The organism is Kitasatospora sp. NPDC054939, assembly GCF_053610105.1.
Map to the genome: position 1 here is coordinate 1 of NZ_JBSGXP010000026.1, position 57470 is coordinate 57470.

49 protein-coding genes (1 of these 49 running past the window's edge) are annotated in these 57470 nt (G+C 75.1%); 23 read left to right on the plus strand and 26 right to left on the minus strand.

Annotated elements, in window-relative coordinates; genetic code table 11:
- Nucleotides 1–161: 161 nt before the first annotated feature.
- Entirely contained in the window at nt 162–1673 is a 1512-nt protein-coding gene (locus ACWGB8_RS10415; protein WP_452212186.1) for a HEAT repeat domain-containing protein, read from the minus strand.
- Between the two features lie 271 nt (nt 1674–1944).
- Between ACWGB8_RS10415 and ACWGB8_RS10420 the strand changes: the two genes are divergently transcribed.
- Nucleotides 1945–2508, plus strand: coding sequence for a hypothetical protein (locus ACWGB8_RS10420; protein ID WP_452212188.1), 564 nt, complete (start codon nt 1945–1947; stop codon nt 2506–2508).
- Nucleotides 2509–2704: 196 nt separating this feature from the next.
- Here the strand turns inward: ACWGB8_RS10420 and ACWGB8_RS10425 are convergent, their stop codons facing one another.
- Nucleotides 2705–4189: a DNA-binding protein NsdB gene (locus ACWGB8_RS10425; RefSeq protein WP_452212189.1), complete on the minus strand. Its 1485-nt coding sequence runs from the start codon at nt 4187–4189 to the stop codon at nt 2705–2707.
- A gap of 652 nt (nt 4190–4841) precedes the next feature.
- On the opposite strand from ACWGB8_RS10425, the gene ACWGB8_RS10430 reads away from it, so the two are divergent.
- Nucleotides 4842–5945 (plus strand): aminoglycoside phosphotransferase family protein, encoded by a 1104-nt coding sequence (locus tag ACWGB8_RS10430; protein ID WP_452212277.1) that lies wholly within the window; start codon nt 4842–4844, stop codon nt 5943–5945.
- 127 nt (nt 5946–6072) lie between these two features.
- On the opposite strand, the gene ACWGB8_RS10435 is transcribed toward ACWGB8_RS10430, so the two are convergent.
- The 3 genes from ACWGB8_RS10435 to ACWGB8_RS10445 form a co-directional block, all read right to left on the minus strand.
- Nucleotides 6073–7299, minus strand: a complete 1227-nt coding sequence (locus ACWGB8_RS10435; protein ID WP_452212191.1) for an acyl-CoA dehydrogenase family protein — start codon at nt 7297–7299, stop codon at nt 6073–6075.
- A 437-nt stretch (nt 7300–7736) separates the two neighbouring features.
- Nucleotides 7737–8231, minus strand: a complete 495-nt coding sequence (locus tag ACWGB8_RS10440; RefSeq protein WP_452212193.1) for a hypothetical protein — start codon at nt 8229–8231, stop codon at nt 7737–7739.
- 743 nt (nt 8232–8974) lie between these two features.
- The gene (locus tag ACWGB8_RS10445) at nt 8975–9214 is read right to left on the minus strand and encodes a DUF397 domain-containing protein (protein ID WP_452212278.1); all 240 of its coding nucleotides are present in this window, start codon (nt 9212–9214) and stop codon (nt 8975–8977) included.
- Nucleotides 9215–9701: 487 nt separating this feature from the next.
- Here ACWGB8_RS10445 and ACWGB8_RS10450 point away from each other — a divergent pair, with 487 nt between their 5' ends.
- Together ACWGB8_RS10450 and ACWGB8_RS10455 are read left to right on the plus strand one after the other, a co-directional pair.
- Entirely contained in the window at nt 9702–10142 is a 441-nt protein-coding gene (locus tag ACWGB8_RS10450; protein WP_452212279.1) for a PTS-dependent dihydroxyacetone kinase phosphotransferase subunit DhaM, read from the plus strand.
- 199 nt (nt 10143–10341) lie between these two features.
- A complete protein-coding gene (locus tag ACWGB8_RS10455) occupies nt 10342–11271 on the plus strand; it encodes an NAD-dependent epimerase/dehydratase family protein (RefSeq protein WP_452212195.1) in 930 nt (309 codons plus the stop codon).
- 67 nt (nt 11272–11338) lie between these two features.
- Here the strand turns inward: ACWGB8_RS10455 and ACWGB8_RS10460 are convergent, their stop codons facing one another.
- From ACWGB8_RS10460 to ACWGB8_RS10485, 6 genes are all read right to left on the minus strand, one after another.
- Entirely contained in the window at nt 11339–11824 is a 486-nt protein-coding gene (locus ACWGB8_RS10460; RefSeq protein ID WP_452212197.1) for an NUDIX hydrolase, read from the minus strand.
- Between the two features lie 10 nt (nt 11825–11834).
- Complete coding sequence (locus ACWGB8_RS10465; protein WP_452212199.1) at nt 11835–12581, minus strand: NeuD/PglB/VioB family sugar acetyltransferase; 747 nt, start codon at nt 12579–12581, stop codon at nt 11835–11837.
- A gap of 62 nt (nt 12582–12643) precedes the next feature.
- A complete protein-coding gene (locus ACWGB8_RS10470; protein ID WP_452212201.1) occupies nt 12644–13480 on the minus strand; it encodes a sugar transferase in 837 nt (278 codons plus the stop codon).
- 48 nt (nt 13481–13528) lie between these two features.
- Entirely contained in the window at nt 13529–14806 is a 1278-nt protein-coding gene (locus ACWGB8_RS10475; RefSeq protein WP_452212203.1) for a glycosyltransferase family 4 protein, read from the minus strand.
- Nucleotides 14799–15632 (minus strand): polysaccharide deacetylase family protein, encoded by an 834-nt coding sequence (locus ACWGB8_RS10480; RefSeq protein ID WP_452212204.1) that lies wholly within the window; start codon nt 15630–15632, stop codon nt 14799–14801. The genes ACWGB8_RS10475 and ACWGB8_RS10480 overlap by 8 nt, the downstream gene beginning before the upstream one ends.
- Nucleotides 15633–16157: 525 nt before the next feature.
- Entirely contained in the window at nt 16158–16433 is a 276-nt protein-coding gene (locus tag ACWGB8_RS10485) for a hypothetical protein (protein WP_452212206.1), read from the minus strand.
- A 708-nt stretch (nt 16434–17141) separates the two neighbouring features.
- Between ACWGB8_RS10485 and ACWGB8_RS10490 the strand changes: the two genes are divergently transcribed.
- Nucleotides 17142–18032, plus strand: a complete 891-nt coding sequence (locus ACWGB8_RS10490) for a polysaccharide deacetylase family protein (protein ID WP_452212208.1) — start codon at nt 17142–17144, stop codon at nt 18030–18032.
- 1854 nt (nt 18033–19886) lie between these two features.
- Here the strand turns inward: ACWGB8_RS10490 and ACWGB8_RS10495 are convergent.
- The 3 genes from ACWGB8_RS10495 to ACWGB8_RS10505 all read right to left on the minus strand — a co-directional run bounded on the left by ACWGB8_RS10495 (nt 19887) and on the right by ACWGB8_RS10505 (nt 22236).
- Entirely contained in the window at nt 19887–20276 is a 390-nt protein-coding gene (locus tag ACWGB8_RS10495) for a hypothetical protein (protein ID WP_452212209.1), read from the minus strand.
- 239 nt (nt 20277–20515) lie between these two features.
- On the minus strand, nt 20516–20974 hold the full coding sequence (locus tag ACWGB8_RS10500) for a transposase (RefSeq protein WP_452212211.1): 459 nt from the start codon (nt 20972–20974) through the stop codon (nt 20516–20518).
- Between the two features lie 434 nt (nt 20975–21408).
- Nucleotides 21409–22236 carry a glutamate racemase gene (locus ACWGB8_RS10505; protein ID WP_452212213.1) on the minus strand — a complete coding sequence of 276 codons (828 nt, stop codon included), beginning with the start codon at nt 22234–22236 and terminating at the stop codon, nt 21409–21411.
- A gap of 101 nt (nt 22237–22337) precedes the next feature.
- Here ACWGB8_RS10505 and ACWGB8_RS10510 point away from each other — a divergent pair, with 101 nt between their 5' ends.
- Complete coding sequence (locus tag ACWGB8_RS10510; RefSeq protein WP_452212215.1) at nt 22338–23600, plus strand: glycosyltransferase; 1263 nt, start codon at nt 22338–22340, stop codon at nt 23598–23600.
- Between the two features lie 210 nt (nt 23601–23810).
- Nucleotides 23811–24557, plus strand: coding sequence for an SAM-dependent methyltransferase (locus ACWGB8_RS10515; protein ID WP_452212217.1), 747 nt, complete (start codon nt 23811–23813; stop codon nt 24555–24557).
- A 145-nt stretch (nt 24558–24702) separates the two neighbouring features.
- Here ACWGB8_RS10515 and ACWGB8_RS10520 read toward each other — a convergent pair whose 3' ends face one another.
- The 6 genes from ACWGB8_RS10520 to ACWGB8_RS10545 all read right to left on the minus strand — a co-directional run bounded on the left by ACWGB8_RS10520 (nt 24703) and on the right by ACWGB8_RS10545 (nt 31145).
- The gene (locus tag ACWGB8_RS10520; protein ID WP_452212219.1) at nt 24703–25590 is read right to left on the minus strand and encodes an alpha/beta fold hydrolase; all 888 of its coding nucleotides are present in this window, start codon (nt 25588–25590) and stop codon (nt 24703–24705) included.
- A 93-nt stretch (nt 25591–25683) separates the two neighbouring features.
- A complete protein-coding gene (locus ACWGB8_RS10525) occupies nt 25684–26883 on the minus strand; it encodes a glycosyltransferase family 4 protein (RefSeq protein WP_452212220.1) in 1200 nt (399 codons plus the stop codon).
- A gap of 3 nt (nt 26884–26886) precedes the next feature.
- On the minus strand, nt 26887–28089 hold the full coding sequence (locus ACWGB8_RS10530) for an ABC transporter ATP-binding protein (RefSeq protein ID WP_452212222.1): 1203 nt from the start codon (nt 28087–28089) through the stop codon (nt 26887–26889).
- A complete protein-coding gene (locus tag ACWGB8_RS10535; RefSeq protein WP_452212223.1) occupies nt 28079–28981 on the minus strand; it encodes an ABC transporter permease in 903 nt (300 codons plus the stop codon). Before ACWGB8_RS10535 ends, ACWGB8_RS10530 begins: the two co-directional genes overlap by 11 nt.
- 237 nt (nt 28982–29218) lie before the next feature.
- Nucleotides 29219–29905, minus strand: a complete 687-nt coding sequence (locus ACWGB8_RS10540) for a thiol:disulfide interchange protein DsbA/DsbL (RefSeq protein WP_452212225.1) — start codon at nt 29903–29905, stop codon at nt 29219–29221.
- Between the two features lie 124 nt (nt 29906–30029).
- Nucleotides 30030–31145, minus strand: a complete 1116-nt coding sequence (locus tag ACWGB8_RS10545; RefSeq protein WP_452212227.1) for a glycosyltransferase family 4 protein — start codon at nt 31143–31145, stop codon at nt 30030–30032.
- Nucleotides 31146–31456: 311 nt separating this feature from the next.
- Between ACWGB8_RS10545 and ACWGB8_RS10550 the strand changes: the two genes are divergently transcribed.
- From ACWGB8_RS10550 to ACWGB8_RS10595, 10 genes are all read left to right on the plus strand, one after another.
- On the plus strand, nt 31457–32587 hold the full coding sequence (locus ACWGB8_RS10550) for a glycosyltransferase family 4 protein (RefSeq protein ID WP_452212229.1): 1131 nt from the start codon (nt 31457–31459) through the stop codon (nt 32585–32587).
- Nucleotides 32588–33053: 466 nt separating this feature from the next.
- The gene (locus ACWGB8_RS10555; protein WP_452212230.1) at nt 33054–34820 is read left to right on the plus strand and encodes an AAA family ATPase; all 1767 of its coding nucleotides are present in this window, start codon (nt 33054–33056) and stop codon (nt 34818–34820) included.
- Nucleotides 34817–35947, plus strand: coding sequence for a glycosyltransferase (locus ACWGB8_RS10560; protein ID WP_452212231.1), 1131 nt, complete (start codon nt 34817–34819; stop codon nt 35945–35947). Before ACWGB8_RS10555 ends, ACWGB8_RS10560 begins: the two co-directional genes overlap by 4 nt.
- A gap of 90 nt (nt 35948–36037) precedes the next feature.
- Nucleotides 36038–37129 (plus strand): N-acetyltransferase family protein, encoded by a 1092-nt coding sequence (locus tag ACWGB8_RS10565; RefSeq protein ID WP_452212233.1) that lies wholly within the window; start codon nt 36038–36040, stop codon nt 37127–37129.
- On the plus strand, nt 37129–38637 hold the full coding sequence (locus tag ACWGB8_RS10570) for a hypothetical protein (RefSeq protein WP_452212235.1): 1509 nt from the start codon (nt 37129–37131) through the stop codon (nt 38635–38637). The genes ACWGB8_RS10565 and ACWGB8_RS10570 overlap by 1 nt, the downstream gene beginning before the upstream one ends.
- Nucleotides 38634–39854 carry a DegT/DnrJ/EryC1/StrS family aminotransferase gene (locus ACWGB8_RS10575; RefSeq protein WP_452212237.1) on the plus strand — a complete coding sequence of 407 codons (1221 nt, stop codon included), beginning with the start codon at nt 38634–38636 and terminating at the stop codon, nt 39852–39854. Before ACWGB8_RS10570 ends, ACWGB8_RS10575 begins: the two co-directional genes overlap by 4 nt.
- A gap of 141 nt (nt 39855–39995) precedes the next feature.
- Nucleotides 39996–40439 carry a large conductance mechanosensitive channel protein MscL gene (gene mscL, locus ACWGB8_RS10580; protein WP_452212239.1) on the plus strand — a complete coding sequence of 148 codons (444 nt, stop codon included), beginning with the start codon at nt 39996–39998 and terminating at the stop codon, nt 40437–40439.
- Nucleotides 40440–40808: 369 nt separating this feature from the next.
- Nucleotides 40809–41642: a DUF6643 family protein gene (locus ACWGB8_RS10585; RefSeq protein WP_452212241.1), complete on the plus strand. Its 834-nt coding sequence runs from the start codon at nt 40809–40811 to the stop codon at nt 41640–41642.
- Between the two features lie 314 nt (nt 41643–41956).
- Nucleotides 41957–42838, plus strand: a complete 882-nt coding sequence (locus tag ACWGB8_RS10590) for an MOSC domain-containing protein (protein ID WP_452212243.1) — start codon at nt 41957–41959, stop codon at nt 42836–42838.
- Between the two features lie 327 nt (nt 42839–43165).
- Nucleotides 43166–45655 (plus strand): right-handed parallel beta-helix repeat-containing protein, encoded by a 2490-nt coding sequence (locus ACWGB8_RS10595; protein ID WP_452212245.1) that lies wholly within the window; start codon nt 43166–43168, stop codon nt 45653–45655.
- 38 nt (nt 45656–45693) lie between these two features.
- Here ACWGB8_RS10595 and ACWGB8_RS10600 read toward each other — a convergent pair whose 3' ends face one another.
- The 3 genes from ACWGB8_RS10600 to ACWGB8_RS10610 form a co-directional block, all read right to left on the minus strand.
- Nucleotides 45694–46284, minus strand: coding sequence for a TetR/AcrR family transcriptional regulator (locus ACWGB8_RS10600; RefSeq protein ID WP_452212246.1), 591 nt, complete (start codon nt 46282–46284; stop codon nt 45694–45696).
- Between the two features lie 103 nt (nt 46285–46387).
- On the minus strand, nt 46388–47533 hold the full coding sequence (locus ACWGB8_RS10605; RefSeq protein WP_452212248.1) for a PLP-dependent cysteine synthase family protein: 1146 nt from the start codon (nt 47531–47533) through the stop codon (nt 46388–46390).
- A gap of 175 nt (nt 47534–47708) precedes the next feature.
- On the minus strand, nt 47709–48887 hold the full coding sequence (locus ACWGB8_RS10610) for an ROK family protein (protein ID WP_452212281.1): 1179 nt from the start codon (nt 48885–48887) through the stop codon (nt 47709–47711).
- A gap of 246 nt (nt 48888–49133) precedes the next feature.
- Between ACWGB8_RS10610 and ACWGB8_RS10615 the strand changes: the two genes are divergently transcribed.
- A complete protein-coding gene (locus ACWGB8_RS10615; protein WP_452212249.1) occupies nt 49134–49730 on the plus strand; it encodes a HutD/Ves family protein in 597 nt (198 codons plus the stop codon).
- A gap of 78 nt (nt 49731–49808) precedes the next feature.
- Here ACWGB8_RS10615 and ACWGB8_RS10620 read toward each other — a convergent pair whose 3' ends face one another.
- The gene (locus ACWGB8_RS10620) at nt 49809–50594 is read right to left on the minus strand and encodes an acyltransferase (RefSeq protein ID WP_452212251.1); all 786 of its coding nucleotides are present in this window, start codon (nt 50592–50594) and stop codon (nt 49809–49811) included.
- Nucleotides 50595–50683: 89 nt separating this feature from the next.
- Between ACWGB8_RS10620 and ACWGB8_RS10625 the strand changes: the two genes are divergently transcribed.
- Nucleotides 50684–51475, plus strand: a complete 792-nt coding sequence (locus tag ACWGB8_RS10625; RefSeq protein WP_452212253.1) for a maleylpyruvate isomerase family mycothiol-dependent enzyme — start codon at nt 50684–50686, stop codon at nt 51473–51475.
- Between the two features lie 191 nt (nt 51476–51666).
- Here ACWGB8_RS10625 and ACWGB8_RS10630 read toward each other — a convergent pair whose 3' ends face one another.
- The gene (locus ACWGB8_RS10630; RefSeq protein ID WP_452212254.1) at nt 51667–52440 is read right to left on the minus strand and encodes an enoyl-CoA hydratase family protein; all 774 of its coding nucleotides are present in this window, start codon (nt 52438–52440) and stop codon (nt 51667–51669) included.
- Nucleotides 52441–52629: 189 nt separating this feature from the next.
- On the opposite strand from ACWGB8_RS10630, the gene ACWGB8_RS10635 reads away from it, so the two are divergent.
- Both ACWGB8_RS10635 and ACWGB8_RS10640 read left to right on the plus strand, forming a co-directional pair.
- Nucleotides 52630–53427, plus strand: a complete 798-nt coding sequence (locus ACWGB8_RS10635) for an ATP-grasp domain-containing protein (protein WP_452212256.1) — start codon at nt 52630–52632, stop codon at nt 53425–53427.
- A 177-nt stretch (nt 53428–53604) separates the two neighbouring features.
- Complete coding sequence (locus tag ACWGB8_RS10640) at nt 53605–54036, plus strand: RidA family protein (RefSeq protein WP_452212258.1); 432 nt, start codon at nt 53605–53607, stop codon at nt 54034–54036.
- A 56-nt stretch (nt 54037–54092) separates the two neighbouring features.
- Here ACWGB8_RS10640 and ACWGB8_RS10645 read toward each other — a convergent pair whose 3' ends face one another.
- Nucleotides 54093–55373, minus strand: coding sequence for an MFS transporter (locus ACWGB8_RS10645; RefSeq protein ID WP_452212260.1), 1281 nt, complete (start codon nt 55371–55373; stop codon nt 54093–54095).
- A gap of 89 nt (nt 55374–55462) precedes the next feature.
- On the opposite strand from ACWGB8_RS10645, the gene ACWGB8_RS10650 reads away from it, so the two are divergent.
- Together ACWGB8_RS10650 and ACWGB8_RS10655 are read left to right on the plus strand one after the other, a co-directional pair.
- A complete protein-coding gene (locus ACWGB8_RS10650) occupies nt 55463–56458 on the plus strand; it encodes an ArsR/SmtB family transcription factor (protein WP_452212261.1) in 996 nt (331 codons plus the stop codon).
- Nucleotides 56459–56746: 288 nt separating this feature from the next.
- A protein-coding gene (locus ACWGB8_RS10655) for a glycosyl hydrolase family 18 protein (RefSeq protein WP_452212263.1) crosses the window boundary here: on the plus strand, nt 56747–57470 show its beginning. Its footprint extends 1580 nt past the window's final position; only the first 724 of its 2304 coding nucleotides appear in the window; the start codon lies at nt 56747–56749; its stop codon lies beyond the right edge, outside the window.

The following is a 57470-nucleotide window of genomic DNA, read 5'->3' on the forward strand; positions in this document are numbered from 1 at the left end:
CCGGGCACCCGATCGGGTGCCCGGCCTCCGCCGTACTCATGTCCCCCCTGTGCGCCGGAGGCGGCCGAGCCGCTGCCCGCGCACGGGTGTCAGCACACTGCCGCCTGCGCCCGGGTCCGCGCTCCACCGCCCGCACGGGGGTGTCAGCACCGGAGCCGGTGTCAGCGCCGGCGCTCGCGGGCGGCCGTCAGTCGGCCGCGGACGGCCGCGTGGACCTCGGCCTCCTCCGCCGGGTCGGCGGCGAGACGCCGCAGGCGCTCCAGCACGCGGGCGTCGCCGGTGGTGGCGACATGCCGGGCGGCGAGCTCCCTGGTCGACTCCTCGCAGTCCCAGAGGCACTCGACGGCCGGGCCCTCGGGGAAGTGCACATCGGTGGCGGCGAGCGCCCTGGCGGCGCGCCCGCGCAGTTCGGACGAGGCGGCCTCGCCGTAGATGTGGCGCAGGACGGGGACGGCTCCGGCGGCGGCCAGCCGCCCCGCACCGTCGACCAGCGTCCCGAGTCCGGCGCCGCTGGCCCCGCGCACCGAGACCCAGCGGCGCAGCCCGTCGACGACCAGCGGCGCGTCGCCGGGTTCGCCGGCGTCGGCGAGCAGCTGGACGGCGGCCTCGCCGAGGGCGCTGTCGGCGCCGCCGGTGTCGGGGTCCGCCCAGCGGCGGGCGTGGGCGAGGGCCTCCGGGCCGCGCATCCGGCCGAGCAGTTCCAGGGCGGAACGCACGATCCGGTCGTCGACGTCGGCGGCGGCGGCCTCGATCAGCTCGGCGGCCGCGGGGTCGCGGCGGTCGACCAGGTGGCGCAAGGCGGCCCGGCGGGCACCGGGCAGGCCGGTGCGGGCTGCGTCCAGCAGGACCGGGCGGTCCTCCGGGCGGACGACGGCGGCGAGGCAGCGGGCTGCGGCGGCGGCCCGGCGGTCGCCCGCGTCGGGGCCGTCGCCGTCGGACTGGCCGTGGCCGGAGCCGCGGTCTGGACGGTCGGTCTGCGAGAAAGCGCCGGCGCCGAGGTTGCCGAGGTCGCCCTGGTCGGCCCAGGCGAGCACGTCGGCGGTGCTCCAGCCCGGGGTGACGCCGCTGCGGTTCAGCTGGCGCTGCCAGAGGTCGAAGGGTGACTGCTCGCTCGCCGCGGCGACCCGCGGGTGGTACGCGGCCCACAGCCGCCAGGGCCGGGGCTCGTACGCACCGCGGATGGTGGTGCGCAGCTCGGCGTCGCCCTCGGGGCCGGGTGGGAAGCGGTCGAGTACGGCAGTACCGAGGAGCAGCAGGCCGCGGTCGTCGTCGCGCAGCGCCAGCTCGTCCAGGGCCCAGGACCAGTTGGTGCCGGTGGCGGCGTACTCGCGCAGCATCAGCAGCGCGTCGCGCCGGCCGTAGGCGGCGAGGTGGCCGAGGACGGAGAGGGCGAGCCCGGTGCGGCTCTCGTCGTGCTCGACGAGGTCGGCCGGGGAGTGGAGGTGGTCCTCGATCCCGTCGAGGGGGGCCTCCAGTTCCATGTACAGGCGCGCGTAGTAGAGGGAGCGGTTCTCGACCTGCCAATCGGCTCTCGGGTCGCTGGTGACGCACTCCTCCAGGGCGGCGATGGCCTCGGTGCGGTCGGCGGCCAGCGCATGGAGCTGCCCGTCACCGCGGCCTCGCTGCAGGAGGCCGAGGAGGCTGGCACTGGGTGCTATCACTGGCTCGAACATGAGGTCAGCATCCGTTGCGGCGGTCGTAGTGGCAACGGGATTTCCGTCGCCGGGGTCTCTGGTCAGGTACTGCGGGTGGGCGCCCGGGCGCCGGAATCACCGAAGGTTACCGCCTGAATGGCCCCGCCGCACACAGGGCGATCGGCCCTCCCGCCCCATTGGCATATGCCACGGGAATTCTGCAAGGATCTGTTCAAATCCCCCACGGGGAGGATGCGGCTGTGCGACAGTCGTCTCACAGCCCCCCGCCCCCGGCCCCGTTGGACCCGATATGAGCCTGCCCTCCCCCGCCGCCCGGCCCCCGGGCACCGCCGCGGAGGCGGGCGCGGCCGGACGGGCCGACGCCTCCGGGACGACCGACACCCGTCCGGCCCCCGCGGCCGCCGCCGGGTCGGTGCCCGGCCCGGACAGCGCCGCGGACGGCGACACGAACGGCGCCCCGGACGACGAGGGCGACCCCGAGAACCCCGCCACCCCTCACGACCCTGCGACCGACCGCTGCCCCGCTCCCGTTCCGGTCCCCGCCCCCGGCACGACCGGGACCGCCGAATGGGACCTGCTGACCGACCACGTCCACTGGTCGCCCGAGATCTTCCGCCTGCTCGGCTGTGATCCCGGCCTGGGCCCGCTCAGCCTCGACCGCCTGCCCGACCGGCTCGCCGAGGCGGACCGCCCGCAGCTGCGCCGGATGATGACCGACGCGCTGGTGCACGGCCGCAGCCCGGCGGGGCTGGTCGAGGTGCACGGACTCGGCGCGGTGGAGTGCGAGGGCGAGCCCGTACTCGGTACGGACGGCACGGTGACCGCCCTGCGGATGCGGCTGCGCGCGGCCTGACGCCGTCCGGAACCACAACCGGGCACGAGCGAGCCCGTACCCGAACGACGCGCGAACGAATGACGCCGAACGAACGACGCGCGAACGAACCAGTCCGTACAACCGTGCCCGTAGGGCCCGGGGCCCCAAGGACCGGACTGCAAGGACCGGACCACGAAGGCCGGACCACGAAGGCCGGGCCGCGGAGGCCCGGGGCTCAGGCGAGCTTCGGGCGGTTCTTCGAATCCGCCACCCGCAGCTCGCGCCCCAGCTCGGCGCGCAGCTCGTCGACCTGCGGCAGGCCCCGGTAGCGGGCGGTCAGCCGGTACATCTCGCGCAGGCGGTCCCAGGTGCGGTGCGAGGAGTTCTGGCCGATCAGGTTCATCACCATCTTGGTCTGGAACGCCGCCGCGTCCGGCTCGCCGGTCTGCCAGTGCACCGAGGCGAGGGTGATCCGGTCGAACAGCGCGGAGCGCAGCTGCCCGGTGCCCTCCCGCAGCCTGATGACCTGCTCCGCGCACCGGCCCGCCTGCCGGGCCGCGCCCGGGTCGTGCTCGGCGAGGGTGCGCAGCACCAGGGCCTGCATGCCGCGGAGCTCGGCCTCGTCGAAGACCTGCATCCAGGACGGGGTGGGCTCGGTGTTCTCCTCGGCGAAGAGGTCCTCGGCCTCGCCGAGCAGCCGCCGGGTCTCCTGGGCGTGGCCGATCGAGGCGTGCGCCCAGGCCTCCACGGTGTTCAGCATGGCCCGGGTTCTGGGCAGCGCCCGGGCGGTGCCGCCGGCCCTGGCGGCCGACATCAGGTCGAGCGCCTCGTCGGCCCGGCCGAGGTGCACCATCTGGCGCGCCGCCCGGGAGATGGCCTCGCCGGCCCGGGGGCGGTCCCCGGCCTCCTTGGCGGCCTCGGCGGCGATCACGAAGTACTTCTGGGCGGTCGGTTCCAGGCCGACGTCGTGCGACATCCAGCCGGCGAGCACGGCGAGGTTGGCGGCGACCATCCACAACCGCTGTTCGACCGCCGGGCTGTGGCGGTGCGTCAGCAGGCCGCCGACCTCGTTGAGCTGGCCGACCACGGCCTTGCGCTGGAGGCCGCCGCCGCGGGCGGCGTCCCAGGCCCGGAACACCTCCACCGAGCGCTCCAGCGCCTCGACCTCGTCGAGGCCGACCGGGCCGGCGTCGTACACGTCCACCACCGGGCGGGCACCGCCCTGGGTGAGCACCTGCCTGGGGCCGGGCACGGAGGCCGCGTGGGCGACCGCGTCCCCGCCGAGCCAGCCCTTCAGGGAGTCGGCGATCGCCGCCCCGGCCGTGAGCGCGGCGCCCGCGCCCACCAATCCACGTCGGTTGAGCATGAGGTCCATTCCCGTGAACTCGGTGAGGACCGCGGCCGTCCGATCCGGCTCCCAGAGCACTGAGGGGGGCTGCGCCGCCCCGGACCTGGTGGGCCGGTGTCGTTCCAGACCGAGGTCCTCAGTGGTGACGACACGGCCGAGCCGCTCCGTGAACACGGCCGCCAGCACCCTCGGCACCGGATCGCGGGGGATCTCCCCCTGCTCGATCCAGCGCCGGACCCGCGAGGTGTCGGTGGAGAGCTGCTGCTGCCCCATCGCGGCACCGCGCCGGTTGACCAGCCGTGCGAGCTCGCCCTTGGACCATCCGGTCAGGACGAACAGATCGGCGAGTCGGGTGTTGGGTCCCTTGCTCAAGTGAAGCCCCCAGGTTCCTCGGCTGCTTCGAAACTAGCGCTCCGTCATGTGCCAGGCGAGCATTCGCCAGGCTTCGCCAGGGCTCGCCACATTACGTACCAGTGCCGTCCGGGTGTGATGTAGAGGTGCGCCACCTCGCCCCTCGGGTCGGGAGGCGCCCCACGGCGGCACCGGGGTACTCCCCCGGACGTGTCGGGGGGCGTTCCCGGTCCTCACCCGAGGGGGTGGCGCGGCCGGGTGGCGCGGGGGCGCCGGGCACGGCCACGGCAGTCCGGCCGCCGCATTCCCCAGGGTGCGGCGGCTCCGGACGGCCGCAGCAGGGGTGAAGGCCCCGCGTCCGTGCCCGGCGCTCGCGCTCCACCCGTTCGCACCGATCAGGGCCGCCACCGCGCCAGGAGCACCGCGGACCGGCCCCGCCCCCCGCCCCAGGGGGCAGCCCGTCGACGGACCAGGAAGGGACCACCCTCACCCCATGTACCCCTCAGCGACCTCCCCCGCGGCAGCTTCGCCCCGCACCGCGCTGCGCCCCCCCACCGCAGCCGCCGGCCGTCCGGGCCCCAAGCAGCCGCCGCAGAGCCGCCCCGCGGCGCCGCACGGCACCGACGGCCGGAGCACGGACGCGCGGGGCCAGGCCGGTCGTACGGCGCTGGGGCTGCGCACCGCCGAGCCGACCGCGTTCGGCGTACCCCGCTTCGCCACCCCGCGCCAGGGGGCCGTCCGCCCGGGCATCGTCCGACCGGGGGCCGTCCCCCCCGGCGCGGCGCACCCCGGCGTCGGCCGGACCGGACCGGAGCGGCTGCGCGGACCGCAGCGGCCCGGCCAGACCGGCGGCCCCGAGCGGATCGACCCGGCCGCCCTGCAGACGCCGGCCGTGCGGGCCGCGCTCGCCGGGGTCGCGCGGATATGCCCCGCGTTCACGCCGCGCCAGGTGCTGCGGGAGGGCAGCCGCCACATCCTGGTCGCGGGCACCATCGGGCGTGCCCCGGTGGTCGCCAAGTGCCTCGCCCCGCAGGCGTCCCGGGCCGAGTACTTCGAGCAGCTGGTCGCCGACTTCCACCACGAGGTGGCGGTCTACCGCGCGTTCGTCCGGCACCGTCCGCCAGTGCGGCTGCCCCGGCTGGTCGCCGCCGACCACGACCGCTGCGTGCTGGTGATGGAGCGGGTGCCCGGCCGGCCGGCCGCCCGGGAGCGCCACCCGGTCAACGCCCCCACCCCGGGCGAGATCCGCGCGGTGCTCGGCTCATTGCGCACGCTCAACCTGTGGCGCCCCCCGACCGAGGTGTTCCAGCCGCGCCTGGACTACGGCCTGGAGATCGCCCGCTACCACTCGGTCGGCCAGCTGACCGACCGGGACGCCGGCGACCTGCGCGGGCTGCTGCACGGCCTGTCGCAGACCCCGCTGCAGCTCAACCACGGGGACGCGCTGCTCAGCAACGTGCTGCTGGCGCCGTCCGGGCCGGTGCTGGTCGACTGGGAGCAGGCCGGCTGGTACCTGCCGGGCTACGACCTCGCGGTGCTGTGGAGCGTGCTGTCCGGCGACACCGCGGCCCGCCGCCAGATCAGCCAGCTCGCCCAGAGCGGCGGCACCCTCGCCCGGGACGCCTTCCTGGTCAACCTGGTGCTGGTGCTGATGCGGGAGATCCGGCTGTACGACGTGCCGGGCGCCGGCGAGGAGCAGCGGATCATGATCCGCCGGCTGTACGACGACGCCGCGCTGGCCCGCCGGGCGGTCCGCGCTGCCGTCGGCACCCGCTGATCCGGGGCCCGCTGATCCGGGGCCCGGGGCTGATCGGGGGCCCGGCGGTCCCCGGAGATCCGGCGGTCCCGCGGTCCCCAGGGGCAGAGCGGTCGGTGGGCCGGTGGGCCGGTCGTTCGCCGCGGGGTCAGCGCTGGGTGCCGCGCTCCAGGGCGGCCCGGCCGGCGGCGTCGAGGACGGCCTCGTCCGGCGCGGAGTGCACCCGGCTGCTGAGCACGTCGCGCAGGTAGCGCTCCAGCGGGTGGCGCCGGCTCAGGCCGGGGTTGCCGGTGAGCGCGACGGCCTGCTGCACGGCGGCCGTCGCGGCGCGCGCGGCGAGCAGGTGGGCGGGGCCGGTCCGGGCGACGGCGTCCGGTTCGACCGCGTCCACCCGGGGGGCCAGGCCGTGGACGAGCTCCTCGGCGCCGATCAGCTGGGCCTCGATCTCGCCGAGCGCACAGCGGTAGCGGGGCAGGGTGCCGAGCGGCTCGGTGAGGTTGGCCGGGGTCCGCTGGTTGAGGAAGCGGACCAGCCAGTCCTGGGCCGAGCGGGCCACCCCGACGGAGACCGCGGCGAGTGCGAGGTCCCGCCAGGCGCGGGTGAGTTCGGCGGCGGGCACGGCCGGGGCGCCGTCGGCCGGGGCCGGGCCGCCCCGCCGGGAGCCGGCGGGTCCGCTGCGGGCGGTGGCCGGGCCGCCGAGCCCGAGCGCCAGTTCGGCTGGGACCCGGACGTCCGCCAGCACCACGTCGTGGCTGGCGCTGGCACGCAGGCCGAGCTGGTCCCAGGTCGGGTCCACCTCGACGCCCTCGCTCTCGCCGCGCACCAGGAACGTGCCGACCCGGGGCACCGGTTCGTCGGTCCGCGCGGTCACCGCCATCCAGGCGAGCGCCTCGGCGCCGGCGCAGTACGTCTTTCGGCCAGTCAGCAGCCAGCCGTCGCCGTCCCGTCGGGCGATCGTGGCGGGGAGTCCGCCGTGCCCGCCCGGCTCGGCGGCGAGCGTGTTCACCAGGGCCGGACCGCGCCGGGACTCGGCGAGCAGCCGCCGGTAGCCGGCGGTCGGCCAGAACGCCACCCGGGCCTGCTCGGCGTGCTGGAGCAGGGTGAACGCGGTGAGCACGGCCACCGAGGCGTCGCCGCGGCCGAGTTGGCCGAGCACCCGGACGGTGTCGGCCAGCGTGCCGCCGGGGCCCCCGTACCGCCGGTCGACGGTAAGCGTGAGCAGTCCGGCCTCGTGCACCGCCTCGATGCCCTGGTACGGGAAGGTCGCGTCCCGGTCGTGCTCCTCGGCGCGGGCCGCGAGCAGGTCGACCACCCGGGGCAGGCCGGCCAGGGCGGCGGCGACGGGCGAGGGTTCGACGGCGGTCGTGCTGGTCATGGGGAGGTGCCTCCGGGCGGCAGCGTGGCTCGGCAACTGCGGGCGGCACGCCGGTACGGGCGTGCGGGACCGGTCGGCGGCCCGGAGGTGCTCGGTGCACGGCCCGGAGCGGCCCGGCCCTGGGGCCGACCGCGTACCGCCTCGGGGACGGATCCCCTCAGCGACCCGGACACACCGCGCTGGCGGTTCGCCGCAGGTCGAGGTAACTGCGGCGGGTCAGCAGCGGGAGACGGCACGACATGTTCGCGACTGTACGAAGCAGTGATCGAAACCGTCAAGCAGCGCCCGGGGAGCGGTACCGGCCGGACCGGTCGTACCGGAACCGGCGCCGCCGGTACGGTACGGCTGCGACCTGCACGGGCCCGGTTCCGGACCCGCCCGACCGGGCTGCGCACCGTCCGCGGAACTGGCCGGAAGCGGCCGGTCCGGAACCGGAATCAGCCCTGCTGGAACATGTCCGCCGGAAGCGGCTTGAGCAGCTGGTAGAGGTCGTCCGAAATCGGCCGGTCCCAGGAGGCGATGGTGACCTGGACGCCGTCGCTGCGCCCGAACTGGGAGCAGAACACCCGCTCCTCGCTCACCTTGACCTTCTTCACGATCAGCAGGTCGTCCCCGAGCATGACCGGGAAGTCCTCGGCCGAGACGAACTCGACCGGTTCCTCGTTCTCCAGCGCGGCCAGCAGCTGCCGGATCTCGAACGGGACGCTGTCACCGCTGTCGCGGGCCGGCGAGCCCTCCGGCAGGTTGCCGATGAACATCGCCGGGCCTCTGCCGCCGAACAGGTCGTAGCGCAGGAAAATGCCCTGGCAGGAGCCGTCCGGGCCGGTCATCATGGCTGCACCGAAGTCGCCGGGCCAGTCGCCCGGATCCATCGCGAGCACGTCGAAGTCCGGGCCGGTGGGCTGTCCGGAGCGACGGCGGAGAAAAGACATGGGAACATCGTACGTGCCCGGCACACCGCCTTCGCGGGGTGGGTCGGGCGGTGGTCGGTGATCCACGCTCAGAGACCAATGTTGACTCTGAGCAACCGTCCGGGCTACGTTCGGTTCAGCACGACAGCCGTTCTGGGTCTCACCCTCCGGGGGGACGGCATGTCGCAACGCGGCCCTACACGCGTTTCCCTCACTGTGCACATTGTCGTGCCGAACCGCCGAGCACCCAGCTTCGTCGTCCGCACACCGCACAGCACACACACAAGCCAACAGTTCACATGTCACAGAGCAAGGTCCGCGGGGCCCCGGCCCGTCGCACTCGCGGACCTGCTCGGGACGCCGCCGCGTGGGGGCGTGCGGGTCCCGAGCAACGGCACCGGCTCCGAGTCGCTCTCGGTTTCGGCGCCACCCTCCCGGCGACTGCCGGCCCCATTCGTGGGGTCGGGACCGGCCGACGCACCCCGGTGCGCAGGGGATTACTGGGAGGAGGTCCGGCAGCACTGCCGGGCCGCACAGCAGGCGCCGTGTCTGGCCGCGTGGGGGCGGTGGGCACGGCGTCTGCCTGTGCTCATACTGTGAGCTGCGTTTGTCCAGCAGTCAACAGAAATCCTGACGGGTCACGCTCAATCGTGATCTGACCGCAAGCGTCCCGAAACGGACAGGCCCGAAAGCGGGTCCCGGACGGGACCCGCTCGGCCGAACGGGTGGCGACACCGGGCCGGCACACGGCCCGGCCGACACCCTCAGGTCAGGTCGAACTCGCCGTCCCGCGCCCCGAGGACGAACGCCCGCCACTCCCCCGGGGTGAAGACCAGAACCGGCCCGTCCTCCTGGCGCCCGTCCCGCATCCCGATGTAGCCGTCCACGAAGGCGATCTGCACGTCGCCGACGCCCTGGCTGCTGCACAGCCACTCGGCACCGGTGAAGTCGACCCTCGGCTTCCCGTTCGCCGCCGGCTGCTGGATCCCCCCGGCCGTGCCCACGGACTGCGCTCCCCCGGCCGTCCCCGTGGACTGCGGCCCCACGGACTGCGCTCCTAGGGTCTGCGCTCCCACGGTCTGCGCGACGGACTCCCCGGCCGTCTCCACGTTCGTCACTGCGGCTCTCCTCCCGACGTCCTGTCGACAGCCAGCCTAGTCACACCGCCGCCCCTGGTCGGCGGAGTTGACGAGGACTCCGCCCGCCCGTACCGAACCGCGCCCGACCCGCCCCGCCGGGCGCCCCGCTGTGCTAGGGCGTGTCCGGGGCGCGCGCCAGGGCCTGTCCGGGGGCCGGACGGGGCCCACGGCGCGTCGCGCGTCCTGCGGCTCGGGGCGGCGGACAACTGCCAGAGTGTGGGAAGCCCCGACCGAACGCCCCCAGGAGCAGCCGATGAGCCGCCGGGACGGCACCCGCGCCGATGTCATCCCCATCTCCGACGCGCCCTCCGCCCACCCCCCGGCGCCCCGCACCCCGCCCGGCCGCACCCCGCTGCCCCGCCCCACCCCCGGCCGGCCGCCCGCGCACGGCCGGGTCGGCGTCGTGCTGGTCTCGCACAGCCAGGAGCTGGCCGCCGCCGTCGGCGCGCTGGCGATCACCCTGGCCTCCTCCGACTCCCCCGCCCCCGTGGTCGGCACCGGCGGCACCCTGGGGGACGGCCCCGGCATCAGCGCCGTCCTGGTGGCCGCCGCCACCCGCCGGGTCGACCAGGGCCACGGCGTGGTGATCCTCGCCGACCTGGGCAGCGCCGTCGGCACCGTACGGGCCCTGCTGGCAGACGCGGACGAGCACGGACTGCCGTTCCCCGTGCGCTTCGCCGACGCGCCGTTCGTCGAGGGCGCGGTGGCCGCCGTCGCCACCGCCACCGCCGGCGGCGACCTCGCGGCCGTCCTGGACGCCGCCGAGGAGGCCTACCGGCACCGCAAGGACTGAACCGCGCACCGGACGCCCGACGGGCGGGACCCGGGCCCTCGGACGGCAGCCGAGGTGCCCGGCAGTCGACATGCCCGGCGGCCGGGTGGCCGGCCTCCGCGACTTCTTCACCGTTCCGGCCCACGGCCGGTGACCGCCCGGCTACGATCGGCGCTGGACGGGCCGCGGGGCCCGCCGCTCGGAGGGGGGATCCTCAGGCATGCGCGTGGTCGTCACCGGCGGAGCCGGGTTCATCGGGGCCAACCTCGTCCGGGCGCTGCTCGCCAGCCCCGAGGTCGACCAGGTCCGCGTCGTCGACAACCTCTCCACCGGCCGCAAGGCCAACCTGGCGGGCACCGACGCCGTGCTGTTCGAGGGCAGCATCCTCGAACCCGGCCTGCTCGACGAGGCGTTCACCGGTGCCGACGCGGTCGTCCACCTCGCCGCACTGCCCTCCGTCCCGCGCTCGGTCGCCGACCCGCTGGCCAGCCACCACGCCAACGCCACCGGCACCCTGGAGGTCCTGGAGGCGGCCCGGCGCGCCGGCGGCCTGTACGTCGCGGCGGCCTCGTCGTCCTCGGTGTACGGCGCCAACCGCGAACTACCCAAGCGCGAGACCATGCGGACGGCCCCGATGAGCCCGTACGCCGTCAGCAAGCTGGCCACCGAGGCGTACCTGGCCGCCTACCACCACTGCTACGGCCTCGGCGTGCTGCCGCTGCGGTTCTTCAACGTCTTCGGCCCGCTGCAGCCCGCCGGGCACGCCTACGCCGCCGTGGTGCCCGCGTTCCTGGACGCGGCCCTGGACGGACGCCCGCTCACGGTGCACGGGGACGGCGGCCAGAGCCGCGACTTCACCTACGTCGGGACGGTCACCCAGGTGATCACCCAGGCCGTGCTGCGCCGGGTGGTCCACCCCGATCCGGTCAACCTGGCCTTCGGCACCCGCACCACCCTGCTGGAGCTCGTCGGCGAGCTGGAGTCGGTGCTGGACCGCCCGCTGGAGGTCGCCCACACCGAACCGCGGTCCGGCGACGTCCGGGACTCCCAGGCGGACAACTCCCGGCTGCGCGAACTGTTCCCGGACGTCGTTCCGGTGCCGCTGCGGCTGGGGCTGGAGCAGACCGCGGAGTGGTTCGGCACGCTCTGAGGCGGGTGGCGGGGGCGGCGGCGTCCGGGCGGCGGCGTCCGGGCGTCGGCGGGGCCGGCCGGGGCCGTCAGGCGCTGACTGCGCCTGCCCAGTCGAACACCGCCGGGCCCTCCGCCTCCAGCGCCTGCCGGAGCCAGCGGTGCTCGGTCCCGTCCATCGGCGGCAGCTCGTCCAGCGCGAACCAGCCCACGTCCAGCGTCTCGTCGTCGTTCACCCGGGCCGCGCCGCCGACCGCCCGGCAGCGGAAGATCAGCACCAGGTACTGGGTCACGTCCCCGTTCGGATAGGTGACCTCGGGCGAGACGGCGACCGAGGCGAGCAGCTCCGGCTCCACCAGCACCCCGGTCTCCTCCAGGCACTCGCGGACGGCCCCGTCGGCCGGCTGCTCACCGGGTTCGATGATGCCGCCCGGCAGCGCCCAGCGGCCGTCGTCGGCGCGCTGGACGAGCAGCACCCGGCCGTCCTCGAAGACGGCCGGGACTGCGGCACTGAGCCAGAGCGGACGGGTGCCCACGACGGAGCGGAGTTCGGCGAGGAACGCGGGAATGGCCATGCCCGCGACCCTAGTCGACGCGGGATGCGCCGTCCGGCGGATGGTCCGTGGGGTGGTGGGGGCCCGCCGGGTGGTCCGTCGCGCGGCGGGAGTCCGGCGAGCGGCGGGCCAGGGGGCGGGCCGGGGAGCCGACCACCACCTCGCCCGGTGGGACGTCCCTGGTCACCACGGCCGCCGCGCCCACGAACCCGCCCGCGCCGACCTTCCGGCCCTGCAGCACCACCGCGTTGCTGCCGACGGTCGCCCCGTCCGCGAGCAGCACGGCACCCGACACGTTGCCGCCCGGATAGACCGTCACCCGCTCGCCCAGGACGCTGTCGTGCCCGACCGTCGCGTTGTAGTGCACCTGGCTGTGCGCCCCCAGGCGTACGCTGCTCGACACATACGCGCCCCCCATCACCAGGCAGCCCGGCCCGAGGACGGTGTCCGGCGCGACGATCGCCCGGGGGTGCACCAGGGTCGCCGGCTCCGCCCCGAGGCCGTCCAGCAGCGCGGCCAGCCGCAGCCGGACGGCCGGATCGGCGATGCCCACCAGGTAGCGGGCCCCCGGCGGGATCGCGCCCGGCCGCCGGACCGGCAGCCCGCGCACCGTGGCGCCGTGCTGCCGGTCGTCGAGGAACCCCGCGACCGGGACCCCGGCCGCGAGCGCGGTGTCCAGCGCCTCGCGGCCGACGCCCCCCGCACCGGCGATCCAGAGTCCGGCCGGGCGGTCGGTGTGCCGATCGGCCTGCCGGTCGGTCTGCTCGCTGTGCTGCATGTTGGTGTGCTGAGTGTCGCTGTGCGGCGTGTCGGTCTGCTGCGCGGTCGGTCGTCGGGTGTTCAGGAGGCCTCCTCCACGGCGGCGGCCCGGACGGGCTTGGCCAGGCGCGGTGCAACGGCCTGGCGGGGCAGGGTGATCGTCGCACGGACGGCGGCCGCGGGTGCGGGTGCGGGTACGGCCACAGGAGGTACGGCCACCGGCGGTGCGGTGAGCGGTGCGGAGGCCGTGAGCGGCGCGGTGGCGACGGGTGCGGTGGCGACGGTCGCCATGGTGACGGGTGTGGTGCTCGCGGTGGCGGCGGCAGGGGCGTCCACGGGCTCGGTCGGCGCCGGGAAGCCCGGGTTGACGCCGCCGGCCGCGGTGATCCCGGTGGGGCGCAGCAGCACCTTCACCGTCAGGGCGAGGATGTGCAGGTCCACCAGGAGCGACCGGTGCTCGACGTACCAGAGGTCGAGCTCGATGCGCTCCGGCCAGGTGATCGAGTTGCGGCCCTGGACCTGGGCCCAGCCGGTGAGACCGGGGCGGACGTCGAGTCGGCCGCGCTGGCGGCGGGAGTAGTGGACGACCTGTTCGGGCAGGGTGGGCCGGGGTCCGATGACACCCATCTCGCCGCGCGCCACGTTCCACAGCTGCGGCAGCTCGTCCAGGCTGGTGCGGCGGAGCAGTTCACCGAGCCGGGTGATGCGGGGCGCGTCCGGCTCGTCGGGGAACCGTTTGTCCCGCATGGTACGGAACTTCAGGATCTGGAACTCGTTCCCGAACCGTCCGGTCCGGGTCTGACGGAAGAGCACCGGTCCGCCCATCGTGCAGCGGATCAGCAGGGCGATCACCAGGCCGAGCGGTACAGCGACGATCCCGGCCAGAACGGTGACCGCGAGGTCCCCCCCTCGCTTCATGACGGTCCTTCCCCCTGATGCGGGTGATGCGGTGTGGTGTGGGTGGGCTCAGCCGACCGTCCAGGGCAGACCCTTGGCGCGGGCGACGGCCGCGTAGGTCTCCAGCGAGACCCGGGCGACGGTGCGCTGGTCGAAGTGCGCCGTGGCGCGGAGCCGGGCTGCGGCACCGAGCCGTTCGCGCAGGCCGGGCTCGGTGAGGAGCCGGTCCAGCGCGCCGGTGAGGGCCCGGGCGTCCCCGGGCGGGGCGAGCAACAGGTGTTCGTGGTGGCTGCCGATCTCCCGGCAGCCGCGGATGTCGCTCAGCACCATCGGCAGGCCTGCGGCGGCGGCCTCCATGGCGGAGCGCGAGAACCCCTCCCGGTAGGAGGGAAGAACGAAGACGTCGAGGGCCGCGTAGACGGCGGGCATGTCGCTGCGGGCGCCGGGGAACTCCACGCCGGACTCGGCGCCGTGCGCGTCCGGCTTGTCGGGGTCGTCCGGGCCGATCCACACGAAACGGGCCTTGCCGGCCAGCGCCCGGGCCGCCTCGGCGTACTCCCGGATGCCCTTCTCGGCGACCCTGCGGCCGACCCCGCCGACCAGCAGCTCGTCCTCCCCCACCCCGAACTCGGCGCGCAGCCGGGCCCGGTCGCGCGCCCGGGCACCCGGGTCGACGGCGAACCGGGTCAGGTCGACGCCGTTGCCGACCACCCGCGAACGGCGGGCCGGTACGGCGCGGGCCAGGGTGCGGCGGTCCTCCCCGTTCTGGTACAGCTCGGCGTGCGAGAAGCGGCCCGCCAGCGCCTCGGCCCCGAGCACGAACGCCCGCTTGGCGAACGGGTCGTGGGCCTGCGCCCAGAGGCCGTGACAGGTGTTGACCACCACCGGTACCCCGGCGAGGCGCCCGATGATCCGGCCGAGGACCCCGGTCTTGGGATTGTGGGTGTGCAGGACGTCGGGCCGCAGGCGGTCGACCACGGCGAGCAGTTCACGGGCGGCGGCGGCATCGGCGCGCGGGTGCCAGGCCCTGGTGAGCGCGTGCAGCGGTTCGTGCCGGACGCCGATCGCCTCCAGCTGCTCCACGTACGGGCCGGGCGCGCTGATGCCGTACGTCTCGAAGCCGGCCTCCAGATCGACCTTCAACTCGGTGGCGAGGAGGAGGTGGAGGCTCATGTCGACGGTGGTGAGGTGGGCGACCCGCAGCCGGCGCCCACCGGGGCCGCGGAGGCGGGGCAGGACGGGGGGCTGGTGGTCGGGCTCGGGTTGGTGGTCGGGCGGCGCGGGTTGGTGGTCGGGCCTGGGTTCTTGGTCGGGCTGCTGGTGTCGGGCGGGCTGCTGGTCAGGCACGGGCACCCACCGCCTTCGCGGTCGCCACGATCCGGGCGTAGGCCCGTTCGGGTATCAGCCGGCCGTACAGCTTGGCGCGGTAGAAGTCGATCGGATCGGTGCGGCGGACCGGCACCCGGCGCAGCCGTACCGGGTCGCCGCCCGGGGTGTTGCGCCCGACCTCGCCGGTCACGGCGGTCCGGAAGCGGGAGCGCAGGGCCGGCTCCATGTGCGGTACCGGCACGCCCCAGGTGTAGGCGTAGTGGCGCGGGCGGACCCCGAGGTGCTCCTCGACGTCGTCGTTGCACGCGTCCAGTTCCGCGGTGGAGAGCAGTTCGGGACGGGCGTGGCTACGGGTGTGGTTGGCGACCGTGCAGAGGCCCGAGGCCGCCATCTCGCGCAACTGTTCCCAGCTGAGCCCCGGCGCCCCCGTGGTCTTCGCCGTCGACCCCTCCCAGCGCATCTCGCCGCCCACGTGCCCGCTCGCGAGGTACACGGTGAACGGCAGCCCGCGCTCGCGCAGCAACGGCCACGCGTTGTCGTAGACGTCGGCGAACCCGTCGTCGAAGGTCAGTACCACCCCGGGCGTGCGCCGCCCGGCGTCCAGCCGGTCGACGGCCTCGTCCAGCGAGACCACCCGGCCGGCCGGCAGTTCGGCCAACAGGTCCGCCTGGGCGGCGAAGTCGGCGGTCGCGACGTCCAGCTCGTCCGAGCTGCCGCCGCCGACCCGGTGGTAGATCAGGACCGTGGCGCCCTCTCCCGGTCGGTCCCCCACCCGGCTCGCCAGTCGGCGCTTCACCTGGGCACGGATCCCACCGGCAGCCCCGGGCGCGGCGGTGCCACTCATTGCTCCCCCTCTTCAGCGCCCTCCCCGGCGCCTTCAAGTGACCGCCTGTCCGGCGCAGTTGGCCCGTCGACCCGATGGGCCGGTGAGCCGTACCGGTACACCGGACGGGTATCGGACGCCAATCACAGTAGGGGGAACTGTGGGGCTGCTGCCCCGGAATTGTGAAAGATGCGCGGAGGAGTTCGGTGATGGGCCGAAAATCGGCCGATCTGACCGGGAGGGGCCGCCCGGGCGGTTCGCGGGCGGGGCGGGAGGGAGTGCGGACGGCGCCCGGGGCGGGAGGGAGAGGCGCCCGGGCGCGAGTGGTTCCGCGGGGGCGGGGCGGGCGGCGTGGTCAGGGCGGGGCAGCTGGGGGCGCCAGGCGGTGACCCGGGGTTCCGGGGCGTTCGGGTGCCCTGTGGTGCTCCGGGCTCCGGTGCTCCGGGCTCCGGTGCTCCGGGCTCCGGTGCTCCGGGCTCCGGGCTCCGGTGCTCCGGGCTCCGGTGCTCCGGGCTCCGGTGCTCCGGGCCGTATGGGGACTGCGTCTCAGAGCGCGGCGCCGCCGCGGTGGCGGAAGCGGGCGAACACGATCCGGCCGAGCAGCAGGACGCCCGTCGCCAGCGAACCGGCCACCGCCATCGCCCATGCGGGGCCGTCACTCTCCGGAACCGCGAAGGCCACCACGATGCCCAGCACGAGGCACGCCACGCCGATCACCGCGAGCGGGAGCTGGTGCGTGACCAGCCCGGCTCCGCTGCAGTAGTGGTGCCGGCGGGAGCGGTGGAGGTGGTGGTGGGAGTGATCACGTTCCGCATCTGCCATGAGACCCAAGGTACCCCGGGGCGGGCCCGCTGTCCTGTGTCCCCGGGCAGGTGGGACGGGTGGCCCGGGCAGGTGGGACGGGTGGCCCGGCGGGGCGGGGCGGGGTGGCCGGGAGGGGCGGGATGGGGCGGCCCGGGGGCGCAGGGGGAGCGCTGCGGGAGCGCGGGAGGCGGTGATTCCCTTCCCGCCAAAAATCCTCGTCGTCCCGTACAACCATCTACGGGGTGTATCGGTCTCCACTACATTGAGCGATCCAGGAGCCATCCGCGGTGCGGGTTGGGAGTCCCCGCCGCGGACCGGAGAACCCAGGGGGCGGAGCCGCCGCGCCCTGGTGTCGGAGGCGGGCCCCGTCCTCCGGCGGTACCGCCACGCCGCATCGGCGACCGAGGGGGAACCGTGCCGCAGTCCCATGCCATGAAGTCCCGTACCGTGCCGCAGTCCCATACGGCGCCGCAGCTCTCGTCCGTGCCGACGTCCACTCCGTCCGCGCCGGCGCGCGAGCCGGCGCACGGCCTGTACCGGGGCCCTGGGCGCAACCCGGGGCGCCCGGAGCCGGTCCGTACCGAGCCGACCCGTACTGAGCCGGTTCACCCCGAGCCGACCCGCGCCGAGCCGACCCGCGCCGACCCGGTTCACGCCGCCCCCGAGCAGGCGGCTGCCCCGGCGCGCGAGGGGACGCGCCGCGGGTCCGTCCGGCGCCAGGACTGGTTGCGGTTCGCGCCCGTCCAGCCGATCTTCCGGGCCCGGGCGGCGCAGCGGCTCGCCGTCCTCGCGTACCACGGGGTGACGGACCCGAACTCGTTCGGCGCCCAGCTGGACCGGCTGCGAAGACTCGCGACACCCGTCTCGCTGACCGCCGTCCAGCAGGCCGTCGCCGAACGCCGACCGCTGCCCGAACGCAGCGTCCTGGTGACCTTCGACGACGCCGACCGCAGTGTCCTCACCCATGCGCTCCCCGCCCTCAACGCCCGGGGCATCCCGGCCGCAGCCTTCGTGATCTCGGAACTGATCGGCACGGAGAAGCCGTTCTGGTGGCACGAGGCCGACTTCCTCGCCCGCCACGGCGGACGCGCCCGCTCGCTCGACTGCGGGCACCCCGGCCAGTTGCTGCGCCACCTGAAGGCACTGCCCGACCCGGACCGCCGCCGCAGCCTGCACGAGCTCAGGGTGAGCGCCGACCGCCGGCCGCCCCGGCAGGAACAGCTCACGCCCGCCGACCTGATCGCCCTGCGCGAGGGCGGCGTCGCCATCGGCAACCACACCCAGGGGCACCCCTGCCTGGGCCGGTGCGACGACGCCACGGTGCGCAGCGAGATCACCGGCGCCCACGAGGCGCTCACCCGCTGGCTGGGTGAACCGCCGAGCGCCTTCGCCTACCCCGACGGCGGACACGACCCGCGCGCCGAGGCCGTCCTGCAGGAGCTCGGGTACCGGCTCGGTTTCCTCTCCGACCACCGGCTCGGCCCGCGCCTCCCCGAGCACCCCCTCCAGATCAGCCGCCTCCAGGTCGACTCCACCACCAGCACCCACCGCTTCGACACCATCCTCTCCGGCCTCGAACCCGCCTACCGCCGTTGGCGCGGCCAGGCCGTGGCCTGAGGGAGCTGCCGGGCTTCGCCTCCTGACCCTGTTGTGCTGCACACGTTGATCGTTGATCGGTGATCGTTCTCGACCTTTTGTCTGCGCCACTGCTTGCCGATTGCTGACCGCTGTTGTCGCCCCGCTCGCCAGATCGCCCCTTAGACCGACCGGCAATTGGGGGGCGGCGTCGCGTCCCCGGGGCACGCACCTCGCCGGCTTGTCGTCAGTCGCCGATGGCCCCCAGCCTTCGGCCGGGAGGTGCCCCCACCGCATGGACTCCCTCCTCCGCACCGCCGATGCACGCACCCCGACGCCGCTCCTTCACCCACCCGCCAATTGCCGGTCGGTCTTAGATCGCCCCTTGTTCACGCGACCGCTCGACTTGTTCAGCACCGTTGCCGCCTTTGCGGCGTCCGCGGCCACCCTCCCGCCGGGCGCGCTCCCGGCGGTTCGTCGCTCCCCTGTGCGCCGGAAGTCGGACCAGCCGCCGGCTTCCGGCGCACAGGGTTGACGGTGCCGCTGTTATGTAGACCGGTCGACATAATCGGTCCCGAGGGGGGCGGGTGCTGAGTCTCTGGACCGGTCTACATATTCAGTTGGGCATGAGTCTCCTCTGTAGACCGGTCTGCATATCCGTGCTCAGGTCGGGCCGGCCACCGGTGCACGACAGTGAGCTCCCGTCGACGTACGAGCGCGCCCCGGGCGGCACCCCGACTCCGAACCTGCAGGCCGGCCCGAGCCAGTCACGCAAGACGTCCCACCGCCGACCGAACTGCCGGCCAGGCGCGCAGTGCAGCCGGGGCCGTCCGCGACGACGTCCCGTCGAGCCGGCACATCCCGCCCAAGGCGGTCGGCCGTCCACTCACACCCGTCCACCCGTCGGCCATGACATCCAACCGGGCCCGGCGCCCCGGGCTCGGACGGGCGTTCAACGGCGGACGGTCGATGCTGCCACCGACGAGGGCGGTGTCAGCCAGGGTTCCGCCGAGCACGGACGGCCGCACGGTGGCAACCGCCGCACCCACCGCGTGGCGGGTCGGCGCCCAGGGTTCGAACCACCCGCGCTCGGCGCAATGCGGTCGGGGCAACACGTCGACCAGCGGCTCCTCGGGTGCACAGCCCGATCAGCACCAGCGGAACCGGCGGACGCGGCCTGCGGTCGGCGAACAGGCCGTCCACCCGCCGGCAGCGCATCCCCCGCGTGTGGGCACCCCGACTTCCGAGAACAGTGCGAAGCCGGCAGGCGCCCGCGAGGGCTCGGTACAGACTCCATTCTCCCGATTCGCGTCCGGGTCGGGCAGGTGGGCCGACCGCGTCGACCAGGCCCCACCACCGCTGCGGCACCCCTTCGCCGCTCCGGACCGCCACCCCGAGGTCGCCCAGTAGCCGAGGGCCCTGGTCGGCGGTCGCGAGGGCGCCGCGGAACCACCCTCGACGGCGACACCCGGCCCACGCACGGGGCCTCGGCCGTCGCCCTCTCATCCACCAACTGCACTTGACCGGGTTCTCCGACCTGCCGCCCCAGATCAGGCCGCACCCGCCTCGAAGCACCCTCCCCCGTCGCCCAGACCCCGCTGCCAACGAGGTGCGCGCCCGGCCATTCAGGTCCCATGTAGACCGGTCTGCATATTTGGCTTCCCGGGTCTGGGCGGGCTACCGGACCTGCGGCCCGGCTCGACGCGTACACGGCGGCGGGGGTCGCCAACCGGAGACACACGGAGGGAGGAGGGCAGGCCGACACGGACGACGACTCAGCCCCGCCCGCGCCAGAAGTCGAACCCGCCGACTTCTCGCGGGCCACCCTGCCGCGGCACACCGCGCTGACGACCCGCTGCGCAGTGGGCAGTCGGGTGTCAAGCAGCCAGGGTCAGATCAGCGGCCTTGAGCGGTGGGCTGCCAGGTGAGAACGAGTGCGTCGTTGACGGTGGCCGCGCTGGGTTGCTGAGAGCCACCGAGGGCTGCATGGCTCAGTAGTGCTGGTGTACAGGCCTCCAAGGCGTGGGCGATGTCCTGGAGCATCGCGGTGACCGAGGGCCACTGGGGGAGGTCCAGGATCCCGGTCTCGCTGTCCCAGAGGTGTACCGCGCCGCGGGTGTCACCGGGGCGCAGGTCGACGATCGGTCCGTCGCCGCCGGGGCTGAGCGCGATCGGCATGAACTCCCGCTGGTAGCGGGTCTCGGGCCGGCCGTTCGCGTTGGACGAGTCGCCTTCCTGTTCGGCGACCAGGAGCCAGATCCCGTGGGTCTCCAGGGCCTCGTCCAACGTGACGGGGCGAACGCCTCCGGAATCCAATGGCTAGCGCTGACGTTGGGCAGCAGCCACCAGGCCCGCAGGTCTGCGGGCAGGGGCAGACCGAGGCCCGCGTCGAACGCGTCCAGGCGGGCGGCATCCGGTGCGGGCCTCACCGGGGCTTGTCGAGTGTTCGCGGTGAGCCAGGTGCCGATGCGGTTCCAGGAGGTCAGGACGTCGTGATCAGCCGTTGTCATGGCGGGCAGTCTGTCTCACCGGGGTGTCAACAGCCGTAGCGGTGCAGGACTCCCCGTAAGCGGAGCCACCGGTCGGCCCGCCACTGCGGTGCGCGCAGGTGCGGGGAAGGCGGTGTGCTCGTCGAACCGTTCGTGGTGCTGGAGGCCGGGGTGGAGCCGGCCGAGCAGACGGTTGAGCAGGCGGCGCTGGGCGGTGGCGTGCCCGGCTCCGTGTTCGCGGCGAGCGCGGTAGTGGGCTCCCTCGCCCGGCGCGGCGCGCAGGAGGCGGTCGTTCCCGACCGTGCGCCGACCGATGCGGCTCTTCTTGCCGGAAGCACGGGTGACCGGCGCCTCCCCGGCGGAGGCCTTGAGGCCGCGGGCGCCGTCGAAGCGAATCCCTGCGGTCGCGTCGCCGACCTCGACCAGCACGCGGGCGGGTAGCCGTGCCGAGGCCGGAAGCCGAGCAGGATCTCCGCATCGGGGTGCTGGGGGCACAGTTGCTCGACGGCCTGTGCGCGTTCGCCGGCGGCCCGGCAGGTGGCGTCGAGAGGCTGCAGGAGAGCGAGCATCGAGGCATCTGATCGCCGAGCGCGTCCTCGACAAGCAGAGCTACAGGTCGGATGCGCGGCGCGGGCCGGGGTGGTACTCGCGGAGCGGGGGGCACCAAGCGCCGCAGCTCCGGCAGCGATCCGTCGAGTCGTCGAGTCGTCGCCGGGCCGCTCCACAAGGCGCTTCCCGGGCTGTTGGCGCCTGACGGCGGCCAGCCGCTTGAGGTCGCTCGTCGGCGGCTTCGGCCGGAGCGCCGGACGGGCGTTCGGCAGTACGTCCGGGTGGGCGCGGGCCAGGCCGTGCGGTCGGGCCGGGTGGGGCCGGCCTGGCGAGTCCCGTTGGGGAGGCGGGACGCCCCAGGGCGGTTCGGACAGGTGGGGTCAGACGGCGCGGGCGGCCACCGGTGCCGCGGGGACCGCCGGGGCGGTGGTGGTGAAGGGGTCGAGGAGGGCGGCGGCCTCGGGGTAGCGGGTGGCGGCGTCGGGGAGGGTGGCGGGGCGGCCGGCGTGGAGGACGGTGAGGGTGCCATTGCCCGGGGCGGTGGCGCGGCCGGAGTCGGCGATGCGGCGCAGGGCCTGGGCGGCGACGGCGTCCGCGGAGCCGTGCAGGGTGAGCCCGGGGGCGGCGGTCGGGGCGACGGCGGCGCGGATGAGTTCGGAGACGAGTTCGTAGTGGGTGCAACCGAGCACGATGGCCGCGGTGCCGGCCGGCGTGCGGTCGGCGGCGTCGGCGATGGCGGCGGTGATGGCCACGTCGTCGCCGCGTTCGACGGCGTCGGCGAGGCCCGGGCAGGCGACCTCGGTGACCTCGGCCGGTCCGGCGAAGTCGCGGATCAGCCCGCGCTGGTAGTCGCTGCCGGTGGTCGCGGGGGTGGCCCAGATCGCGACGCGGCCGCCGAGTGCCGCGGCGGGCTTGATCGCCGGGACGGTACCGATGACGGGCAGGCCGGGTTCGAGTTCGGCGCGGAGGGCGGCCAGGGCGTGGACGGACGCGGTGTTGCAGGCGACGACGAGGGCGTCCGGGCGGTGGGCCGCGGCGGCACGGGCGCAGCCGCGGGCGAGTTCGGTGACCTCGTCGGTGGCGCGGGGGCCCCACGGCATGCTGGCGGGGTCGGAGGAGAGCACCAGATCGGCGTCCGGGCGCAGCTTGCGCAGGGCGGCGGCGGCGGCCAGCAGGCCGATTCCGGAGTCCATCAGTGCGATCTTCACAGGTGAAGACTCTAGTCGATGCGCCGGGTCGGGCCCCGGAGAAGTCGGCGGGCCGGGCGTCGCTCCGCCGCTGCGGCGGCGGGTTCCGGGAGACTGGCGGGGTGACCGTGCTGCTGTGGATCGCTGTCGTTTCCCTGGCCGTCTGGGTGTGGTTGGCCTGCTGCCACGGGATGTTCTGGCGGACGGACGTCCGGCTGCCGCCGCGGCCGAGGCCGGTGCGCTGGCCGTCGGTGGCGGTGGTGGTGCCGGCGCGGGACGAGGCCGGGGTGCTGCCGGTGAGCCTGCCGAGCCTGTTGGGGCAGAAGTACCCGGGGCGGGCGCGGGTGATCCTGGTGGACGACCACAGCTCGGACGGCACCGGGGCGCTGGCGCTCGCCCTGGCGTCCCGGCCCGGTCCCGCACCCGGGGACCGTCGGAAGGCGGCGCCCGCGAACCCGGGGCACGCGGACTCGGCACACGTCGGCCCGGCGCAGGACGGACCCCGGCAGGACGGCCCCGGGCAGGACGGCGGGTTGCCGCTGACGGTGACCACGCCTCCCCCGCTGCCCGCGGGCTGGACGGGGAAGCTGTGGGCGCTGCGGCACGGCGTGGAGCTGGCCGGTCCGGACGCGGAGTACCTGCTCCTCACCGACGCCGACATCGCGCACGGCCCGGATTCGCTGGCGGACCTGGTGGCCGCGGCCGAGGCGAACCGGCTGGACCTGGTCTCCCAGATGGCCCGGCTGCGGACGGAGACCGGCTGGGAGCGGCTGATCGTGCCGGCCTTCGTGTACTTCTTCGCTCAGTTGTACCCGTTCCGCCGCAGCAACCGGCCGGGGGCGCGGACGGCCGCGGCGGCGGGCGGCTGTTCGCTGGTGCGGCGGGAGGCGCTGGAGCGGGCGGGCGGGGTGGCGGCGATCCGGGGGGCGGTGATCGACGACGTGTCGCTGGCGCGGGCCGTGAGGCGCAGTGGCGGCCGGATCTGGCTGGGGCTGGCCGAGCAGGTGGACTCGGTGCGCCCGTACCCGCGGCTGGCGCAGCTGTGGCGGATGGTGTCGCGCAGCGCGTACGCCCAGTTGGGGCATTCGCCGCTGCTGCTGCTCGGTACCGTGGCCGGGCTGGCGCTGGTGTACCTGGTTCCGCCGGTGGCGGCGGTCGCGGGGGCGGTGGCGGCGGAGCTGCCGGTGGCCGTGGCGGGCGGTGCGGCGTGGGCGGTGATGGCGGGTACGTACCTGCCGATGCTCCGGTACTACGGGCGGCCGGCGCCGGCTGCGCTGCTGCTCCCGTTCACGGCGGCGCTGTACCTGCTGATGACGGTGGACTCGGCCGTGCAGCACTGGCGCGGCCGGGGTGCCGCGTGGAAGGGCCGGACGTACCCGGGCTGAGCGGCGCCCGGTCCAGGAGCGACCCCGCCGGACCCACGGACCCGCCGACCCGCCCCGCCCCGGCGGCCCGCCGGACCCCACGCCCGCGGCAACGGCGACAACCGCTACGACCGCTACGACCGCGACACCTGCGCCGACCCGAACCGACCCCGCCGCGGCGCGTACGCCGACTGCCGGACAGGACGGGCTCCGCGGGCGCACACTGTTCGAATGAACCGCCAGATGATCTCCCGCATCGCACACGCCCACCACCCCATCGCGGCCCCCCTCTCGGACGAGGCGGTGGACCGGCTGCTCACGCGGGCGACCGCGCGGACGGAGGAGGGCCGGGCCGTGGACCTCGGCTGCGGCGAAGCGGGGTGGCTGATCCGGGCGCTGGCGGCGCGGCCCCGTTGGCGGGCGGTCGGGGTGGACCTGGACGCCGCCGCGCTGACCCGGGCCCGGGAGGTGGCGCAGGCCGTCGGCGTGGTGCGTCGGCTGGGGCTGCACCACGTGGACGCGCGGGAGTTCGGGAGTACCGAGCCGTTCGACCTGGTGCTGAACGTGGGGTCGACGCACGCCTTCGGCGGTCTGGCGGCGACGCTGGAGGCGGCCGGGGAGCTGCTGGCACCGGGCGGGCAGGTGCTGGTGGGCGAGGCGTTCTGGGAGCGTGAGCCGTCCCGGGCGGCGTTGGAGGGCCTGGGCGCGTCGGCGGAGGACTACGCGGATCTGGCGACGACCACCGGGCAGGTGGCCGGCCTGGGGTGGACGCCGGTGTACGGGCACGTCAGCAGCGCGCAGGAGTGGGACGACTACGAGCTGTCCTGGACGGGTTCGCTGGCGGAGTGGGCGCTGGACCACCCGGAGCACCCGGACGCGCCGGCCGCCCGGGAGGCCGCGGAGCTCCACCGCACGGGCTGGCTGCGCGGCTACCGCGGGACGCTGGGCTTCGTCACCCTCCTGCTGCGACGCAGCTGACCGGCCCTGCAGCGACCGCCGGCCCGCAGCCGAACGCGTCCGCCACCGACCGACCGAGCCCTCCACCGACCGGACCCACCGCCGCGCCCGCAGCCGATCGACCGCACCGCGCCGCACCGCGCCGCACCGCGCCGCACCCCGTCGGCTACTTCTGCGTGCGCTCCAGGAAGTCGGCGATCAGCGGCGCGATCTCCGGCAGCTTCTCCTCCAGCGCGAAGTGCCCGGTGTCCAGGACGTGCAGTTCGGCGCCGGGGACGTCGCGCAGGAAGGCGCGGGCGCCGGGCTCGGTGAAGAAGATGTCGTTGCGGCCCCAGACGATCAGGGTGGGCGGCTGGGCCTCGCGCAGCCACTGCTGGAACTCGGGGTAGCGGTCGAGGTTGCTGTGGTAGTCGAGGGCGAGTTCGACCTGGATGTCCTTGCGGCCGGGCAGGTCGAGGAAGTGCTGGTCGAGGGTCCAGCCGTCGGGGGCGACGAACTCGGGTTCGCCGGTGCCGCCTTCGTACTGGCCGCGGGTCATCTCCTCGGTGAGGATGCCGCGGACGCGGTCCTCGGCGCCGTCGACGCCGGGTCGGTTGGCGATGAACTCGCGGGCGAGGTCGGAGAGTCCGTCCTCGTAGGCGTTGCCGTTCTGGACGATCAGGCCGGTGATCCACTCGGGGTGGCGGGTGGCCAGGCGCAGGCCGACGGGGGCGCCGAAGTCGAAGACGTAGAGGGCGAACCGGTCGAGGCCGAGGGTGCGGCAGAAGCCCTCGACGACGTCCGCGAGGGTGTCGAAGCGGTACGTGAAGTCGGTCGGCGCGGGGGCGGCGCTGTGCCCGAAGCCGGGGTAGTCGGGGGCGATCAGGCGGTAGCGGGTGCCGAGGGCGTCGAAGAGCCGGCGGAACTGGTGCGAGGCGGAGGGGAATCCGTGCAGCAGCAGGAGCACCGGGGCGTCCTGGGGGCCGGTCTCGCGGTAGAAGATCCGCAGCCCGTCGACGTCGACGTGGCGGTGGCGGATGTCGGGGAACGCCGGGAGGAAGGCCGAGTTCGTCATGCTAACCATTAAACACGCACGTACCAGTTAGGTAAAGGCGCACCCGAACCCCGGCCCCTCACCTCACTCCCTCACCCCACACACCCACCCGCCTCACCGCCCCAGCAGCCGCAGCGCCGCCGGCTTGGTGAACTCGTACCGCACCATCTGTTCGAGGTCCCGCAGCCAGGGCCCGGCCCCGGCCGGCCGCGCCAGCGCCCGCGCGTACAGCTCCTCGAAGGCGCGGGTGACGGTCTCCAGCGAGAACCGTCCGACCACCCAGTCGCGCCCCCAACCGCCCAGCTCGGCGCGGCGTTCCGGGTCGTCCGCCAGGGCGCGGATCTGCTCGGCGAGGGCGGCGGGCGAGCGGCTGCCGTCGCCGAAGCCGTACATGCAGCGGGAGGCGTGCGGTTCGACCAGCGGGCCCGGTTCGTGCAGGGCGGTGTAGCCCGCCGCGCCGTGCACGATCACCGGCTTCCCGAAGGCCAGGCCGCGCAGCGCGGAGCCGCCCATGCCGAGGACGATGTCGGCGGCCTGGTACGCGGGCCGGGGGTCGGCCAACTGGCCGGGCACCAGGACGGCTTCGCGTCCCAGCTCGGCGTTGACGGCGGCCGCGCGGGCCCGGAGCCCGTCCAGGCTGGGGCCGGCGCCGACCACGGCGAGCCGCAGCCGCGGGTCGTCGAGGTGGCGCACCGCGTCGACGGTGAGTTCGGCGCCGGCGTCCTTCTCCAGGTCGGGCACCAGGCGGGTGACGATGGAGAGCAGCAACTCGTCGTCGCGGATGCCGTGTTCGCGCCGGAAGGCGGCGCCGTCGACCTGCCCGGGGGCGTCGGTCGCGGTGTTGACGGGCGGTTCGATCAGGCTGACGTCCCGGTGGCCGAAGGCCCGGCCGTCGCCCAGCAGCGCGCCGAGGCCGAGCACCAGCGGCTGGTGACGGGGCATTCCGCGCAGCATCCGGATGCCGTAGAAGGTGGTGACGACCGGGAGGCGACCGTAACGGCCGGGCCCGAAGAAGGAGTTGCGCGCCGCCCGGACCTCCCAGGCGTGCAGCAGCTGGCTGCCGTGCTCGGCGGCGACCGCGCGCAGCCGGCGGCGGACCTCCCGGTGCGGGGTCTGCGGATCGCCGGCGACGACGAGTTCCAGGCCGTGGCTGGCGGCGAGTTCGACCAGCGGGGCCGGTCCGGCGATGCCCTGGGCGAACAGCACCGGGTGGTGGCCGCGGTCGCGCATGGTGCGGGCGATGTCGACGGCGTTGAGCTGGGCGCCGCCCAGCGCGAGGTTGTTGAGGTGGACGAGCACCCGGACGGGCTGCACGGCTCACTCCTCCCAGTGGTGCGGGACGAAGACGGGGGCGGCCAGGACGACGGCGCGGGGCGGGGTGTCGAGCATCGGGCCGAAGACGTCGAACTGCCCGGCGGAGTGCCAGCTCATCAGCGTCCCGCCGTCGGTCCTGCCGATGCTGTAGACGCCCAGCCAGAGCGTGTAGCGGCCGCGGGGCAGCGGCAGCCGCGGGATGACGCAGGCCACCTGGTGGTCGTCGCCGGTGAGCCGGATCTCGTGGCTGATCTGGAAGATCGGGCTGGAGGTGCCCTCGCTGACGCCCAGGTGCAGGGTGGCGTCGCCGCGGTAGTCGCCGCCGAGGGTGAGTTCGACGGTGACCGGTTCGTCGGTGGTGAGGTTCTCCCGGCCGTCCTCGCCGAGCACGGTGTGCTTGAGGAGTTGGAGCGGTTCGCCGACCCGGGCGCTCGCCTCGGACTGCGCCTCGATGGAGTCGCGGTAGCCGGCCAGGGCCTCCTTGATGCCGGCGTCGACCCGGACGGAGCCCTGCTCCAGCCAGATCCCGCGGCGGCAGATGGACTCGACGGCGGGCAGGTCGTGGGAGACGAAGACGATGGTGGTGCCCTGTTCGGCGACCTCGCGCATGCGGTCCAGGCAGCGCTGCTGGAAGACCGCGTCGCCGACCGCGAGCACCTCGTCGACCAGCAGGACGTGCGGCTCCAGGTAGGCGGCGACGGCGAAGCCTAGGCGCATCTGCATGCCGGAGGAGTAGAACTTCACCTGCCGGTCGATGGCGCCGCCGAGCCGGGCGAACTCCACGATGGCGTCGAACCGGCCGGCCACCTCGCGGCGGCGCAGGCCGAGCAGCGCCCCGAACAGGTAGATGTTCTCCCGGCCCGTCAGGTCGGGGTGAATGCCGGCCCGGATCTCGATCAGCGCGCCGATCCGGCCGCGGACGTCGATGATCCCGCCGTACGGGTACATCACCCGGGTCAGCATCTTGAGCAGCGTGGACTTGCCGGAACCGTTGGAGCCGATCAGGCCGACCGCCTCGCCGGGCTCGATGTGCATGGTGATGTCGCGCAGTGCCCAGCGCCAGTCCTCGCCCTTGCCGCCGCGCAGCCGGCGGGCCACCGCGTCGACCTTGTCGCGCAGCAGCATCCGCTGCTGGTCGGCCTTGAAGCGCTTCCACACCTGCTCGGTCCGGATGGTGCCGAGCGGGAGGTCCTGGCTAGGCGACATCGGCGATCCCCGTTTCGAGCTTCTTGAACAGCAGGTAGCCGCCGACCAGGAAGACCAGCGAGGAGCCGGCGGCGATGGCGGTGAGCGCCAACTCGGGTGCCGCGCCGTACAGCAGGGCGTTGCGGTAGCCCTCGATGACGGCGCCGAGCGGGTTGATGCCGACGTAGACCTTCTGCAGGTAGTCCGGGATCTGGCCCAGCGGATAGGCGACCGGGGTGGCGAACACGCCCATCTGCGTGATGATCGGCAGCAGGTGGCGGACGTCGCGCAGGTAGACGACGGCGACCGAGAGGATCAGCGCGATGCCGTAGGTGAAGGCGAACTGGATGCCCAGCAGCGGGATCACCCAGAGCAGGGTGGCGGCCGGCGCGGTCCAGAAGACCAGGAAGAGCAGGCCGAGGACGGCCGTGCCGATCAGCATGTCCACGGTGGCGACCAGCATGGTGGCCAGCGGGAAGACCTCGCGGGGGCAGTACACCTTGTTGAGCAGGCTGAGGTTGTTGGCGAGGCTCAGCGCGCCCTGGTTCATGGTGTTGGAGAAGAACTGCCAGACGATCAGGCCGACGTAGGCGAACAGCGGGTACGCGGCGCCCGCGGTGTCGACGTGCACGGCCCGGCGGAAGACCAGGGTGAAGATGGCGCAGAGCGCGAGCGGGGTGAGCACCGCCCAGGCGAAGCCGAGGACCGCCTGCTTGTACCGGGCCCGCAGGTCGCGTTCGGCCAGGGCGCGGACCAGCTCCCGTGCACCCCAGAGCTCGCGGGCGACCTGCGCGGGTCGCAGCCGGCGTTTGAAGACCAGTTCGGGCGGGGGGCCGTCGGCGGCCGGCCGCCGCTGCGCCCCGATGTGCTGGCTGGCGTGCTCGTCGACGAGCTGCGCGCGTTGTCCCCCCACGGACCCCTGCCCTCTCCGGTACCGCCGGTATCGAGAAGTGGGCCCGTCGCCACGGCAGTTCGTCGCCCGGCGGTGCGGCCCGGTGTCCACTCTGGCACAGAGTGTGGCGGGCGGGGGTCGGTTCAGTGAAGGTGATCGCACGCCGTCCGACGGCGTGCGGGGGGTGGTGCCGAAGGACCCTCCGGCACAGCGCCGCAGGGCCCTTCGGTACGGCCGCCGGGGTCCGCGGACCCGGCGTCAGCGCTTGTCCTGCTCCTTCTTCCTGGCCTCCTGGTCCTGCTGGACGAGGTGGTCGAGGACGGCGGGCATCTCCTTCGCGCCGCCGGCGCTGGTCGGCGAGGTGCGGTACTGGCCCTGGACGACCACGGTGGGCAGCTCGTTGATGCCGTACCGGGTGAACTGCTCGATGGCGTCGGCGATCGAGCGGTCCACCTCGGACGAGCGGTAGGCGTCGCGGAACCGCTGGGCGTCGACGCCCTGGCGGACGGCCCAGGCGACCGCACCGGTCTCGTCGGTCAGGTCGGCCTTCTCCGCCCGGACGGCGTGGAAGGCGCCCGTCTGCAGCTGCTCGACCAGGCCGAGGCGCTCCAGCGTGTAGTAGAGGCGGGCGTGGCCGCGCTGCACCCGCTCCTCCGGGCTGCCCTGCCAGATGGCGGGCACCCGGCGCAGCTCGACGTCGGCGGTGTGGCGGGCGGCCCACTGCTGGAGCGGCTGCTCCAGCTCCTGGGAGTGCCCGCAGCTGTACCAGAAGAACTCGACGGCCTCGGTGCGGGTGCTCTCGCGCACCGACTGCGGCTGGTCGGTGCGGCTGTACTGGGTGCCCTCGCGGGGAGGTTCGCGGGTGACGGCGCCGGCCTGGACGGGGGTCGCGGCGATCCCGGTGGCGACGGCCAGCAGGACGGTGGACTTCAGCAGGGATTTCACACCGGGGAGTGTGGCGGTGACGGTGCGGGGTCGGCCAGTCACGCGGGGGCGGCGTGGCCGGGATTCGCCCGTTCGGCGCAGCCCGGCCATACCCCCTCGGCCAGGCCGGACAGGGCTCAGCGGCTCAGCGGCCGGTGAGGTCGGCGAAGAGCTGCTGCCAGGCGTCCACCACGACGCCGAGTTCGAAGCGGGCCAGTGCATGCTCACGGGCGGCTGCGCCGAGGGTGGCGCGGTCGCCGGCGAGCACCTTGGCCAGGGCCTCGGCGAGGGCGGCCGGGTCGCCGGGGGCGACCAGGGCTCCGGTGGCGCCGTGCCGGACGACCGAGGAGACCCAGCCGACGTCGGTGGCGACGGCGGGCAGTCCGGCGAGGGCGGCCTCGATCAGGACGCCGGGGACGCCCTCGCTGTCGCTGGTGAGCAGCAGGGCGTCGGCCGCCCGGTAGAGCGGGGAGGGGTCGGCGAGGGTGCCGAGGAAGTGGGCGCGGGCGGCGGCGGGGTGGCGTTCGAGGGCGGTGCGCAGCGGTCCGGCGCCGGCGACGGCGAGCCGGACGTCGGGCAGCCGGTCGAGGGTGTCGAGGGCGAGGTCGAGGCGCTTCTCGGGGGCTATCGCGCCGACCCAGGCGACCAGCAGGCCGTCGCCGGGCAGGCCGAGTGCCTGGCGGGCGGCGCGGCGTTCGGCGTCGTCGCGGGCGGGCAGGTAGCGCTCGGCGGCGCGGGCGTTGGGGATGGTGCGCACCCGGGTGCCGGGCAGCCGGTAGTGGTCGAGGAGGACGGCCCGGGCCTCGTCGGAGAGGGCGGTGACGGCGGCGGCGCGGTGCAGCAGGGCGCCGGTGCGCAGGCGGCGGGCGGGGCTGCCGGTCCAGTGCCGGGGGTCGCCGATGCTGACGTAGACGAAGGGGGTGCGGGAGGCGGCGAGCGCGAGGGCGCAGGCGGGCAGGGTGCTGGAGCCGTGGGCGACCACCAGGTCGGCGGTGCGGGCGGCGGAGCGCAGTCCGAGGAGGGTGGCGGGGTGCAGGCGCCGGGGTCCGAGGACGGTGGTGAGGGTGGGGGCACCGGGGGTGCCGGGGCGGGTGTCGGGGTGCGGGGCGAGGGCGCGCAGGGCGGATCCCTGGCCCCGGCGGCGCAGTTCGCGGTGGAGGTCGCGGGCGAGGTTCTGGGCTCCTCGCCGGCGCGGGTCGGTGATCACGTGCAGGATGCGGGGGCGGGTTCCGGCCGTCGTGGCCGACGTGGCGTCGGGCATGGGAATGACCTTGGCACAGGGCCCGGCGCGGTACAGCCCCTTCGCGCAACCTGGTGGTGGTGCGTGCGCCCGCGCCCTGACGTGTCGGTGCGCCGGTCGTTCACGCTGGACGGCTTCCGGTGCGGTCTGTGCGCCCCGGCGAGCGCCGTTCGCCGCCCCCTTCGCTCCCCCGGGCGCGCGGCCCGGAGTGGCCGATTCCCTGGCGGGCGGGCGGGCCACCTGCGATGCTGATCGCCAGTCAGGGTGCGGCCCGGCATGGGAGGCCGGACGCGCCCAGGAGCCCGGGGGGTTGGCCTGTGCATGTGCTCTATGTGATCGACAGCGTGAGCCGGGTGGGCGGGGCCGAGCAGGGGCTGATGGCGATGGCGCCGCCGCTGGTGCGGGCCGGGGTACGGCTCGACGTCGCGTACCTCAAGGACTCGCCCGGCGGGTTCCAGCCGGAGCTGGTGGCGGCGGGGGCGCAGGTGTTCGGCCTGCCGCAGTCGGGGCGCGGGGGCGCGGTCGCGGCGCTGCGCAGGCTGGTCCGCGAGCGCCGGCCGGACCTGGTCCACACCACGCTGTACGAGTCGGACGTGCTGGGCCGCACGGCGGCGCTCTCGGCGGGGGTGCCGGTGGTGTCCAGCCTGGTCAACTCCGCGTACGGGCCCGAGCACCGGTACGCGCGCGGGCTGAACCCGTGGAAGGTGCGTGCGGCACAGGCGGTGGACGCGGTGACCGCGCAGGGCACCCGCCGCTTCCACGCGCTGACCCGGCACGTGGCAGGGGCGATGGCGCAGCGGCTGCGGGTGCCGCGCTCGCGGATCGACGTGGTGCCGCGCGGGCGGGATCCGGAGCTGCTGGGCACCGTCACGCCGGAGCGGCGGGAGGCGGTGCGGGCCGGGCTCGGGCTGCCGCCGGAGGTGCCGGTGGTGCTGGCGGCGGCCCGGCAGCAGTACCAGAAGGGCCTGGACGTGCTGCTGGAGGCGTGGCCGGCGGTGCTGGCCGCGGAGCCGGACGCGGTGCTGCTGCTGGCCGGCTGCGGGGGCGGCGAGACGGCCCGGCTGGAGGCGCTGGCCCGGGAGGCCGGGCAGGTGCGGTTCCTGGGCGAGCGGCGGGACGTCTTCGACCTGATGGCCGCCTCGGACGCGCTGGCGGTGCCGTCCCGCTGGGAGGGGCTGGGCAGCGCGGCGATGGAGGCGATGGGGGTCGGAGTGCCGCTGGTCTGTTCGGACGTGCCGGCGCTGCGGGAGACGGTGGGCTCGGAGGACTACGCGCGGCTGGTGCCGCCGGAGCGGCCGGCCGAGCTGGCGGAGGCGCTGGCCGACACGCTAGGCGACCGGGCGTCCGCACAGGTGCGGGCGAAGTCGGCGCGGGCGCGCTTCCTCACCTCCTTCACGCTGCACCAGGTGTCCGCCCAGATGGTCGAGTTCTACGAGCACTCGTTGCGCGTGCGGCCGGTCTAGGGCGGGCACCCGGGACGGGCTCCGGGGACAGGGCTCCGCCGATGCTCCGGGACCGTCACCGGGGCCAGGTCCGACCGCACACGGAGGGTGGATGGCCCGATCTGACCGGGCGTCGGCAAATCCCGGCTCCGAGTATTGCCAAAGCGGTTGCGCCGCACGTCGCGGACGGCAAGCATCGCTTGGGGGAGCGGTGCGGCCGACTGCGGGGGGCCGTGCCGGCAGGGCGGGGCAGCGGGCCGCGGCGTGGGGCCCGTACGGCACCGCTCGGGGGGAGCGAGCCGTCAGGGGGGCCGTGTTGGGACACCAGCCGAGGGATTCCACCGCACCGCGCGCGACCGCGGGTCACCCGTGCCACAGGTGATCCCCGGGTAGCAGCCGCACCCCGACATCGCGCTCACCGGCCGGGCAGCTCCGGGCCGGGGGCTCCGCAGCACCACCGCACCACGAACGCGAGGGGATCCGACCGGTGGAACCGGCAAACCACTTCACCGTCCTGCGCCGGTACTGGCGGCTGCTCGTCGGCTGCACCGTGGCCGCGCTCGCCGTCGGCTGGGCCCTCACCCCGGCCGGCGACACGGTGGACAACTCCAAATGGACGTGCAAGGTCGCGATCACCCCGGTCGCGGGCGCCGGCGACACCGTCCGGGCCGACCAGGTGCTCTCGTACGCCCAGGGCGCGGACGTCGCGGTGGCGGCGGCCAAGCAGCTCGGCATCGCCGATCCGGCCGAGGTGATCGCCCGCCGCACGGTGACCGCCGACAGCGCCCAGATGCTCTCGATCGCGACGCTCGGGCCGACCCGGCAGTCCTGCACCGACCTCGCCTCCGCGTACTCGGCCGCCATCATCCAGGGCTTCAGCGACGAGTCCGCCAGGAGCGCCGCCGAGACGATCAAGAAGCTGCAGGCCCAGGCCGACGAGCAGCAGCGCCAACTCAACGAGGTGCAGCAGCAGTTCAGCCGCTCCTCGGCCGCCGACCAGCCCAAGCTGCAGCCGAAGCTGAACGCCGCGTCCACCTCGCTGACCGCCACCCTCACCGCGATCAGCAAGCTGCAGAACTCCACCCAGACCGACGCCATCCAGCAGTGGGGCAGCACCGACGCCCGGGAGAACGCCGGCAGCCTGTTCTCCTCCCCCAGCCGCACCGTCCGGCTCGGCCTGGCCACCGGCCTGGGCCTGGGCCTGGGCGTGGTGGCCGCCCTGATGCTGAGCCGGATGGACACCCGGCTGCGCAGCCGCAACGCGGTCGAGGAGGCGTTCCACCTGCCGGTCATCGGGGAGATCCCGCAGCTGTCGCGCCGGCTGCGCAGGCTGCGCGAACCGCTGGTGCGCGCCCGGCCCTCCGACCCGGCCGCCGAGGCGTACCGCTCGCTGCGCTCCACCCTGCTGCTCACCGGTCCGGACACGCTCGCGCTGCCGACCGGCGGCCCCGAGGAGCAGCACCGGGCCGCCGCCCGGCGGCAGGCCCACCCGGCCCCGGTCGTCCTGGTCGCCTCGGCCCGCAGCGGCGACGGCCGGACCACCACGGTCGCCAACCTGGCCGCCGCGCTCGCCGAGACCGGGCGCGAAGTCCTCGTCCTGGACTGCGACTTCCGCCACCCGCAGGTCCACGCCCACCTCGGCGTCGGCAGCGGCCCCGGCATGGCCGAACTCCTCAGCGGCGAGCAGCTCGGCGAACTGGACGAGCTGATCCGCCCGACCAACGTCGAGGGCGTCACCCTGATCACCGGCGGCAACCCCACCGCCTACCCGGCCGCCCTGGTACTGCGGGCCGGGGAGGTGCTGCGCCGGGCCCGGCGGCACGCGGACGTCATCCTGGTCGACACCTCGCCGCTGCTGCACGCCAACGACGCCTACGACCTGGTGCAGCACGCGGACGCCGTGCTGGTCGCCGTCCGCAGCGGCAACTCCGCACCCGAGCAGGGCGAACGGGTCGCCGAGCTGCTCTCCCGCACCGGCGTGCCGGTGGCCGGGGTCGCCCTGCTCGGCACGTACGGGAGCACCGGGCGCCGGCGGCGCGCCACCGCGGGCGCCGCCTCGGCCGGACCGGGCCCGCGGACCGGCCAGCCCGCCCTGCCCCGCGGACCGCAGCCGCCCGCGCCGGAGCGCCCCACGCCCAGTTGGGCCCGACGCGCGGTGACCGGCGGCCCGGAGCTCAAGGACGGCGGCGTCAACGGCGCCCCGCCCGGCGAGCACGGCAAGCAGGCCCTGCTGCGCGAGGCGGAGGACCGGTGAGCGGGCGGATCCGGGTGCTCTGGCTCGCCAAGGGCCTGGGCCGGGGCGGCGCCGAGCAGCTGCTGGTGAACTGCGCGCGCCACGCTGACACCGACCGGTACGAGATCGAGGTCGCGTACGTGCTGCCGTGGAAGGACGCGCTGGCCACCGACCTGGAGGCGGCAGGGGTGCGGGTGCACTGCCTCGGCGGCGTCCCCGGCACCCCGGGGCGGGCCGATCCGCGCTGGCCGCTGCGGCTGCGCCGGCTGCTCGCCGAGCGCCGCTACGCCGTGGTGCACACCCACATGCCGATTCCGGCGACCGCCGCCCGGCTGCTCGCGCCCACCGCCGGTTCGCCCCGGCTGGTGCACACCGAGCACAACGTCTGGGAGCGCTACCGCACGCCCACCCGCTGGGCCAACGCCCTCACCTACCGGCGCAACGACGCGGTGATCGCCGTGTCGCGGGCGGTCGAGCGGTCCGTCCCGGCCAAGCGGCGCCGTCCCGGCGCGGAGATCCGGGTGGTCCACCACGGCCCGGACCTCGCCGGCGCCCCCGGGGGGCCAGCCGCCCGGGCCGACGCCCGCACCGAACTCGGGCTGCCGGCGGACGCGTTCGTGGTCGGCACGGTCGGCAACCTGACCCCGAAGAAGGACCAGGCGGGCCTGCTCGCCGCCCACGCCCTGCTGCGCCGCGAGCACCCCGGGGCCCGGCTGGTGCTGATCGGCTCCGGCCCGCTGGACGCGCCCCTGCGTGCCCGGGCCGCCGAACCGGACCTCGCCGGGAGCGTGCTGTTCACCGGCTCGCGCCCGGACGTGCCCCGACTGCTGCCCGCCCTGGACGTGTTCACTCTCAGCTCGCGCCAGGAGGGCCTGCCGGTCGCCCTGATGGAGGCGATGACCAGCGGCCTGCCCGCCGTCGTCACCCGGGTCGGCGGCATGCCCGAGGTGCTGGACGACGGCGTCCAGGGCCGGCTGGTGCCCCCCGGCGACCCGGCGGCCCTGGCCGCCGCCCTGGCCGGCCTCGCCACCGACACCGGCCTGCGCGCCCGCCTCGGCGCGGCGGCCCGCGAACGCTCCAAGGGCTTCGACGTGGCGGGCGCCCAGCGGTCCGTGGAGGCCGTGTACGAGCTGGTCCTGCGGAGCTGACCGGCCCGGACCCGGCGCCCCCGCGCCCTCCCCCGCCGCCATCGCCACCCCGCCGCCCATCGCCACCCCCGAAGGGAACCGACCCCGGCCGTGAGTGCCCTGCCCGCCCCCGCCGAGCTGACCTTCCGCCCGCTCGCGTCCCCCGACGTCCCGGCGGTCCTGGACCTGCTGACCGCCTCGCTGGCGGGCGGTCCCACCGGCACCCGCAGCGCCGCGTTCTTCCACTGGAAGCACCGCGACAACCCGTTCGGCGCCAGCCCGGGGCTCCTCGCCGAGACCCCGGACGGGCGGCTCGCCGGCGTCCGGCTGTTCCTGCGCTGGCAGTGGCGCGACGGCACCGGCGGGCGGGTCGTCGAGGCGGTCCGCCCGGTCGACACCGCCACCCACCCGGACTTCCAGGGCCGCGGCATCTTCCGCAGGCTCACCCTCGACCTGCTCGAAAAGGTCTCCGGGGACGCCGAGTTGGTGTTCAACACGCCGAACGGCAACAGCCTGCCCGGGTATCGGAAGATGGGCTGGCAGGAGCTCGGCCAGGTGCCGGTCGCGCTGCGTCCGGTCCGTCCGGCGGCCTTCGCCCGCGGTGTCCGCGCCGCCCTGGCCCGCCGCCCCGCCGCGGCCGCCTCGGCGAGCACGGCCGCCTCGGCGGTTGCCGGCAGTGCCGGACTGCGCTGCGAACTGCCCACCGCCGCCGACTGGTTCACCGCCCAGCCGGCTGAGGGGCCGCTCGCCGAACTGCTCCGCGAACGCGCCCTCGCCGACGCCGCCGACCGCCGGCTCGCCGTGCACCGCACCCGCGCGTTCCTGGAGTGGCGCTACGGCCGCGCCCCGGGCCTGGACTACCGGGTGCTCACCTGGCACCGCGGCGGCGAGCTCACCGGGGTCGCCTTCGGCCGGCCCCGCCGGCGCGGCCCGCTCGCCGAGTTCACCCTCGCCGACGTCCTGGTCCGGCCCGGCGACCGGGAGAGCGCGGCCCGGCTGCTGCGGGCCGCCGCCGGGGCGGGCTGCGACCATGTCGCCACCCACCTCTCCCCCGGCACCGAGGCCGCCCGGGCCGCCCTGCGCACCGGCTACCTGCGGGCCCCGCGCACCGGGATGACCCTGGCCGCCCGCACCCCCACCGGCACCACCCCGCTCACCCTGGACTCCTGGCGCTTCTCGCTCGGCGACCTGGAGGTCTTCTGATGCCCGCGCCCCCGACGGCCAGGGCGGTGCTCGACCGGGTGCCCTGGCCGTCCGTCCTCGCGGGCACCCTGGTGACGGCGTACATCACGGTCTTCGTGCTCGCGATGGTGCACACCTCGTACGACACCTGGGGGGCGCTGCTGATCCTCCCGGTGCTGATGGCCGTCGGCACCCCGATCCTCGTCCGGGTCGCCGCCGCCAACCCCGAACGCGACGTCTTCCGCCTGCTGATGCTGGCGATGGCCCTCAAACTGCTCTGCGCCTTCCCGCGCTACCTGATGGCCTTCGTGCTGTACGGCGGCGCGGCCGACGCCAAGATGTACCACCAGAAGGGCAGCGCCCTCGCGCTCCACCTCGGCCAGGCGGACCTGCTCGGCACCGGCCTGCACTACGACCTCGGGATGAAGGTCGCCGGCACCGGCTTCGTCATCATCGTCACCGGCGTGGTGTACGCGATCACCGGCCCCTCGCTGATCGGCGGCTTCCTGGTCTTCTCCTGGCTCGGCTTCTGGGGCCTGCTGCTGTTCTGGCGGGCCCTGCAGATCGCCTTCCCGGAGGCCGACTCCCGGCGCTACGCCAAGCTGGTGTTCTTCCTGCCCTCGCTGCTGTTCTGGCCGTCCAGCATCGGCAAGGACGCCTGGATGATGTTCTGCCTGGGCCTGACCGTCTACGGCACCGCCCGGCTGCTGGACCGCCGCTTCGGCGCCTTCGCCTGCATCGCACTCGGCTCGGTCGGCACCGCGATGGTCCGCCCGCACGTCACCGCCCTCGCCGGGGCCGGCCTGATGGTCGCGTACGTGCTGCGCAAGCGACCGCAGCAGGCCAGCGCGCTCGGCCCATTGCGCACCATCCTGACCGCACTGGTGCTGGCCGGCATGGCGGTGCTGATGCTCCAGCAGGTGTCCGCCTTCTTCGGCACCGAGGGCACCGGCGGCGACGCGGTCAACCAGGTGCTCAACGAGACCTCGCGGCGCACCAGCCAGGGCAACTCGATGATCAACCCGACCGCGCCCGAGGACGCCGCGCCCAAGTTCAGCCTCAACCCGGCCGGGCTCCCGGTGGCGGTGGTGAGCGTGCTGTTCCGCCCGTTCCCGTTCGAGGCGTCCAACGTCCAGAACCTGATCCAGTCCGTGGAGTGCTTCGCGCTGCTGGTGATGTTCATCCGGAGCTGGCCGCGGCTGAAGAGGCTGCCCCGGCTGTTCGTGCAGCGCTCGTACATCGCCTTCACCACCGTCTACGCGCTGCTGTTCTGCTGGGCGTTCTCCACGATCAACAACATGGGCATCCTGTCGCGCGAACGCGTCCAGGTGCTGCCGCTGGTGCTGGTCCTGCTGGTCGTCCCGGCCGCCGCGGGCCGCGCCGCCGTGCGCCGTACACCGCCCCTCTGGCGGACTGCGCCCGGCCAGTGGGGGCCGCGCGGCGCCCCGGCCGAAGTCCACCCCGTCCGCATCGGCGGACCGGGGCCCGATGGAGCGTCACCCGAGCAGGGGGGATCACCCGCACCATGACCACTGGAACCACCGGAACCGCCCGCACCTCCGCCGCCGACGGACTGCCCGCCTCCCTCGGCGGGACCCCGGCCTTCCCCGAGGGCCTGCCGCTGACCCGGGTCCGGGTGCCGGACCGGGCCGCCCTGCTGGAGCGGCTGGGCACCGTGCTGGACAGCGGACAGCTCACCAACGGCCCGACCGTGGCCGAACTGGAGGAGACCGCGGCCAAGTTGCTCGACGTCCCGCACGTGGTGGCGGTCTCCAACTGCACCGCGGGGCTCATGCTGGTGCTGCAGGCCGCCGGACTCGGCGACGGCCGCCCGGTGGTGATGCCCGGCTTCACCTTCTCCGCCACCGCCCACGCCGCCCACTGGGCCGGCGGCACCCCGGTCTTCGCCGAGGCCCGCGAGCAGGACATCACCCTCGACCCGGCGGACGCCGCCGCCCGGCTGGCCGCCGCCGACCGCCCCGCCGCGCTGATGGCCACCCACGTCTACGGCACCCCCTGCCAGACCGAGCGCCTCCAGGAGGTCGCCGACGCCGCCGGGGTGCCGCTGGTGTACGACTCCGCGCACGGCTTCGGCAGCCGCCGCAAGGGCGTGCCGGTCGGCAACTTCGGCTGGGCCGAGGTGTTCTCGATGAGCCCGACCAAGGTCGCGGTGGCCGGCGAGGGCGGCCTGGTCGCCACCCGGGACGCCGACCTCGCCCGCCGGCTGCGCACCGCCCGCGACTACGGCAACCCCGGCGACTACGACACGCTCTTCCCCGGACTCAATGCCCGGATGAGCGAGCTGCACGCCGCCGTCGGCCTCAACTGGCTGGCCGCGCTGCCCGAACGGGTGGCCCATCGGGGCACACTGGTCGAGGAGTTCGCCGGGGCGACAACCGGCCTGCCCGGCCTGCGGCTCGCCCTGCCCGAGGTCGGCGACGTCTCCACCTTCAAGGACCTCACACTGATCCTGGACGCCGACGCCTTCGGACTGACCGCCGTCCGGCTGGCCGCCGCGCTGAAGGCCGAGGGCATCGACTCCCGGCGCTACTTCCACCCGCCGGTCCAGCGCCAGCGGGCGTACGCGCACCTGGGCCAGGCCGAGGCGCTGCCGGTCACCGACCGGCTGGCCGCCTCGGTGCTGACGGTGCCGCTCTGGTCGCAGATGGACCGCCCGACCGTGCGCCGGATCGCGGACGCGGTGGTGCGGATCCAGGCGTATGCGGAGCGCCTGCCCACCGACTGACAGCGGCGCCCCGGGTTACGCGGATCGGGTGAACCGGGTTGGACCGCAGGCGCGCCGGATCGGCAGGATGTCCGGCCGGGGGGCCTGCGGCCCACCCCCGTCTTCTCCTCAACCGCTCCCGACTGATTTGGAGTTCCCCCGGTGTTCAAGGGATTCCGCAGCTTCCTGCTGCGCGGAAACGTGGTGGACCTGGCGGTCGGTATCGTCATCGGCGCCGCCTTCACCGCCGTCGTCACCGGGTTCGTCACGGCCTTCCTGACCCCGCTCATCGGTGTCGCCACCGGCGCGGTCGGCGACTTCACCCAGAAGACCTTCGAGGTCGCCGGCACCCGCTTCCCGTACGGCGTCTTCGTGAACGCCGCGATCAGCTTCGTCATGGTGGCCGCGGTGATCTACTTCGCCGTGGTGGTGCCGGTCGGCAGGCTGCAGTCGAAGTTCGACAGCGGCAAGCCCGCGCCGGTCGCCAAGGCGGACTGCCCGGAGTGCCTGAGCCCGATCCCGGCCGCCGCCGTCCGCTGCTCGTTCTGCACCTCCGAGGTGGCCGGCCGGCCGGGCTTCCCCGCGCAGGCCCTGACGAGCCGCTGAGGCCGTCCCGCCGGGCCTCCGCCGAGGGGTCTGACCTGCGCTGACGTGATCTTTATCCGCGAAACATTCACGAGCCTCCGCCGGTGCACCGGCGGGGGCTCGAATGCGCCGGGGCACGCCCCCCACGAAGGGGGTGACTTCGGCCGCTCCCACCAAGGGCTCCGGGGTCCTCGGGCCCGGTGCGGCGCGGGGTTCGTCCGGGTGCCGTTCGAGGACCGGGGCCCCCTTCGAGATGGCCGGAAGTCGACGCCGAAATGTCGGTTCTTCCTACTTTCGAGCCCTTTGCGCGAGCGAAGACTGTGTAAACACTCGAACTGCCCGCCCTCCCACTCTCCTCAGCAGGCGCATTGTGGGCTTACCGTATGCCCCATGACCTCGCCCCGCTCCTACGACGGAGTCGGCTACCCCTCTCCGTCTTTCTCCTCCGGCACGCCCATCTACGACAGCCTCGTCGCAGAACGCGGTGTCCCCCAGATCGCACCCATCAACGTGCCGGCGGCCCTGCCCCCGGCGATGTCCTCCGGCTACGGATCGGGTCTCGGCCCGTCCTACGAGAGCCGGTACGGCAGCGGGTACGACACCCCCGGCAGCAACCTCCCCGCGCTGCCGCCCGCCCGCCTCGCCCTCGGCCCCGGGCCGAGCAGCGGCCCCTCGGCCGGCCCGGCCACCGCGTACCTTCCGGCGCAGTCCGCGCCGGCGTACGCCGCCGCGCCCCAGCCGCCCGTCCCCGGCTACGGCGGCGCCCAGCCGTACCTGCCCGGCCAGCGCCCGCAGCAGCCCGCCCCCGGGTTCACCCAGGCGGCCACCGGCGGGTACCAGCCCTCGGGCGGCCAGAGCTTCGGCGGGCAGAACACCTTCGTCGGCGCCGGCCAGGGCGGACCGCAGAGCTTCGGCGCGCAGCAGGCCGGCGGGCAGCCCTTCGCCGCCCCCGCGCTCCCGGCGCCCGCGCTGCCCGCACCGACCCCGTCGTTCGGGCAACAGTCCTTCGGCGGGCAGCAGTCCTTCACCTCGCCGGGCTTCCAGAGCCAGGGCGGCGGCCAGGGCTTCGCGGGGCAGGGCGAGCAGGGCTTCGGCGGTGCGCAGCTGCGCCCGGCCGTCGGCCCGGTCGCGCCGGTCCGCCCGATGCAGCCGCAGCGCCCGGGCGGGTACGGCGACGGCCAGTACCAGCACGGCGGCTACCAGTCGCAGGCGCAGGGCTACTGAGCCTTCCCGGACACCGTCCGGCCGTACCGCACCGACCCCCCGCGGACCGGCACGGCCCCGACAGCGTCCGGCCGGCACCACCCGGTGCCGCGTGCGCACGCACAAGCACCACCTGAGCACCACCTGAAACACCCGAAGTACCACCCGGCGCCCACCGACGCGCGCCGGGCGAACGGAGAACAGGTCATCCACGGACCGCCCGGCGCGCCTTGCGGCGCCCGGGCGGTCCGTGCGCATACGGCGCGCGCAGGCGCTCCGCGGGCGGGGCGCCCCGGGGTGTGCGCGGCGGCGAACGGTGCTGGCAGGATGGGGGAATGCCACTGCTGACCGGACTGCACGTCTACCCCGTCAAGTCGATGTACCGCCTCAGCCCCGCCGACGCCCGGGTCGAGCCCTGGGGCCTGGCCGGCGACCGGCGGTGGATGCTGGTCGACGCGGGCGGACGCTTCGTCAGCCAGCGCGACGACCCGGCCCTCGGCCAGGTCCGTGCCGGGCTCACCGAGGACGGCGCGCTGCTACTCACCACCCCGGGCGGTGCCCGGATCGAGGTCCCGGCCCCCTCGGTGGCCCGGCACGACCCGCTCGCCGAGGTCGAGGTGTGGAACACCCGCTTCGCCGCCGCCGAGGCGGCCAAGGAGGCCCAGGTCTGGATCGCCGAGCAGCTCGGCGACTACCGGCTGGTGCACCTGGACGACCCGCGGGCCCGTCCGATCGACCCGGGCTTCTCCGACCCCGGCGACACCGTGTCGATGGCGGACGGCTTCCCGCTGCTGCTCACCACCACCGGTTCGCTGGCCCGGCTGAACGAGCTGATCGCCGCCGAGCACCCGGACGGCCACGAGCAGCTGCCGATGGAGCGCTTCCGCCCGAACGTCGTGGTCGACGGCACCGAACCGTGGATCGAGGACACCTGGCGCCGGATCCGGATCGGCGACCTGACCTTCCGGGTGGTCAAGCCCTGCGGTCGCTGCGTGGTCACCACCACCGACCAGGAGAGCGGCGAGCGGCGCGGCCCCGAGCCGCTGCGCAGCCTGGCCCGGCACCACCGGCTGCTGAAGAAGGCGTCGTTCGGGCAGAACCTGATCCCCGAGCGGCCGGCCGGGGTGGCGGGCGACGTGTACGGGACGCTGCGGCTCGGTGACGAGGTCGAGGTGCTGGAGGCGGGCGCGCACTGGCCGGAGAACGCCCTGGTGTGACCCGGGGCCGGGAGGCGGCCCGGTCCGGGAGAGCTCCCGGACCGGGGGCCGGCGGCGGGCCCTCGGGGCACCCCGGCCCGCCGGAACCGAAAACCTGCACACTCGTTGACACGGTTGCGGAACAGCGCTCCCGACCCCGCGGGGCCGCGGGGCTCCGCCGACGGAGCACCGCGGCGGCGGCGGTCGCGGAACCGCCCGTCGACCGGGTCCGGCCCCGAGCGGCCGGTTCACCCGGACGGGCGCGCTACGGTGGGCGGGCGGTCCGCGCGCCCGGCGCGTACGGACCGGCGTTCGCCGGCTCGATGAAGGTGGGGATGGCAGACCGTCATGGCTGAGCACAGGGTCAGGGTCACCCAGGACAGCGCTTCCCGCTGGCGCCGGCGGGCCGGCGAGTACGACACGCTCGCGGAGGCCCTGGCCGCCGCCGAACCCGGCGACACCGTCACGGTGCGGCCCGGCACGTTCCGCGAGAACGTCCTGCTGGACAAGCCGGTCACCCTCGTCCCCGCCCAGGGCCCCGGCACCGTCCGGATCGACCCGCCGTCCGGGGTGCCGCTGACGGTGACCGCCGCGGCCACCGTGCGGGACCTCGTGATCGAGGGCAGCGACAGCTCGGTGCCGGCCGTCCTCATCACCGGGTCCGCCGCCACGCCGACGCTGTCCGGCTGCCGGGTGGAGACCCGCTCGGCGAGCGGCGTCGAGGTCGGCGGCGGCGCCCGGGCCGCGCTGCGCGGCTGCGTCGTCGCCAACCCGGCCGGACTCGGCCTGCGGCTGCGCGGCGAGGACACCGCCGCGGCCTTCGAGGACTGCGAGGTGACCGCCGCCGGGCAGGCCGGAATCGCCGTGCTGGCCGGCGCCACCGCCGCCCTGGAGCGCTGCCGCGTGCACCACGCGGCCGGCGCCGGGGTACTGCTCAGCGACCCGGGCAGCGCCGCCGAACTGGTCAACTGCGAGATCTACGAGATCCGCGGCAGCGGCGTGCAGGCCGACGCCCAGGCCGTCGGACGGCTCACCGACTGCGCGATCCACCGGGTCACCGGCAACGGCGTCACCCTGGACGGCCAGGCCGAGCTGGAGCTGACCGGCTGCCGCATCCACGACCTGCCGGAGAACGGCGCCGACCTGCGCGGGCGCTCCCGGCTCAGCCTCACCGCCAGCACCGTCCGGGACTTCGGGCGCGGCGCGCTCTCGGTCTGGGACCAGGGCACCGAGGCCAGCGCCGAGGGCTGCCAGATCCACGGCTCCAGCGGCGAGTACCCGGCGCTCTGGGTCAGCGACGGCGCCCGGCTCAGCCTCACCGACTGCTCGCTGCACGACCTGCCGGACGCCCTGTTCGTCCTCGACCGGGACTCCTCCGCCACCGCGGTGGACTGCTCGTTCAGCCGGATCCGCAGCTCCGCGGTGTCGGTCAGCGGCGGCGCCGGGGTCACCCTGACCGGCTGCCGGGTGCAGGAGGCGGGCACCGGCCTCTGGTTCCGCGACCACGGCAGCGGCGGGCTGCTGACCGGCTGCGAGATCGCGGACGTCGGCACCGGCGTGATCGTCACCAAGGGCGCCGACCCGGTGCTGCGCGAGTGCACCGTGCGGGCGGGCACCGACGCCGGGGTGTACGTCTCCGCCCAGGGCCGCGGCACCTTCGAGGACTGCCGGGTCTCGCACGGCAAGGGCTTCGGCTTCCACATCATCGACGGCTGCCGCACGGTGCTGACCCGCTGCCGGGCCGAGCAGAACGGGCGGGCGGGCTTCGAGTTCTCCGAACCCGGTCCGGTGGTCGAGCAGTGCACCTCGGACGACGTGGCACCGGCCGCACCGTCGGCCTCGGCGCCCTCGGGGTACGCGGCGCCGGCGGGGTTCCCGGGGTCGGCGGGGTTCCCGGGGTCGGCGGGGTCGGGAGCGCTCCCGGGCGCGCCGGCCGAGCTGCCCGCGCCGAGGACGGCACGGCTGACCAGTTCCTCGGCACCGCTCGTCGCCCCCGCCGTGATCAACCCGATCCCGGACTGCCGGCCCGCCGACGAGGCCCTCGCCGAACTCGACTCCCTGGTCGGCCTGGCCACCGTCAAGCAGGAGGTCCGCACCCTGATCGACCTGATCTCGGTCGGACGGCGGCGCCGGCAGGCCGGGCTGAAGGCTCCCTCGCTCCGCCGCCACCTGGTCTTCACCGGCGCCCCCGGCACCGGCAAGACCACGGTCGCCCGCCTCTACGGCGAGATCCTCGCCTCGCTCGGCGTCCTGCAGCGCGGGCACCTGGTCGAGGTCGCCCGGGTCGACCTGGTCGGCGAGCACATCGGCTCCACCGCCATCCGCACCGCCGCCGCCTTCGACCGGGCGCGCGGCGGCGTGCTCTTCATCGACGAGGCGTACGCGCTCGCGCCCGAGGACGGCGCCCGCGACTTCGGCCGGGAGGCCATCGACACCCTGGTCAAGCTGATGGAGGACCACCGCGACGAAGTGGTGGTGATCGTCGCCGGCTACACCGCCGAGATGGAACGCTTCCTCTCCGCCAACCCCGGGGTCTCCTCCCGCTTCTCGCGCACCGTCGCCTTCCCCGACTACTCCGCCGACGAGCTGCTGGAGATCGCCCGCTCCCAGTGCGCCGAGCACGAGTACGCCCTCACCGAGGACGCCGAGACCGCGCTGCTCGGCCACTTCGCGGCGCTGGAGCGCGGCCCAAACTTCGGCAACGGGCGCACGGCGCGCCAGGTCTTCGAGACCATGGTCGAACGCCACGCCATGCGGGTCGCGCAACTGGCCGACCCGTCGACGGAGGAGCTCCAACTACTCGTCCCCGCCGACCTCCCGGGCGTGCGGACGGCCTGAGGCCCGCGGCCGGGGCCGATCGGCCGCCGGGTCGGCCGTCAGCCCTGCACCGGTGCGCTGCCGAGCAGGCTGTCGATCAGCAGGCCGAGCCGGTGCTGCTCCTGACCGGCGCGCAGCCGACCCGCGCGGGTCAGGGTGACCAGGCCGTGCAGGGCGGCCCAGGTGGTCTCGGTGAAGACCTCCGGGTCCCGGCCGCCCGCCACCCGCCCGGTGACGTCCGCGAGTTCACCGAACGCCTCCCGGAGCGGCGCTGGGGTCGCGTCGCCGGCGAACTGCAGGTCCACGGCCATGGTGAACATCGCGTCGTACAGCGCCGGGTTGGCGTACGCGAACTCGGTGTACGCCCGCGCCATCGCCGCGAACGCCTCGACCGGGTCCTCGACGCCGACCTGGGCGGCGCGCAGGTGAACGGCGATGGCGGAGAAGCCCTCCAGCGCGACGGCCGCGACGATGGCGTCCTTGCCGGCGAAGTGGCTGTACAGGACGGGCTGGCTGTACTCGATCCGCTCGGCCAGCCGGCGGGTGGTGACGGCGTCCCAGCCCTCCGCCTCGGCGAGTTCGCGGGCCGTGCGGATGATCAGCTGGTGGCGCTCGGCGCGCTCGCGCTCGCGGCGCTGGTGAATGGACATGGGGCGATTCTAGCGACGCTAGCCGATGGAGCAATGACCAAACCTGTGCCGCCCGCCATCAGCCCGGCCGTGCACCGTCAGCCCGGCCGCGCGCCGCCCACCGTCAGCTCAGCCGCGCCCCGCCCGCGAGGAACTCCTCCAGCTGCGCGCGGTACGGCTCGATGTCGATCCGCTCGCCGGCCAGCCAGTCGTCCGAGTAGTACTTGTCGAGGTAGCGGTCGCCCGGGTCGCATATCAGGGTGACCACGCTGCCGCGTTCCCCTGCCGCCCGCATCTCGCCGACGATCCGCAGCGCGCTCCACAGCCCCGTCCCGGTGGACGCCCCGGCCTTGCGTCCGAGCACCCCCTCCAGTACCCGGACGGCGGCGATCGAGGCGGCGTCCGGCACCTTCATCATCCGGTCCACGGCGCCCGGCACGAAGCTCGGCTCCATCCGCGGGCGGCCGATGCCCTCGATCCGCGAGCCGCTGTCGCAGACGGAGTCCGGGTCGTGGTTGACCCAGCCGTCGAAGAAACAGGAGTTCTCCGGGTCCGCGACGCAGATCCGGGTGTCGTACTGCATGTAGTGCACGTACCGGGCGAAGGTCGCGGAGGTGCCGCCCGTCCCGGCCGTGGCGACGATCCAGGCCGGCTCGGGGTGCGGCTCCAGGCGCAGCTGGGCGAAGACGGATTCGGCGATGTTGTTGTTGCCGCGCCAGTCGGTGGCCCGCTCGGCGTAGGTGAACTGGTCCATGTAGTGCCCGCCGGTCTCCTCGGCGAGCCTGGCCGAGGCGGCGTAGACCTCGTCGGAGCGGTCGACGAGGTGGCACTCGCCGCCGTGGAACTCGATCAGGTCGATCTTGGCCTGGCTGGTGCTCTTCGCCATCACCGCGATGAACGGCACCCCGATGAGCTGCGCGAAGTACGCCTCGGAGACGGCCGTCGAACCACTGGAGGCCTCGATGACGGGCTTGCCGGGGCGGATCCAGCCGTTGCAGAGCCCGTACAGGAAGAGCGAGCGGGCGAGGCGGTGCTTGAGGCTGCCGGTCGGGTGGGTGGACTCGTCCTTGAGGTAGAGGTCGATGCCCCAGTCGGCGGGGAGCGGGAAGCGCAGCAGGTGGGTGTCGGCGGAGCGGTTGGCGTCCGCCTGCACCTTGCGCACGGCCTCCTTGAGCCAGTCGCGGTAGTCCGCGTCGGAGCGGTCCACGTCGACGGTCGGCTCGGCGGTGGCCGTAACGGCCCGGTGGGCTGCGGTCGTCTGGGTTGCCATGGCTCGTTCTCCTCGTTCGGGCCCGTGTACCGGGCCCACTCGCTTACAACGAGTGTACGAGAGTCACGATAAGTGACGGTTTTCGAAGCCCCAGCTTCCGCTTATCCACCGGCCCCGACCACCGCTCCCGCTCGCCGACCCCCGTCCACGACCCCGACGACCGGTCCCGACCGGGTCAGGGCACCGGCACCGACTGCGGGTCCGCCAGGTACGGCCGCCAGGCCAGCTCCGCCGCGCCGACCAGCCCGCCGTGCTCCAGCCCGGCGCCGACGATCGGCACCCGGCCGCTGCGCCCCCACAGGCTCCGCTCCGCGACCACGGCGCGCAGCCGGTCCGGCGCGGCCTCCAGCAGGTCGAGGTGGAGGCCGCTGAGCACCACCCGGTCCGGGTTGAGGATGTTGGCCACCCCGGCCAGGCCGAGGCCGAGGCGCTCGATGACGTGCTCCACGGCGGCCCTGGCGCGCGGGTCGAGCACGGCCGAGCGGCACAGTTCGCGGGCCTGGTCGAGCAGCGGGCGGTCGTCGTCGGGGGTGAGTCCGGCGGCGGCGAACAGCGCGTCCGGGTCGGTCTCGGCGTTGAGGCAGCCCCGGTTGCCGCACTGGCAGGGCCGGCCCTGCGGGTCGACGGTGAGGTGGCCGACCTCCAGGGCGAGCCCGGCGCTGCCGGTGTGCAGCCTGCCGTCGATGACCAGCGCCCCGCCGACGCCGCGGTGGCCGGAGGTGACCAGCAGCAGGTGCCGGGCGCCGCGGCCTGCGCCGTGCCGGTACTCGGCGAGCGCGGCCAGGTTGGCGTCGTTGGCGACGGAGGTGGGCAGCGGGTCCAGGGCGAGCGGGCCGTGGTCGGCGCGGCCGACCTCGACGTCGTACAGGTCCGCGACCGGCGTGCCGCTGGGCCAGGCGAACTGCAGGGCGGCGAGCGCGGTGCCGTCCGGTTCGGTGACCGGGTTGGGCAGGGCGAGCGCGGCGCCGAGGCAGCGGCGGCTGGAGTTGCGGGCCAGTTCCGCCCCGGCCTGGGCAACCGCGCGCAGCATCCGCACCGGGTCGGTCCTGGCGGGCAGCGGCAGGTGGACGGGTGGTTCCAGCAGTCCGCCGAGGCCGGCCAGGGTGACGCTCAGGCCGTCGGCGTGGATCTGCCCGGCGACGACCACCGGGCCCTGCGGGTCGATCGCCAGGCGGTGCGACGGTCGGCCGCGCCCACCGCCGGCGGGCCGTGAGTCGACGCTGATCAGCCCGAGCGCCTCCAGTTCCCCGGTGACCGCGCCGGCGGTGGCCCGGGTGACGTCCAGCGCCCGGGTGAGCGCGGACCGGGTCGGGGCCTGCCCGGTGTGGATCAGGTGGAGGGCCGGCCCGAGCAGCGTCCGGCCGCGGTCGGGGGCCGCCCGGCGGTGGGCGTCGCGCTGCGCGTCGGAGTCGGCGTCCGCGCCTGGCTTCGGGCTGGGAGGTGTGAGCTGCACGGACCCATTCTCACTTTGTACCGCTCATGAACGAAATTGGCGTCCACCCCCGGGGCTGCGCCGGGCCCCATCAGTCTCGCAGCACCCTGCGGCCTCCGTGCACCCCGGGGCGCCGGCCGCCGCGCGGCGCCGTGCGAGGATCGCCGCATGACGGCAGGGCAGATCCACCCACTGCGCGCGAGCGAGCGCCCGGCGACCCCGTGGCTGAACGGCGGTGGGGTGACCCGCGAGGTCGCGGCCAGTCCCGCGGGAGCGGGCCCCGCGGACTCCGACTGGCGGGTCAGTCTCGCGGAGATCGCCGCGGACGGGCCGTTCTCCGCCCTCCCCGGCATCGACCGGATCTTCACCCTGGTCGGGGGCGCCGGGGTGGTCCTCACCGTCGACGGCGTGGAGCACCGGGTGGCCGCCCCGTACCGGCCGCTCGCCTTCCCCGGCGGCGCCGCCACCGCCGGCCGGCTCCTCGACGGACCGGCCACCGCCCTCAACGTGATGACCCGCCACGGCGGCGGGACCACCGCCTCCGTCGGGTTCGCCACCGCCCCGGGCGACCTCGCCGCCCCGCCCGGCGGTTCGCTGCTGCTGGTCTGCCTCGCCGGTACGGCCGTGCTCGTACAGCGGGCACCGGTCGGCCGCGCCGCACAGCCCGTCCGGCTGGACCGCCACGACGCCGGGCTGCTCACCGCCGACGCCCGCCTGGTCGAGGTCGACGGCACCACCGCCGTCGTCACCCTCGCCCGCACCTGAGCCCGCCGGCCGTACCGGCACCCTGTCGCCCCCGCGCCCCGTCGCCCCCGGCAGCCCGTAGCCCCGCGCCGCGCGCCCTCAGGTCGCGGCCGACTCCCCCGGCAGCCGCAGGTCCCACCCGGCGAGCGCCCGCAGTTGCTCCGCCGTGATGCCCTCCGGCAGCGGCGCCGGCGGGTCGTGGCGCAGCGGGGGCTGCCAGCCGTCCTCGGCCGTCCAGTTGCGGACGACCCGGGCGGGTGCGCCGGCCACCACGCTGTGGTCGGGGACGGCGCCGCGGACCACCGACCCTGCGGCGACGACGACGTTGCGGCCGAGCCGGGCGCCGGGGAGGATCACCGCGCCGGTGCCTATCCAGCTGCCGGAGCCGATCTCGACGGGTTCGTTGCGCGGCCACTGCTTGCCGATCGGCAGGTCGGTGTCGCGGTACTCGTGGGCCTGGTCGGAGATGTAGACGCCCGGTCCGGTCCAGACGTCGTCGCCGAGGACGATCGACTGGTGGCCCACGATGTGGCTGTCCCGGCCGATCACGCACCCGCCGCCGATCCGCACGATCGGTTCCGGTCCGAGGTCGAGGCCTGGCAGGAAGCCGGCGCTGATGGTGACGCGTTCGCCGATGATCGAGAACGGGCCGATGGTGATCCACTGCTCGTTGAAGACCGCGCCGAGCGGGAAGGCGAGCTTGGTCCCGTCGCCCAACTCGCCGAAGCGGTACGGCCCGGGGTTGCGGTTGCTCACCGCGCCGGCCCGCTGCACCCACTGCCAGACCCGGTGGACCAGCCGGCCCAGGGCACGCCGCCCGCGGTCGCGCACGGCGGTGCCGGCGCGCGGGGCGGCGGAGGAGCGGGGCGAACGGGTCTTCGGCATGCGATCACGTTACCGGCCCGTAGGAGAGGGCCGGTCGGCGAGGCGACCAAGGTCACAGCACGGTTGCGCCGTCCTGCCACACTCGTGCCATGGACATTACTCGTGCCATGGACCTCACCGAGCGCATCGGAGCGCTCCGCCGCGAAGGGGCCCTCCTCGCGGACGCCGCCGCGGCTGCCGACCTCGCCGCACCCGTACCCGGCTGCCCGGGTTGGGAACTGCGCGACCTGGTCGTGCACACCGGCAAGGTGCATCGCTGGGCGACCTCCTACCTGGTGCACGGGCACCGTTCGCCCCTGGACCAGGCCGGACAGCTGGCCGCCTGGGGGCCGGAGCCGTCGGACGCCGCGCTGGTCGACTGGTTCCGCGAGGGACACGCGGACCTGTCGCTCGCGCTGGAGAAGGCGCCGGCCGAACTGGACTGCTGGAGCTTCCTCCCGGCCCCGTCCCCGGTCGCCTTCTGGGCCCGCCGCCAACTGCACGAGACCGCCGTGCACCGCTTCGACGCCGAGGCGGCGGCGGGGGTGGACGGGCCGCGGGTCACCGCCGAGGTCGCGCTCGACGGCATCGACGAACTGCTGCGCGGTTTCCTGGTCCGTCCGCAGGGCCGGCTGCGCAGCCCGGAGCCGCGCACCGTGCTCGTCCGGGCGACGGACGCGGAGCGGCCCGAGGGCCTACCGTCCTCCTGGCGGGTGACGATCAGCCAGGACCCGGTGACCGTCACCCTCACGGATGAAGCCGCGGATCTCGTCCTGACCGGCTCGGCCCACGACCTCTACCTCCTGCTCTGGAACCGCCGCCCGATCGAGGCCGCCGACGCGAGCGGCGACCTGACCCTGCTGGACCTCTGGCGCGAGCGGGCGGTCATCCGCTCCGGCTGAGCCCCGGTGCCCCCGATACGCCGACACCCCCGGCCGCCGCGCGGCGCCCACGACGCAGCGCGGCGGCCCGGGGCAGCGCCCGTGACGGGCCCGGCCGGGCGGCCGGGCCCGGTGCTCACGGCGCGGCGCGACGGTCCGAACGGAGGCTCACGGTGCGCCCGGCCCGGCGGCCCGGCGTGCGGTTCCGGTGCTCACTGCGCCCAGCGCGGCGGGCGGCGCTCCAGGAACGACCGCATCCCCTCCTGCGCCTCCTCGGAGCCGAACAGTCGCGCCGACAGTGCGACCAGCTCGTCGGCGTCCTGCTCGAAGGAGCGCACCACCGCGGCGTTCGCCAGCCGCTTGGAGTTGGCCAGGCCCTGCGGCGAGCCCAGCCGGAGGGCGTCCAGCAGCGACTTCAGCACCGTCGCGGTCTCCTCGGCGGAGCCGGTGGCCTCGGTGATCAGGCCGATCCGGGCGGCCTCGGCGGCGTCGAAGGTCTCGCCGGTGAGGTAGTAGCGGGAGGCGGCGCGCGGGTCCAGCTTGGGGCGCAGCGGGAGCGAGATGACGGCCGGTGCCAGGCCGAGGCGGACCTCGGTGAAGGCGAAGGTGGCGGCGGGTCCGGCGATCGCGAGGTCGGCCGCGCCGACCAGGCCGAGGCCGCCGGCCCGGACGTGGCCGTCGATGACGGCGATGACGGGCTTGGCGCAGTCGACGACGGCCCGCTGGAGGTCGACCAGTCCGCGCGGCCCGACGGTGGGGTCGGCGCCGGTGGCCTCGGAGAGGTCCGCGCCCGCGCAGAACACCTTGCCGGTGTGGCCGAGCACGATCGCCCGGACCGCCGGGTCCGCCGCCGCTGCCGCCAGGCCCGCGGTCAGCTCGGCCATCAGGCGGGTGGAGAGGGCGTTGCGGTTGTGCGGCGAGTCGAGTTCGAGCGTGGTGACGGCGTCGGCGGTGGTGACGCGGACGAAGGGCACTTCGCGGGTCATCGGTGCGGCCTGCTTTCCGGCTGAGGGTGGGTCGGATTGCCGGGCGCCGGTGCGCGTTCCGGGTCGGCGCCCGGACGACTCTGACATGCGCACCGGCCCGACGGCCAGAGCCGACCTGCCGGACGCGCGTCACAGCTTGCCCGGAAAACCGCTGGCCCCGGGGTCCGCCGCCGGGCGACGATCCTCTCCATGACCACCGACCGCGTTCTGCTGCTCGCTCCCCGCATCAACGAGACGGGCCTGCAGCTGGCATCCGCCGCCCGGCGCCGGGGCCTGCGCGCGCAGACCGCGACGGCCTGGCGCGCGCCCGAGGAGCTGATCGGCTCGTCCGTGCACATCTACGGCGGCCCGCTGTTCGGCGACGCCGTCGGGCGGGAGCTGGGTCTGGCCCTGCTGGCGCCGCCCGCCGACTGGCTGGTGTCGCTGCCGTCCGAGCTGGTCCGGCGCCCGGTGCGGCTGCTGCCGCTGTCCGAGGCCCGCACGCTGCGGCGGCCGGCCTTCTGCAAGCCCCCGGCGGACAAGCTGTTCCCGGCCCGGATATACCCGGACGGCTCGGGGCTGCCCGGGCCGGACGCCCTGGACGACGACATGCTGGTGCTGGTCAGCGAGGTGGTGGTGTTCCGCCGCGAGTACCGGCTGTTCGTGCTGGACGGCGCGGTGCGGACCGGTTCGCGCTACCTGCTGGACGGCGCGCTGAGCATCGCCCCGCTGGACGAGGACCCGTACCGGGAGCAGGCCCTGGGCTTCGCCGCGGAGGTGCTGTCCTCCTTCGCCCGCTCGCTGCCGAGCGCCGTGGTGGTGGACGTGGGGATGCTGGACGACGGCTCGTGGTGCGTGGTGGAGGCCAACACGGCGTGGGCGGCGGGCGGGTACGCCTGCGATCCGGACGCCGTCCTGGACGTGGTCCTGCGCGGCGCCGCGCCGGCCGACCGGCTGGCCGAGGCGGACCGGCGGTTCTGCCGCGCCCTGCCCTTCGTCCGGCGGTAGCGGCGCAGCCCCGGACGGCGGGGGCGGCAGGGCGCGGGCGGCGGTTCCGGCGCAGGGACCGGGCGGGGGCGGCACCGGACGACGGCTCCGGCGCAGCACCGACCCGTGCCTCCGGGCACCCGGGCTTCCCGCGTAACCCGGTGGTGCGGCGGCCGACGGCTTTGCCAGGATGGCGCCATGATCGATGAGAGCTCCGCCGCCGCCCACGTCACCCACATCCCCGAGCCGGCCGGCGTCGCCCCCGCCACCGGCTACACCCAGGTCGTCACCGGTACCGGCCGGCTGGTGGTGGTCTCCGGCCAGGTCGCGCTCGACGAGCAGGGCGCGGTGGTCGGCGCGGGCGATGCGCGGGCCCAGGCGGAGCAGGTCTTCGAGAACCTGCGCCGCTGCCTGGCCGCGGCCGGTGCGGACTTCGCGGACGTGGTGAAGTTCGGCTACTTCCTGACCGATCTCGCCCATCTGGTGGAGGTGCGCGAGGTCCGCGACCGCTTCCTCGCCGGGGTCCGGCCGCCGGCGAGCACCGCGGTGCAGGTGTCCGGACTGTTCAAGCCGGAGCTGCTGATGGAGATCGAGGCGTACGCGGTGGTGCCCGACGGCCGTCCGGCCTGACCCCCGGGCCCGCCCGCTGCCCCGTCCCCGCGGATGGGGCGGCGGGCCCGGTCCGCTCAGTCCGCCGCGCGGGCGCGGGCCCAGCGGACGGCCGGTCCCATCGCCAGTCCCGAGCCCGCCAGGACGGCGCCGAGGGCGAGCCAGCCGACCGTGCCGTGGCCGATCACCGCGAGGGTCACCACCGCCGGGCCTGCCATCAGGCCCGCGGAGGTGCCCGCGTTGAAGACGCCCTGATAGGCCCCGTGTGCGCGCTCGCCCGCCAGGTCGTAGCTGAGCGCCCAGCAGGCGGCCTGGCTGAGCACCTCGCCGAGCGCCTGCAGGGCCACGCCGCCGAGCACCACGGCCGCCGCAAGCAGCGGCGGCAGCCCGTGGGCCAGGGCCAGGACCGCGCAGGAGACGCCGAGCAGGAGTCCGGCCCGCCCGCAGATCCGGGCGGCCCGGACCGGGTCGTCGGTGCCCCGGGCGACCCGGACCTGCAGGGCGATCACCAGCACGGTGTTGACGACCAGGGTTGCGGCGACCGTCGTCCGCGGCGCCTCGGTCTCCTGGACGATCCAGAGCGGCACGCCGATCTCCAGGACGGAGAACTGCAGGCCGAGCAGCCCGTTCAGCACCGTCACCACCAGGAACGGGCCGTCCCGCAGGGCCGGGTTGGGTTCGCGCCGCCGCCCGCCCGCGGCGGTCCTCCCCGCGGGCGGGGCGGTCGGCACCGCGACCGGGATCCGGGCGTACATCACCGCGACGACGGCGAAGGAGAGCGCGTCCAGCAGGATGGCCGTCACGTAGGCGGGCCGGGTGTCGACGTGCAGGGCGAGCGCCCCGGCCGCGGTGCCGAGGCACATCCCGACGTTGGTCACCACCCGCAGGTACGCACGGCCCGCGACCCGGCGCTCGGCCGGCAGCGCCTCGGCGTAGAGCGCGTTGCGGACGGCGGAGGAGCCGCGGTCGACGGCGGTGGCCAGGCAGGCCAGCAGGAGGAAGGCCGGGTAGCCGCGCACCAGGACGTACCCGGCGGTGCCGAGGGCGTTGGCGGCGACCAGCACCACCAGCACCGGCTTGGCGCCCCAGCGGTCGGCGGCCCGCCCGGCGGGCACGCTGGCGGCCACCCCGCAGAGGCCGGCCGCGGTCAGGCCGATGCCGAGCTGGGCGGCGCCGAGCCCGAGCACCCGGGTGAAGTACAGCACCGAGACGGCCAGCATCAGGCCGCTGCCCACGGTGTTGACGAGGGTGATCGCCGCGAGGCGGCGGAGCGTCGGGTCGGGGTCGAGGAAGCGGGCGAAGCGCGGCGGGCGCGGGCGGGGGGAAGGGGCGGACAGGGCCGCCGGTGAGGAGGTCACGCTGATGATCACACCGCCGGGGGCTGCCGGGCCGTACTGATTTAGGCTCTGCCTGAAAGGTTGCGGCGAGCACGAGGGGGAGGGCGCCGGTGCACCGCTTCATGCTGGGGCTGACCGACCTCGCCGCGATGTCCTTCGCGTACTCGCCGATCCAGGAGGCCGCGCTCAGCCTGCGGATGTGGACGCACCCGGGCTTCTACACCCTTCAGTCGGGTGCCTTCGAGCGGCTGCGGCCGTCCTTCGAGCGGCTCGACACCCGGCTGCTGCGCTCGCTGATCGCCGCCAACCGCTGGGTGCCGGACTTCCTGACGCCCCGCCCGAACTCGCCCGCGCCGGACTTCCGGGCCGAGCTGGCGATCGTCCGCTCGCTGCCCCCGGAGCACCTGCGGGGCGAGCTGGAGCAGACCTTCCTGCCGCACGGTGAGCCGCTGCCGGCCGCGCTGGAGGCCGGGCTCGCGGATCCGGAACGGCTGCTGGCCCGGATCGCCGACTCGCTGGAGGAGTACTGGGAGGAGTGCCTGGCCCCGCGCTGGTGGCCGCAGGCGCGGGCGGTGCTGGAGGCCGACCTGGTGTACCGGGCCCGGGTGCTGGCGCAGCAGGGGGCGGCGGCGTTGTTCTCCGACCTCGACCACCGGCTGCGCTGGGAGGACGGCGTGCTGTCGATCAACCGGCGCTGGACGGACCGGGACCGGGACGTCGTGGTGGACGGCCGCGGGCTGGTGCTCGCTCCGACCTTCTTCGCCCGCGGCGCGATCACGATGATCAGCAACGACCGGGCGCCGCAGATCAGTTACCCGGCGCGCGGGCAGGGCGGGATGGCCGGCGCCCCGGCCCGTCCGGTGACGCCGCGGGCCCTCGAGGAGCTGCTCGGCGCGCCCAAGGCCCGACTGCTGGCGCTGCTCGCCGAACCGGCCTCGACCACCGAGCTGGCGTTCCGGCTCGGAGTGACCCCTGGCGCGGTCAGCCAGCACCTCGCCGTGCTGCATGCGACCGGGCTGGTGACCCGGGCCCGGCACGGGCGTTCGGTGCTGTACAGCCGCAGCCCGCTGGGCGACGAGCTGACCGGCGGGCCCCGGCGCTCCTGAACCTCCGGTCGGCGGTCGACGGCCGCCTTCAACTCCCCACTGGTACAGACCTGTTGACGCATTGGTCCAGTCCTCCTACAGTGCCCATGCCCCGGTCTCCCCACCGGCCGGGCACCGCACGTCCACCACCGGGCCGAGCCGGGCCGCACCCGACTCCGGCCCTCCCCGTCCGCGACCCCGACCGTTCGCGACCCCCACCGTTCGCGACTCCACCCGTCCGCGACCCCGAGTGTTCAGCGCCAGGTCCCTGCGCCACCCTGTCCGACCCCCACAGCCACAGGGAGAGCCATGCCTGCACGGACCCGGGCCCACCGCCCACGCGCGCGCAGCCGACTGCTCGCGCTGCTCACCGCACTGCTGCTGCCCCTGGCCGCGCTCACCGCGCTGGCCGCCCCCGCGCACGCCGCCGGACGGCTCACCGCCGCCTTCACCACCGCCGACAACGGCTCCTGGTGGAAGGGCACGTACGTCGTCCGCAACGCCAACCCCACCGCCACCACCGGCTGGACCCTGGAGTTCGAGCTGCCGGCCGGGGTGACCCTCGCCGGCACCTACAACGGCGAGGCCACCGTCTCCGGCCGCCGGGTCACGGTGAAGAACGCCTTCTACAACGCCACCGTGCCCGCCAACGGCACCACCGAGCCCTACAGCTTCTGGTTCGTCGCCAGCGGTCCGATCGCCGCCCCCACCGGCTGCCGGGTCAACGGCGACAAGTGCGACGGCAGCCCGGACGTCCTGCCCTCCGCACCGGGCACCCCGACGGTCACCGACGCCACCGCGCACAGCCTGGCGCTGCGCTGGCCGGCCGCCACCGGCGGGGACTTCCCGGTCGCCTCGTACGACGTCCTGGACGGCGCCACCGTCCTGGCGACCGCCACCACCACCGAGGCGCTGGTCACCGGCCTCACCCCCGCCCGGACGTACACGCTGGCCGTGCGCGCCAAGGACACCCGCGGCAACACCGGCCCGGCGAGCGCGCCCGTCACGGCCGCCACCGTCGACCCGGCCACCG

Coding starts and splice junctions, on each gene's coding strand:
- ACWGB8_RS10415 (WP_452212186.1), bottom strand. CDS start 1,673: ATGTTCGAGCCAGTGATAGCACCCAGTGCCAGCCTCCTCGGCCTCCTG.
- ACWGB8_RS10420 (WP_452212188.1), top strand. CDS start 1,945: ATGAGCCTGCCCTCCCCCGCCGCCCGGCCCCCGGGCACCGCCGCGGAG.
- ACWGB8_RS10435 (WP_452212191.1), bottom strand. CDS start 7,299: ATGACCAGCACGACCGCCGTCGAACCCTCGCCCGTCGCCGCCGCCCTG.
- ACWGB8_RS10440 (WP_452212193.1), bottom strand. CDS start 8,231: ATGTCTTTTCTCCGCCGTCGCTCCGGACAGCCCACCGGCCCGGACTTC.
- ACWGB8_RS10455 (WP_452212195.1), top strand. CDS start 10,342: ATGCGCGTGGTCGTCACCGGCGGAGCCGGGTTCATCGGGGCCAACCTC.
- ACWGB8_RS10460 (WP_452212197.1), bottom strand. CDS start 11,824: ATGGCCATTCCCGCGTTCCTCGCCGAACTCCGCTCCGTCGTGGGCACC.
- ACWGB8_RS10465 (WP_452212199.1), bottom strand. CDS start 12,581: ATGCAGCACAGCGAGCAGACCGACCGGCAGGCCGATCGGCACACCGAC.
- ACWGB8_RS10470 (WP_452212201.1), bottom strand. CDS start 13,480: ATGAAGCGAGGGGGGGACCTCGCGGTCACCGTTCTGGCCGGGATCGTC.
- ACWGB8_RS10480 (WP_452212204.1), bottom strand. CDS start 15,632: ATGAGTGGCACCGCCGCGCCCGGGGCTGCCGGTGGGATCCGTGCCCAG.
- ACWGB8_RS10485 (WP_452212206.1), bottom strand. CDS start 16,433: ATGGCAGATGCGGAACGTGATCACTCCCACCACCACCTCCACCGCTCC.
- ACWGB8_RS10515 (WP_452212217.1), top strand. CDS start 23,811: ATGAACCGCCAGATGATCTCCCGCATCGCACACGCCCACCACCCCATC.
- ACWGB8_RS10520 (WP_452212219.1), bottom strand. CDS start 25,590: ATGACGAACTCGGCCTTCCTCCCGGCGTTCCCCGACATCCGCCACCGC.
- ACWGB8_RS10530 (WP_452212222.1), bottom strand. CDS start 28,089: ATGTCGCCTAGCCAGGACCTCCCGCTCGGCACCATCCGGACCGAGCAG.
- ACWGB8_RS10545 (WP_452212227.1), bottom strand. CDS start 31,145: ATGCCCGACGCCACGTCGGCCACGACGGCCGGAACCCGCCCCCGCATC.
- ACWGB8_RS10570 (WP_452212235.1), top strand. CDS start 37,129: ATGCCCGCGCCCCCGACGGCCAGGGCGGTGCTCGACCGGGTGCCCTGG.
- ACWGB8_RS10575 (WP_452212237.1), top strand. CDS start 38,634: ATGACCACTGGAACCACCGGAACCGCCCGCACCTCCGCCGCCGACGGA.
- ACWGB8_RS10585 (WP_452212241.1), top strand. CDS start 40,809: ATGACCTCGCCCCGCTCCTACGACGGAGTCGGCTACCCCTCTCCGTCT.
- ACWGB8_RS10590 (WP_452212243.1), top strand. CDS start 41,957: ATGCCACTGCTGACCGGACTGCACGTCTACCCCGTCAAGTCGATGTAC.
- ACWGB8_RS10595 (WP_452212245.1), top strand. CDS start 43,166: ATGGCTGAGCACAGGGTCAGGGTCACCCAGGACAGCGCTTCCCGCTGG.
- ACWGB8_RS10600 (WP_452212246.1), bottom strand. CDS start 46,284: ATGTCCATTCACCAGCGCCGCGAGCGCGAGCGCGCCGAGCGCCACCAG.
- ACWGB8_RS10605 (WP_452212248.1), bottom strand. CDS start 47,533: ATGGCAACCCAGACGACCGCAGCCCACCGGGCCGTTACGGCCACCGCC.
- ACWGB8_RS10615 (WP_452212249.1), top strand. CDS start 49,134: ATGACGGCAGGGCAGATCCACCCACTGCGCGCGAGCGAGCGCCCGGCG.
- ACWGB8_RS10620 (WP_452212251.1), bottom strand. CDS start 50,594: ATGCCGAAGACCCGTTCGCCCCGCTCCTCCGCCGCCCCGCGCGCCGGC.
- ACWGB8_RS10625 (WP_452212253.1), top strand. CDS start 50,684: ATGGACATTACTCGTGCCATGGACCTCACCGAGCGCATCGGAGCGCTC.
- ACWGB8_RS10630 (WP_452212254.1), bottom strand. CDS start 52,440: ATGACCCGCGAAGTGCCCTTCGTCCGCGTCACCACCGCCGACGCCGTC.
- ACWGB8_RS10635 (WP_452212256.1), top strand. CDS start 52,630: ATGACCACCGACCGCGTTCTGCTGCTCGCTCCCCGCATCAACGAGACG.
- ACWGB8_RS10640 (WP_452212258.1), top strand. CDS start 53,605: ATGATCGATGAGAGCTCCGCCGCCGCCCACGTCACCCACATCCCCGAG.